This is a genomic window from Mesorhizobium sp. WSM4830, from assembly GCF_055811495.1.
In genome coordinates this window covers 56,190-112,175 of record NZ_JBVVQI010000014.1, presented here as the reverse complement: position 1 = coordinate 112,175, position 55,986 = coordinate 56,190, and the positions used below count along the sequence as shown (strand labels likewise).

Annotated in this window: 55 protein-coding genes and 1 tRNA gene (1 of these 56 cut by a window edge); 28 read left to right on the top strand and 28 right to left on the bottom strand. The window is 63.5% G+C overall.

What is annotated here, in order from left to right; translation table 11 throughout:
* Both ubiB and coaBC read left to right on the top strand, forming a co-directional pair.
* Positions 1-266: the 3' portion of a 2-polyprenylphenol 6-hydroxylase gene (ubiB, locus tag AC0L2Y_RS19060; protein ID WP_473558638.1), read on the top strand. Its footprint begins 1,309 nt before the window's first position; the window shows 266 of its 1,575 coding nt (coding positions 1,310-1,575); the start codon falls outside the window, past its left edge; its stop codon occupies positions 264-266.
* Positions 267-332: 66 nt separating this feature from the next.
* The gene (gene coaBC / locus AC0L2Y_RS19055) at positions 333-1,796 is read left to right on the top strand and encodes a bifunctional phosphopantothenoylcysteine decarboxylase/phosphopantothenate--cysteine ligase CoaBC (RefSeq protein ID WP_473558636.1); all 1,464 of its coding nucleotides are present in this window, start codon (positions 333-335) and stop codon (positions 1,794-1,796) included.
* Here the strand turns inward: coaBC and AC0L2Y_RS19050 are convergent.
* From AC0L2Y_RS19050 to AC0L2Y_RS19025, 6 genes are all read right to left on the bottom strand, one after another.
* Complete coding sequence (locus AC0L2Y_RS19050) at positions 1,793-3,250, bottom strand: MFS transporter (RefSeq protein ID WP_473558633.1); 1,458 nt, start codon at positions 3,248-3,250, stop codon at positions 1,793-1,795. The genes coaBC and AC0L2Y_RS19050 overlap by 4 nt on opposite strands.
* A 413-nt stretch (positions 3,251-3,663) precedes the next feature.
* Entirely contained in the window at positions 3,664-4,137 is a 474-nt protein-coding gene (locus AC0L2Y_RS19045) for a DUF992 domain-containing protein (RefSeq protein ID WP_352665584.1), read from the bottom strand.
* 137 nt (positions 4,138-4,274) lie between these two features.
* On the bottom strand, positions 4,275-5,120 hold the full coding sequence (locus tag AC0L2Y_RS19040; RefSeq protein WP_352465901.1) for a tetratricopeptide repeat protein: 846 nt from the start codon (positions 5,118-5,120) through the stop codon (positions 4,275-4,277).
* Between the two features lie 161 nt (positions 5,121-5,281).
* Entirely contained in the window at positions 5,282-5,554 is a 273-nt protein-coding gene (gene rpsU / locus AC0L2Y_RS19035) for a 30S ribosomal protein S21 (protein WP_023675331.1), read from the bottom strand.
* Between the two features lie 265 nt (positions 5,555-5,819).
* Complete coding sequence (locus tag AC0L2Y_RS19030) at positions 5,820-6,206, bottom strand: SET domain-containing protein (RefSeq protein ID WP_473558629.1); 387 nt, start codon at positions 6,204-6,206, stop codon at positions 5,820-5,822.
* Between the two features lie 110 nt (positions 6,207-6,316).
* A complete protein-coding gene (locus AC0L2Y_RS19025; RefSeq protein WP_473558722.1) occupies positions 6,317-7,075 on the bottom strand; it encodes an SDR family oxidoreductase in 759 nt (252 codons plus the stop codon).
* Positions 7,076-7,271: 196 nt separating this feature from the next.
* Between AC0L2Y_RS19025 and AC0L2Y_RS19020 the strand changes: the two genes are divergently transcribed.
* The 7 genes from AC0L2Y_RS19020 (at position 7,272) to AC0L2Y_RS18990 (ending at position 13,960) form a co-directional block, all read left to right on the top strand.
* The gene (locus tag AC0L2Y_RS19020) at positions 7,272-8,012 is read left to right on the top strand and encodes a hypothetical protein (RefSeq protein WP_473558626.1); all 741 of its coding nucleotides are present in this window, start codon (positions 7,272-7,274) and stop codon (positions 8,010-8,012) included.
* A 128-nt stretch (positions 8,013-8,140) separates the two neighbouring features.
* A complete protein-coding gene (locus tag AC0L2Y_RS19015) occupies positions 8,141-9,394 on the top strand; it encodes a sarcosine oxidase subunit beta (protein ID WP_352709259.1) in 1,254 nt (417 codons plus the stop codon).
* Entirely contained in the window at positions 9,394-9,816 is a 423-nt protein-coding gene (locus AC0L2Y_RS19010) for a hypothetical protein (protein WP_473558623.1), read from the top strand. The genes AC0L2Y_RS19015 and AC0L2Y_RS19010 overlap by 1 nt, the downstream gene beginning before the upstream one ends.
* Before the next feature lie 8 nt (positions 9,817-9,824).
* Positions 9,825-10,121: a sarcosine oxidase subunit delta gene (locus tag AC0L2Y_RS19005; RefSeq protein ID WP_292519105.1), complete on the top strand. Its 297-nt coding sequence runs from the start codon at positions 9,825-9,827 to the stop codon at positions 10,119-10,121.
* Entirely contained in the window at positions 10,118-13,111 is a 2,994-nt protein-coding gene (locus AC0L2Y_RS19000; RefSeq protein ID WP_473558621.1) for a sarcosine oxidase subunit alpha, read from the top strand. The genes AC0L2Y_RS19005 and AC0L2Y_RS19000 overlap by 4 nt, the downstream gene beginning before the upstream one ends.
* On the top strand, positions 13,104-13,682 hold the full coding sequence (locus AC0L2Y_RS18995; RefSeq protein WP_473558619.1) for a sarcosine oxidase subunit gamma: 579 nt from the start codon (positions 13,104-13,106) through the stop codon (positions 13,680-13,682). The genes AC0L2Y_RS19000 and AC0L2Y_RS18995 overlap by 8 nt, the downstream gene beginning before the upstream one ends.
* A gap of 53 nt (positions 13,683-13,735) precedes the next feature.
* On the top strand, positions 13,736-13,960 hold the full coding sequence (locus AC0L2Y_RS18990; RefSeq protein ID WP_352665575.1) for a hypothetical protein: 225 nt from the start codon (positions 13,736-13,738) through the stop codon (positions 13,958-13,960).
* 156 nt (positions 13,961-14,116) lie between these two features.
* On the opposite strand, the gene AC0L2Y_RS18985 is transcribed toward AC0L2Y_RS18990, so the two are convergent.
* The 4 genes from AC0L2Y_RS18985 to AC0L2Y_RS18970 form a co-directional block, all read right to left on the bottom strand.
* Positions 14,117-14,356, bottom strand: a complete 240-nt coding sequence (locus AC0L2Y_RS18985; RefSeq protein ID WP_473558616.1) for a DUF680 domain-containing protein — start codon at positions 14,354-14,356, stop codon at positions 14,117-14,119.
* A 181-nt stretch (positions 14,357-14,537) separates the two neighbouring features.
* A complete protein-coding gene (locus tag AC0L2Y_RS18980; protein ID WP_352665572.1) occupies positions 14,538-15,179 on the bottom strand; it encodes a TetR/AcrR family transcriptional regulator in 642 nt (213 codons plus the stop codon).
* A 211-nt stretch (positions 15,180-15,390) separates the two neighbouring features.
* Entirely contained in the window at positions 15,391-15,885 is a 495-nt protein-coding gene (locus tag AC0L2Y_RS18975) for a MaoC family dehydratase (RefSeq protein WP_031211357.1), read from the bottom strand.
* Between the two features lie 40 nt (positions 15,886-15,925).
* Positions 15,926-16,741, bottom strand: a complete 816-nt coding sequence (locus AC0L2Y_RS18970; RefSeq protein ID WP_473558615.1) for an SDR family oxidoreductase — start codon at positions 16,739-16,741, stop codon at positions 15,926-15,928.
* A gap of 304 nt (positions 16,742-17,045) precedes the next feature.
* Here AC0L2Y_RS18970 and AC0L2Y_RS18965 point away from each other — a divergent pair, with 304 nt between their 5' ends.
* Positions 17,046-17,222: a hypothetical protein gene (locus tag AC0L2Y_RS18965; RefSeq protein WP_473558613.1), complete on the top strand. Its 177-nt coding sequence runs from the start codon at positions 17,046-17,048 to the stop codon at positions 17,220-17,222.
* A 35-nt stretch (positions 17,223-17,257) separates the two neighbouring features.
* On the opposite strand, the gene AC0L2Y_RS18960 is transcribed toward AC0L2Y_RS18965, so the two are convergent.
* Positions 17,258-18,085 (bottom strand): MurR/RpiR family transcriptional regulator, encoded by an 828-nt coding sequence (locus tag AC0L2Y_RS18960; RefSeq protein WP_473558611.1) that lies wholly within the window; start codon positions 18,083-18,085, stop codon positions 17,258-17,260.
* Positions 18,086-18,231: 146 nt separating this feature from the next.
* Here AC0L2Y_RS18960 and AC0L2Y_RS18955 point away from each other — a divergent pair, with 146 nt between their 5' ends.
* From AC0L2Y_RS18955 to AC0L2Y_RS18895, 13 genes are all read left to right on the top strand, one after another.
* Positions 18,232-19,056 (top strand): N-formylglutamate amidohydrolase, encoded by an 825-nt coding sequence (locus AC0L2Y_RS18955; protein ID WP_473558608.1) that lies wholly within the window; start codon positions 18,232-18,234, stop codon positions 19,054-19,056.
* A gap of 22 nt (positions 19,057-19,078) precedes the next feature.
* A complete protein-coding gene (locus AC0L2Y_RS18950) occupies positions 19,079-20,635 on the top strand; it encodes an amino acid permease (RefSeq protein ID WP_473558606.1) in 1,557 nt (518 codons plus the stop codon).
* Positions 20,636-20,754: 119 nt separating this feature from the next.
* A complete protein-coding gene (locus tag AC0L2Y_RS18945) occupies positions 20,755-22,125 on the top strand; it encodes a glutamine synthetase family protein (RefSeq protein ID WP_376703242.1) in 1,371 nt (456 codons plus the stop codon).
* A gap of 182 nt (positions 22,126-22,307) precedes the next feature.
* Entirely contained in the window at positions 22,308-23,696 is a 1,389-nt protein-coding gene (locus tag AC0L2Y_RS18940; protein ID WP_473558604.1) for an aldehyde dehydrogenase family protein, read from the top strand.
* Between the two features lie 42 nt (positions 23,697-23,738).
* Positions 23,739-24,230: a DUF2569 domain-containing protein gene (locus AC0L2Y_RS18935; RefSeq protein WP_473558602.1), complete on the top strand. Its 492-nt coding sequence runs from the start codon at positions 23,739-23,741 to the stop codon at positions 24,228-24,230.
* A 38-nt stretch (positions 24,231-24,268) separates the two neighbouring features.
* Entirely contained in the window at positions 24,269-25,441 is a 1,173-nt protein-coding gene (locus AC0L2Y_RS18930) for an iron-containing alcohol dehydrogenase (protein WP_473558600.1), read from the top strand.
* Positions 25,442-25,673: 232 nt separating this feature from the next.
* On the top strand, positions 25,674-26,780 hold the full coding sequence (locus AC0L2Y_RS18925) for an ABC transporter substrate-binding protein (protein ID WP_352588184.1): 1,107 nt from the start codon (positions 25,674-25,676) through the stop codon (positions 26,778-26,780).
* A 64-nt stretch (positions 26,781-26,844) separates the two neighbouring features.
* The gene (locus tag AC0L2Y_RS18920; protein ID WP_352488709.1) at positions 26,845-27,759 is read left to right on the top strand and encodes an ABC transporter permease; all 915 of its coding nucleotides are present in this window, start codon (positions 26,845-26,847) and stop codon (positions 27,757-27,759) included.
* Positions 27,756-28,547 (top strand): ABC transporter permease, encoded by a 792-nt coding sequence (locus AC0L2Y_RS18915; RefSeq protein WP_473558597.1) that lies wholly within the window; start codon positions 27,756-27,758, stop codon positions 28,545-28,547. The genes AC0L2Y_RS18920 and AC0L2Y_RS18915 overlap by 4 nt, the downstream gene beginning before the upstream one ends.
* A 22-nt stretch (positions 28,548-28,569) precedes the next feature.
* Positions 28,570-29,634, top strand: a complete 1,065-nt coding sequence (locus AC0L2Y_RS18910) for an ABC transporter ATP-binding protein (protein ID WP_473558595.1) — start codon at positions 28,570-28,572, stop codon at positions 29,632-29,634.
* A 176-nt stretch (positions 29,635-29,810) separates the two neighbouring features.
* On the top strand, positions 29,811-31,361 hold the full coding sequence (locus tag AC0L2Y_RS18905; RefSeq protein ID WP_352665552.1) for a cation:proton antiporter: 1,551 nt from the start codon (positions 29,811-29,813) through the stop codon (positions 31,359-31,361).
* A gap of 189 nt (positions 31,362-31,550) precedes the next feature.
* The gene (locus tag AC0L2Y_RS18900) at positions 31,551-32,465 is read left to right on the top strand and encodes an endonuclease/exonuclease/phosphatase family protein (protein ID WP_473558592.1); all 915 of its coding nucleotides are present in this window, start codon (positions 31,551-31,553) and stop codon (positions 32,463-32,465) included.
* A gap of 7 nt (positions 32,466-32,472) precedes the next feature.
* Positions 32,473-33,318, top strand: coding sequence for an EamA family transporter (locus AC0L2Y_RS18895; RefSeq protein WP_352465875.1), 846 nt, complete (start codon positions 32,473-32,475; stop codon positions 33,316-33,318).
* Here AC0L2Y_RS18895 and AC0L2Y_RS18890 read toward each other — a convergent pair whose 3' ends face one another.
* The 13 genes from AC0L2Y_RS18890 to AC0L2Y_RS18830 form a co-directional block, all read right to left on the bottom strand.
* Positions 33,319-33,525: a Dabb family protein gene (locus AC0L2Y_RS18890; RefSeq protein ID WP_473558590.1), complete on the bottom strand. Its 207-nt coding sequence runs from the start codon at positions 33,523-33,525 to the stop codon at positions 33,319-33,321.
* Positions 33,526-33,639: 114 nt separating this feature from the next.
* Entirely contained in the window at positions 33,640-35,268 is a 1,629-nt protein-coding gene (locus tag AC0L2Y_RS18885; RefSeq protein ID WP_473558589.1) for a GMC family oxidoreductase, read from the bottom strand.
* A gap of 29 nt (positions 35,269-35,297) precedes the next feature.
* Entirely contained in the window at positions 35,298-36,059 is a 762-nt protein-coding gene (locus tag AC0L2Y_RS18880) for a 3-ketoacyl-ACP reductase (RefSeq protein ID WP_473558586.1), read from the bottom strand.
* Positions 36,056-37,570, bottom strand: a complete 1,515-nt coding sequence (locus tag AC0L2Y_RS18875) for a GMC oxidoreductase (protein WP_473558584.1) — start codon at positions 37,568-37,570, stop codon at positions 36,056-36,058. The genes AC0L2Y_RS18880 and AC0L2Y_RS18875 overlap by 4 nt, the downstream gene beginning before the upstream one ends.
* Positions 37,571-37,575: 5 nt before the next feature.
* Positions 37,576-38,691, bottom strand: coding sequence for an ABC transporter ATP-binding protein (locus tag AC0L2Y_RS18870; RefSeq protein ID WP_473558581.1), 1,116 nt, complete (start codon positions 38,689-38,691; stop codon positions 37,576-37,578).
* Positions 38,692-38,695: 4 nt separating this feature from the next.
* Positions 38,696-39,640, bottom strand: coding sequence for a carbohydrate ABC transporter permease (locus AC0L2Y_RS18865; RefSeq protein WP_473558579.1), 945 nt, complete (start codon positions 39,638-39,640; stop codon positions 38,696-38,698).
* Entirely contained in the window at positions 39,637-40,596 is a 960-nt protein-coding gene (locus AC0L2Y_RS18860) for a carbohydrate ABC transporter permease (RefSeq protein WP_473558576.1), read from the bottom strand. Before AC0L2Y_RS18860 ends, AC0L2Y_RS18865 begins: the two co-directional genes overlap by 4 nt.
* Before the next feature lie 143 nt (positions 40,597-40,739).
* Entirely contained in the window at positions 40,740-41,993 is a 1,254-nt protein-coding gene (locus tag AC0L2Y_RS18855) for an ABC transporter substrate-binding protein (protein WP_352488720.1), read from the bottom strand.
* Positions 41,994-42,052: 59 nt separating this feature from the next.
* Positions 42,053-43,564, bottom strand: a complete 1,512-nt coding sequence (locus AC0L2Y_RS18850; RefSeq protein WP_473558574.1) for an aldehyde dehydrogenase family protein — start codon at positions 43,562-43,564, stop codon at positions 42,053-42,055.
* 15 nt (positions 43,565-43,579) lie between these two features.
* Positions 43,580-44,356, bottom strand: a complete 777-nt coding sequence (locus AC0L2Y_RS18845) for an enoyl-CoA hydratase/isomerase family protein (protein WP_473558573.1) — start codon at positions 44,354-44,356, stop codon at positions 43,580-43,582.
* The gene (locus AC0L2Y_RS18840) at positions 44,349-45,950 is read right to left on the bottom strand and encodes an acyl CoA:acetate/3-ketoacid CoA transferase (protein ID WP_473558570.1); all 1,602 of its coding nucleotides are present in this window, start codon (positions 45,948-45,950) and stop codon (positions 44,349-44,351) included. The genes AC0L2Y_RS18845 and AC0L2Y_RS18840 overlap by 8 nt, the downstream gene beginning before the upstream one ends.
* Positions 45,947-46,963, bottom strand: coding sequence for a Gfo/Idh/MocA family protein (locus AC0L2Y_RS18835; protein ID WP_473558568.1), 1,017 nt, complete (start codon positions 46,961-46,963; stop codon positions 45,947-45,949). The genes AC0L2Y_RS18840 and AC0L2Y_RS18835 overlap by 4 nt, the downstream gene beginning before the upstream one ends.
* Entirely contained in the window at positions 46,960-48,015 is a 1,056-nt protein-coding gene (locus tag AC0L2Y_RS18830) for a LacI family DNA-binding transcriptional regulator (protein ID WP_352975101.1), read from the bottom strand. Before AC0L2Y_RS18830 ends, AC0L2Y_RS18835 begins: the two co-directional genes overlap by 4 nt.
* 244 nt (positions 48,016-48,259) lie before the next feature.
* Here AC0L2Y_RS18830 and AC0L2Y_RS18825 point away from each other — a divergent pair, with 244 nt between their 5' ends.
* Together AC0L2Y_RS18825 and fcl are read left to right on the top strand one after the other, a co-directional pair.
* The gene (locus tag AC0L2Y_RS18825) at positions 48,260-49,414 is read left to right on the top strand and encodes a dihydrodipicolinate synthase family protein (RefSeq protein WP_473558565.1); all 1,155 of its coding nucleotides are present in this window, start codon (positions 48,260-48,262) and stop codon (positions 49,412-49,414) included.
* A 158-nt stretch (positions 49,415-49,572) separates the two neighbouring features.
* Positions 49,573-50,535 carry a GDP-L-fucose synthase gene (gene fcl, locus AC0L2Y_RS18820; RefSeq protein WP_473558563.1) on the top strand — a complete coding sequence of 321 codons (963 nt, stop codon included), beginning with the start codon at positions 49,573-49,575 and terminating at the stop codon, positions 50,533-50,535.
* Positions 50,536-50,601: 66 nt separating this feature from the next.
* Here the strand turns inward: fcl and AC0L2Y_RS18815 are convergent.
* Both AC0L2Y_RS18815 and cpdR read right to left on the bottom strand, forming a co-directional pair.
* A tRNA-Val gene (locus tag AC0L2Y_RS18815) sits at positions 50,602-50,676 on the bottom strand.
* Positions 50,677-50,838: 162 nt separating this feature from the next.
* Positions 50,839-51,201, bottom strand: a complete 363-nt coding sequence (gene cpdR, locus AC0L2Y_RS18810; protein ID WP_006199474.1) for a cell cycle two-component system response regulator CpdR — start codon at positions 51,199-51,201, stop codon at positions 50,839-50,841.
* Between the two features lie 153 nt (positions 51,202-51,354).
* Between cpdR and AC0L2Y_RS18805 the strand changes: the two genes are divergently transcribed.
* Positions 51,355-52,296, top strand: a complete 942-nt coding sequence (locus AC0L2Y_RS18805; protein ID WP_352665531.1) for an N-formylglutamate amidohydrolase — start codon at positions 51,355-51,357, stop codon at positions 52,294-52,296.
* A gap of 327 nt (positions 52,297-52,623) precedes the next feature.
* Complete coding sequence (gene hisN, locus AC0L2Y_RS18800; RefSeq protein ID WP_473558561.1) at positions 52,624-53,397, top strand: histidinol-phosphatase; 774 nt, start codon at positions 52,624-52,626, stop codon at positions 53,395-53,397.
* Between the two features lie 39 nt (positions 53,398-53,436).
* Here the strand turns inward: hisN and AC0L2Y_RS18795 are convergent, their stop codons facing one another.
* Positions 53,437-53,898 carry a hypothetical protein gene (locus AC0L2Y_RS18795; RefSeq protein WP_473558558.1) on the bottom strand — a complete coding sequence of 154 codons (462 nt, stop codon included), beginning with the start codon at positions 53,896-53,898 and terminating at the stop codon, positions 53,437-53,439.
* Positions 53,899-54,037: 139 nt separating this feature from the next.
* The gene (locus tag AC0L2Y_RS18790; RefSeq protein ID WP_473558555.1) at positions 54,038-55,012 is read right to left on the bottom strand and encodes an alpha/beta fold hydrolase; all 975 of its coding nucleotides are present in this window, start codon (positions 55,010-55,012) and stop codon (positions 54,038-54,040) included.
* A 472-nt stretch (positions 55,013-55,484) separates the two neighbouring features.
* Here AC0L2Y_RS18790 and AC0L2Y_RS18785 point away from each other — a divergent pair, with 472 nt between their 5' ends.
* Positions 55,485-55,949, top strand: a complete 465-nt coding sequence (locus AC0L2Y_RS18785) for an Hsp20 family protein (RefSeq protein ID WP_023675381.1) — start codon at positions 55,485-55,487, stop codon at positions 55,947-55,949.
* Positions 55,950-55,986 lie beyond the last annotated feature (37 nt).

The window sequence follows — 55,986 nt, the reverse complement described above, 5'->3', positions numbered from 1 at the left end:
GCAATCTCGGCCCGCGCGCTTTGCTGGCCGATGCGCGCGACGGCGCCAACGCGCTGCTGGCGCTGGCCCGCCAGGCGCCGGACCTCGCCGCCCGCACCGAGCGGCTGTCGCGTGAGATCGACCTGATGGCCGAACACGGCCTGCGCTTCGACGAAAGGACCGCGCACGCGATCGGCAAGGCCGAGGCGCGCTACACCCGCTCCGGCCGGCTGGCGCTGTGGGTAATCGCATTGACGCTGGTGTACATCGCCTGGAAGCTGCTCTAACGCCTTGTTGTCGATTGATTGCATTGCTATCATTGCCTTCGGCAATTTCGGATAAAGTGCAATCACATGGCCAGCATCACGATCCGCAACCTTGATGACGAGGTCAAGGATATGCTGCGCCGATCGGCTGCGGAGAATGGCCGGTCAATGGAAGACCAGGCGCGGGTCATGATCCGCGCAGCGGTCGAAGGTCAACTCGGTTCGTCCGGCCGCATCGACCAGATCGAGAAAACGTTGCGCGAACTGACAAGCTTGCAGAATCCTGCAGCTCCGGTGGTCGCGGTCCCCAGCCAGGTCGTGCGAGGTGTCCTCTCCGGCAAGCGCATCCTGCTGATCATCGGCGGAGGCATCGCTGCCTACAAGGCGCTCGATCTGATCCGCCGGCTGCGCGAGCGCGGTGCTTCGGTGCGCGTGGTGATGACAGCCGCGGCGCAGGAATTCGTCACCACGCTGTCGGCCGGAGCACTGTCCGCCGACCACGTCTTCACCGAGCTGTTCGACCGGCAGGACGAGCACGACATCGGCCACATCAGGCTGTCGCGCGAGGCCGACCTTGTGGTCGTGGCGCCGGCCACCGCCGACCTGATGGCAAAGCTCGCCAACGGCCACGCCAACGACCTTGCCTCGACGGTGCTCATCGCCACCGACAAGCAGGTGTTGATGGCGCCGGCGATGAATCCGAAAATGTGGGCACACCCGGCGGTCCGCCGCAACCGTGCGATGCTGGGTAAGGACGGCGTCGCATTCGTCGGCCCGGCGAAAGGCGAGATGGCCGAAAGCAACGAGGCGGGCGAGGGCCGCATGGCCGAGCCGCTGGAGATTGTCACCGCGGTCGAGGCGCTGCTGGACAGCTGGCCAAAGCCGCTGGCGGGAAGAAAGATCATCGTTACTTCCGGACCAACGCATGAACCGATCGATCCGGTGCGCTACATCGCCAACCGCTCGTCGGGCAAGCAGGGTCACGCCATCGCGGCGGCGCTGGCCAGGCTCGGCGCCGACGTGCGTCTCGTCTCCGGTCCGGTCGGCATTGCCGATCCGGTCGGCGTCGCCACGCTGCACGTCGAAACCGCCGTCGAGATGAAGGACGCGGTCGAGCAGCTGCTGCCGGCCGACGCGGCGGTGTTCGTCGCGGCTGTTGCCGACTGGCGTACTCAAAGTTCGGCAGGGGAAAAGATCAAGAAGGCGGCGGGCGAGGGACCGCCGGCGCTGCAAATGGTGGAAAATCCCGATATTCTTGCCGATGTCGGGCATCACAAAAAGCGGCCGATGCTGGTGGTCGGTTTCGCTGCGGAGACGCAGGACCTGGTCAGGAACGCCCAGGCCAAGCTTGCGAAAAAGGGTGCCGATCTTATCGTTGCCAATGACGTCTCGCATGAAGGCGGTTCTCCGGGCGTGATGGGCGGCGACCGCAACAAGGTGCGGATCGTCTCGAAGGCCGGCGTCGAGGAATGGCCGGAGATGAGCAAGGACGAGGTGGCGACGCGGCTCGCCGCACTGATCGCCGGCCGGCTGAAGACGGTGGTGGTTTAGTCAATCTCCCCCACGGAGATTGGCAGCTTCGCCGGCTTCGTGTCGCTCGCCCCCGAAATCCGCAAGGCGGCAAGGCATCCCAGGATGCCGAGCGGCACGAATGCGAGGAACAGCCAGGTAGCGACGTTTGCCGCGGCCTCGCGGTTCAGGCCTTCGGAAAAGCCGCTGGCGTTGGCGACGATGCCCGTCAGTGCCGCACCCACGGCATAACCGATGCGCTGCATGGTCGGCACAGCGGCCGAGGCGATCGTGTGCTCGCCTTCCCGCGCCGATGCCACGACGACACGCGTGACGAACGGCCAGGCAATGCCGAAACCGCCGCCTTGCAGCAAAGCGCAAAGCAGGATCAACGGGATCGAGCCCGCCGGCACCGTATAGGCGAAACCGGCGACGCCCGTGGCGATCATCAGCGCGCCGCCGACGATAATCAGCCGTTCGCGCTCCGGCGGCGCATTGGCGACGAGGATCGACAGGATCGACCAGGCGATCGATTCGGCGGCGATGATGTAGCCGGTGGTGAGGATCGGAATACCGTGCAGGCTGGTCAGGAGCAGCGGTCCGTAGACCGCGAACGAACAGGTCGCCATCGAGAACGCCGCAACCATGGTCATGCCCGCGCCGACCGGCGAGCGCCATGAAAACAGCCGCGACGGGAACAGGCGCGAGCGCGGCTTCAGTGCGTCGATATAGATAAACAGCGCCAGGCCGATCAGGCCGAGGGTGAGCAGCAGCGACGAGCGCAGCAGGGCGATGTCGACGCCGGCGGTGGCGATCAGCACGACGCTGACGGCAAGGCAGCCAAGTGCTGCAAAGGGGAAGGGCGGCGCCGAGCCGCCCGTCGTCTGCGGCCTTATTGCTTCAGGCGTATCGAGCACGAGGAAGCTTGCCAGCGCCATGGCCGTGCCGCCGAGGGTGAAGACGCCGAAGGCCCAGCGCCAGGACAGCAATTCGGTCATGACCGCGCCGAGCACCGGCCCGCTGAAGGCGGCGACACCCCAGATCGCCGACATGACGCCGAAAAGCTGCGGCCAGATCGCGCGGGCAAACAGCCGCTCGACCGAGACGAAGGCCAGCGACACCAGCGCGCCACCGCCGAGCCCTTCGATCAGGCGGCCGCAGAGGAACAGCGGCATCGAAGGCGCGGTGGCGCAGACCAGCGCGCCGGCGGCATAGAGCATTGCTGCGACCATCATGTTGGTGCGCAGCGCGACATAGCTCACCAGCCGTCCGGCGGCCGCACCGGCAACGATGGCGCCGAGCTCGTAGATCGCCAGCGACCAGCCGACCAGCTGCACGCCGGCGAGTTCGCCGACCATGGCCGGCATGATCGTTGCCACCATCGTTTCGTTGGTGGCGTGCAGCAGGATGCCGAGGCTGATAAAGCAGAAGCGCGCGAGGTCGCCGCTCGCCCACAGCGCGCGCCAGTCGACCCTGTTTTTGCTTGTTTTGATCATCCAGTCCCCCAAGCTTTTTTAGACGCTGGTCTAAAGTATTCGAGCGTTCTTCACGTCCAAATGAGCGCATGCCGCAGTATGGGAGGACTTCTAGAACCTCAACCGTAGTTGAGATCAAGCGGTTTTGATCGCCGTTGGTGGGGCGGATGTCAAATTTGTGCGATGGGGGACAATCACGAGGCGTTGAGATTTCTGGTTGGACCGAAGACAAGCAAAATTGGATCGTCGCAATCTTCGGTTACAGTAACTGCATGGATCCTGGGATCCATGCCGTTACCTTGGAGCGCTGCAACTTTGAACATCAGGGCGGCCCATTCTCTGCGGAGTGGGCCTGCCGGAATCCATGAACTTTCGGCAGCTATTCGCAGGTCGACACCTACGCTGCCCCGCCGCTCGGGAGCCGCGCTACGCCGTTATTTGAACGAGTGGATCAGGTCCAGCGAAGTGACGGCGACCGCCAGGTTGACGCCGGTCTGTGCCTGGACGCTGAGCGGCTGCAGCGAAAAGGCGCTGTCGAGGCCGCCGACCAGGAGATTGGCGCCGCCACCGGTGACCACGCTGGCCTCGGCATTCACGCCATAGTAGCTGCCGGCAAGGTCGCCTTCATCGTGGTTGCGGGTCGCCGCCAGAACCGCCCATACCAGTTGGCCCTGATGCGTCCGGCCGACATCGACGCCGAGCTTGGAAATCACCCCGGTATAGACTTCGGAGGGGCCGCCACGATGCGGACGAAAGACACAGGAAACACCCTTGTTGGAGGTGACGAGATAGGCCGTGCCGCCATCGATGGTGCAGTCGAGCACGCCGAGCTGGAGCTTGCTGGCGCTGGCGGGAGCGACAACCGCGGTCGTCGCGAGAGCAGCGGCACAGGCGAGTTTCTTGATCATGGCAGGGTCCTTTCGAAATTGCCTTGTACAAACGGCTGAGCACGCCGAGCGTTCCGCCGAAAACTTGGCGCCAGCAAGGCGAAGCTAAACGCAGGGTTGTCGGAGTGCGGAAACGGAGGCCCGATAAACCGGCCCGATCAGCCGGCGCTGGTGCGGGCCAGGCCGTCCTTGGCCGGCTGGTAGGTCGGATTGAGGTGCACGGCCTCGCGGTAGGACTTCGCGGCCCTGACCTTGTCGCCGCGCCGTTCGTAGATCAGCGCCTGGTTGGACCACGCCTCGGCGTTCTTGCCGTCGAGCTTGATGGCCATGTTGAAGTCGGCGAAGGCATTGTCCTCGTCGTTCATGGCAAGGTAGGAGAGGCCGCGTCCGTTGTAGGGCTCGGAGGCGTCCGGCGCCAGCGAAATGGCGGTCGAGAAATCCTCGATGGCAAAGGCATGCTGGCCCTGGCTCTGGTAGATCAGGCCGCGATTGTGATAGGCGCGCGCGTCGGTCGTGTCGAGCTGAATGGCCTTCTGGAAATCGTTGAAGGCTTCCTGGACCCGGCCCGCCCTGCGGTAGAGATTGCCGCGGCCGATATAGGCGGCGTCATAATTGGAATTGATCTGGATCGAGCGGTTGTAGTCGGCCAGCGCGCTCGCCTGGTCACCGAGGAAGCGCTGGATGAGCGCGCGATTTGAATAGGCCTGGTAGAAATTCGGATTGAGCTGGATGGCGGTGTCGAAGTCCTTCAGCGCCGCCTGGTACTGGCCGCCGCGGCCATAGGCCGAGCCGCGCACATTGTAGGCTTCCGGATCCTGAGGGTTGCGCTGGATCACCGCCGACAGCGAGGAGATGTTCTCGCTCGAGGCTTGCGCCTTGTCGATGTTGTTGAACTCGCCGGTCGGAACGCTCTGGCAGCTGGCAAGCGCCATCCCGGAAAGCAGGGCTGCCGTCAGGGCGAGGCCGCGCCACGCGGTTCTGCGCTCTACGGTGATTGCGTCCATGTCTGCCCTGTCCTTACTGCGCCGTCTGGTCCGTTCCCCCTCCGAACCGGCATCTCTCCCAACCGGTCCTCTCGGACCGGGTCGAACTCACAACAAAAAGGTGGCGGCGATTCCGCATCGCGCCACCTTGGCTATCCTTGGAAAAGGACGAAAAATTGACGTCAGAACCGCGGCGGACGCGGAGCACCGGCACCGGCAGCACCGGCCGCGACCGGACGCGGCGTCATCGGCAGCAGGCCTTCGCGCTGGGCGCGCTTGCGGGCCAGCTTGCGGGCACGGCGGACGGCTTCCGCCTTTTCACGAGCGCGCTTCTCGGAGGGCTTCTCGTAATGTCCGCGCATCTTCATTTCGCGGAAGATGCCTTCGCGCTGCATCTTTTTCTTGAGCGCGCGAAGCGCCTGATCAACATTGTTGTCGCGAACGAGTACCTGCACGTGCAATCCTGTCTTTCGGTTTGAAATCAATAGGCAAGCGGCCATAGCCGCAAGCCTCCGCGGCGCGTTACACCACGAATTGGGGCGGCTGATAGCAGAATCAAGGGGCGCTGTCCACAGCCGATTGAGAGGCGGCGCCGATCCCGAGACGAAAAACCCGCCTCGGCGGCGGGTCTTCGGTGTAAATCAGTACCATACCCAAATTAGTAGCATAGCTGCCGGCACAAAGCAAGAACAAAATCCGCCTTGGGGTCAAATAGCGCAGCTACGCCGTGGCCAGATGCAACTGCTCGAAACCCTCGAAGAACTCGCCGTAGTCGCAGGTTATCTCCTCGCCGGTGGCGATGTCGCGGGTCGCGGTGGCCCCGCCATATTGCGAAAAGTCGGTGTTCGGCTTGTCGGCGTGGTTCATGAAGCGGCCATTGTCGACCTCATAAACCATGAAGCCCGGCCGGTCCGGACTGGGATAGGCATATCTGTCGAGCAATTCCTTGAGGTGCGGCGGCGCCGTCTCGTATCTTTCCATCGGGATCAGCCGGTCGAAGTCCGGATCGAGCCGCCAGATCTGCGCGCCTTTGCGGACCGGCTCGGCAGCGAACACGCCGACGCCTTCGATTGCGCTTGCGGCTATATAGGTTCTGATCAGCAGCATGTTTCCAATCCGTCTTCGAGGAGAAGACGGAATCGTCAAATCGCCGGAAAAAGCAAGACCGGTTTTTCCGACATTGGCTTGCGCGCCCAATGCGCCGGCCGCGAAACGCTTCACGTCCGGGTGATCGAGACGCCGCCGTCGGCGAACAGTGCCGTGCCGGTGGTGAAGCTCGATGCATCGGAGGCGAGATAAAGCGCCGAGCGGGCGATCTCCTCTGGCTCGGCGACGCGCTTCAAGGCATGCAGGTTTTCGACGAAGGCTCGCGATTCAGGTGTCTTGAACGTTGCCGAAGGCGTGTCGGTGCCGCCCGGCAGCAGCGCGTTGACTCGAATGCCCTTGGCGCCAAATTCGGCAGCCAGCACCTGCGTCAATCCGATCAGACCGGCCTTGCTCGCGGCATAGCTGGTCATGCCGGGCATGCCGACCGTGTAGCCGACGAAGGTCGAGGTGAAGATCAGCGAGCCGCCGCCGCGCTCGACCATCGCCGGCACCTGATATTTCGCGCCAAGGAATGCGCTGGTCAGGTTGGTGTCCAACGTCTCTCGCCAGCTCTCCAATGAGAGGTCCGAAATCGGACCCATCTCGCCGACCGAGCCGGCATTGTTGAAGGCGATATCCAGCCCGCCGAAGTTCTCGACCGCCAGCTCGACCAGGGCTTTCGCGTAGGCTTCGTCACGGACATCGCCGGCAAGCGCAATGGCCGTGCCCTCGGCGTCCGCGATTTCGGCAACCAGCGTATCGAGTTCCGCCTGGCGACGGGCGGCGACGACCACCTTGGCGCCTTCCTCGGCAAACAGCTTGGCCGTGGCGCGGCCGATGCCGGAACTGGCGCCGGTAGCGATGGCGACTTTGTCGGTAAGTGCGAACATCTTCTGCATCCTTTTTTCGCGCCAGCTTTGCCGGCAGTTGGGATGCTTGGTCGCAGATCGAGGCGGCGCGAGCCACCCGATACGTGCGAAGGCATCTGCGAAGATTTCTTGACGCGGGATGGACACCGGGCTACCAAGTCGCCATTCAACTTTGCGGGTGGACGCGCCACCCATTCCAATGACCCCCCAAGACATAATGAGCAAGTTGTTGGCCCCCGGCTTCGAGGGCGACAGCGAGTTGACGTTCGCTCTTCAATCGGAACTTGGCAAAGGCTTTCCGATCGAAAATCTCCGGCCGCTGCTGACATCCGACAACCTTCATACGCAGGCCGCGGCCGCGTACTTGGTGGCCGAAGCCAATTCCAAAATGAGTTACAAGATGAATTGCGTTGTTGCGGAGATCGCCGATCTGCTCGACAGCGAAATTGTGGGGATCAGGGTCGACGCAATCGAGGCGCTTCTGGGATGCACGACGCCAGCCGATGGCGCCATTCTCGGCCGCGTAATGCTGCGCCTGGACGACGAACATGCCGGTGTGCGGTGGAGAGTCGTCCAGTTCATCTGCCTTGCGGAGCGCTGGCAGCTAAGGCTTGCGGTGGAAAATGCCGCTACCCTGCGTCCGGACTCGGCTTTCAAGGCACTGGTCAATGCTTATGGTCAATATAACATGCCGAGTCCCAAGGACCTGCCACGGTTACTCGCGCATCCGGATGCGGTGTTGCGGCGCTTTGCTGCGGCAGTGGCTATCAGGCCGCGCCAGGTGATCGTCGAGTGCTTCGTGGCCATGGTGGAGCAGTCGGACGATGCGGAAATTCGTAAGATCGCAGCCGATTGCCGTGAGGGTTATTTGCGGCCGACCTATGCAATCGGGCCGTCCATCCTGAAGCGTGCTCCGGCTGAACCGTCAAAAGACAAAGCTCTGAACAGCGGCCGTTAAAGGCGCGGCGCAAAACGGCAAGCGCCGTCGCAAACAGTGCAAGGCTGGCAGCGCGGTTTCGCTAGTGATACAGCTCGCGCGCCGGGGTTGGCTGATCTGCCCGGCCGCCATTTGCGAGGCCTGCAACGTTGAAGAAATACTCGGTATTCGCCATCGCCCGCGAGGCCATGCGCGGTCATAGGGGCTGGGAGGAACAGTGGTCCTCGCCGGAGCCGAAAAAGGAGTATGACGTCGTCATCGTCGGCGCCGGCGGCCATGGGCTGGCCACAGCCTATTATCTCGCGACGGTGCACGGCATCACCAACGTTGCGGTTTTGGAAAAAGGCTGGCTCGGCGGCGGCAATACCGGCCGCAACACCACGATCATCCGCTCGAACTATCTCTATGACGAGAGCGCCGGCATCTACGACCATGCGCTGAAGCTGTGGGACGGGCTCAGCCAGGAGCTCAATTACAACGTCATGTACTCGCCGCGCGGCGTCATGATGCTCGCCCACAACATCCACGACATCCAGGTGCTGAAGCGGCACGTCCACGCTAACCGGCTGAACGGCATCGACAATGAATGGCTGACGCCGGAGCAGGCCAAGGAATTCTGCCCGCCGCTCAACATTTCGCGCGATGCGCGCTACCCGGTTATGGGTGCTGCCCTGCAGCGCCGCGGTGGCACGGCGCGCCACGATGCCGTCGCCTGGGGCTACGCGCGCGGCGCTTCGGCGCGCGGCGTCCACATCATCCAGAATTGCGAGGTCACCGGCGTCAAGCGGGCGCCGAACGGCGCGGTAACCGGCGTCGAGACGACGCGCGGCTTTATTGGCGCCAGGAAGGTCGGCGTGGTCGCCGCCGGCCACTCATCGGTGATCATGAACATGGCCGGCGTGCGTATGCCGCTGGAAAGCTATCCGCTGCAGGCGCTGGTGTCGGAGCCGGTCAAGCCGGTGGTGCCTTGCGTGGTGATGTCGAACACCGTGCATGCCTATATCTCGCAGTCCGACAAGGGCGAGCTGGTCATCGGCGCCGGCACCGACCAGTATGTCTCCTATTCGCAGACCGGCGGGCTGCACATTTTGCAGCATACGCTCGACGCGATCTGCGAGATGTTCCCGATCTTCACGCGCATGAAGATGCTGCGCTCGTGGGGCGGCATCGTCGACGTGACGCCCGACCGTTCGCCGATCCTGGCCAAGACGCCGGTGCCCGGCCTCTATGTCAATTGCGGCTGGGGTACGGGCGGCTTCAAAGCGACGCCGGGTTCGGGCCATGTCTTTGCCCATACGATCGCCAGGGACGATCCGCACCCGATCAACGCGCCCTTCACCATAGAGCGCTTCCGCACCGGCCGGCTGATCGACGAGGCGGCGGCGGCGGCGGTGGCGCACTGATGATGACCGAGATGGCCGTCGCCATGCCGCTGATGCTCGCCGGCGAGCAAGGCCTGTTCCATTTTCCGTCACCGGAAGAGGTGCGCACCCAGCCGATCAGTCGCGCCGGGAACGAGGCCGGCTGGCCGTTTTCCATCGACGACGGCATGCTGACCTGCGTCTGGAGCGGCGGGCGAAAGATCGTCTTCTTCTTCGAGGCCCGTCCTTCCGATCTGGATCCGGACGAGCCTTTCCAGCCGCGCGGCGTCATCGTCACCACCGACCCGGTCCAGCTGACCATCGGCAACATGGCAAATCGCGCGCTGTTTCGCCCTGCGGCAAGCATCGAGGAGCGCATCCGGCTCGTCGCGCCCTTCGTGACCTTGGGCCAGAGGCTTTGCGACCAACCGGCCGGCGCCCGCGTCGGCCACGGCGAATTGTAGGACCAACCATGCTTCTCATCCGCTGCCCCTATTGCGAGGAAGAGCGTCCCGAGCTCGAATTCCGCAACGCCGGCGAGGCGCATATTGCGCGTTCCCCAAACATCGCCGGCGAGAGCGACGACGACTTCGAAAAATTCTTCTTCATCCGCTCCAATCCCAAGGGGATCATCTATGAGCGCTGGCGGCACATGCATGGCTGCGCGCGGTTCTTCAACGCCGTGCGCGACACCGTCAGCGACAGGTTCCTGATGACCTACAAGGCCGGCGAACCGAAGCCCACCAAGCTGCCGGGAGCCGCCAAATGAGCGCGACGTTCCGCATTGCCGGCGCCGGGCGGCTCAAGCAGGCAAAGATAGCCGGCTTCAGCTTCGACGGCCGCCCCTATACCGGGATCGAGGGCGACACGCTGGCCTCGGCGCTGCTTGCCAATGGCGTCCATCTCGTCGGCCGCTCGTTCAAGTACCACCGGCCGCGCGGCTTCCTGTCGGCCGGCGCCGAAGAGCCGAATGCGCTGGTCGAGATCAAGCGCGACGCGGCACGCAAGACGCCGAACGTCCGCGCCACCGTACAGGAGCTATATGACGGGCTGACCGCACAGTCGCAGAACCGCTGGCCGTCGCTGGCCTTCGACATCGGTGCGGTCAGCAGCATTGCCTCGCCGATGCTTTCGGCCGGCTTCTACTACAAGACCTTCATGTGGCCGAAGGCCGCGTGGAAAAACCTCTACGAGCCCAAGATCCGGGCAGCCGCCGGTCTCGGCGTCGCCCCCGACCAGCCGGACCCCGACCATTATTCGGCGCGCTTCGCCCATTGCGAGGTGCTGGTGCTTGGCGGCGGTGCCGCGGGCATCGCCGCGGCATTGGCCGCGGCCGAGACTGGCGCGCGCGTCATCCTTGCCGACGAGCAGGCGGAATTCGGCGGCAGCCTGCGCTTTGAGAGCGGCGCGAAGATCGAAGGCCAGGACGGCTTTTCCTGGGCGCAATCGGCTCTCGCCAAGTTGAGCGCGATGGACAATGTCCGCGTGCTGCCGCGTACCACGGCCTTCGGCTATTACGCGCAGAATTTCGTCGGGCTGGTCGAGCGGGTCAGCGACCATCTGCAGAACCCCGGCCGCGACCTGCCGCGCGAGCGGCTGTGGCAGATCCGCGCCAAACGCGTGGTGCTGGCCACCGGCGCCATCGAGCGCCACATGGTGTTTGCCGATAACGACCGGCCGGGCATCATGCTGGCCTCGGCGGCGCGCACCTACCTCAACCATTACGGCGTCGCCGTCGGCAGGAATGTCGGCGTCTATACGGCAAACGATTCCGCCTATGCGGCGGCGATCGACCTGAAAAGGGCCGGCATCAACGTGGCGGCGATCGTCGACCTGCGCGACAACCCGACCGGGCCGGTGATCGACGAGGCGAGGGCGCTCGGCATGGAGGTCAATTTCGGCCGCGCCGTGATCCGCGCCGGCGGCAAGCTGCGGGTGTCGTCGATGACCGTGCAGCCGAAGCATGGCGGTGGCGAGCGCACCATCCCGGTTGACGCAATCCTGATGTCGGCCGGGTGGACGCCATCGGTGCATCTGTTCTCGCAATCGCGCGGCAAGGTCGCCTTCAACGACGAGACCAAGCGCTTCGTGCCCGGAATTTATGCGCAGGATTGCGTATCGGTCGGCGCTTGCAACGGCACGGACGGGCTGTCGGCGACGATCGACGAGGCCTATGCAGCGGGCGCCAAGGCGGCCAAGGACGCGGGCAGCAAGCCGGCCAAGGGCAACAAACCGAAGGTCGATGCCAGCGAGAGCTGGTCGCGCGGCATGCTGGGTGCGGCGCCCGGCGCCGGGACGGATACGACGGTAAAGGCATTCGTCGATTTCCAGAACGACGTCACCGCCAAGGACATCCGTCAGGCGGTGCATGAAGGCATGCGCTCGATCGAGCACGTCAAGCGCTTCACCACCAACGGCATGGCGACCGACCAGGGCAAGACCTCCAATATGCACGGGCTGGCAATTGCCGCCGAGACGTTGGGCAAGCCGATCCCGCAGGTCGGGCTGACGACGTTCCGCGCGCCGTATACGCCGGTGACGTTCGGTTCGATCGTCGGGCACGCGCGGGGTCCCCTGTTCGACCCGACCCGCAAGACGGCGATCCATCCCTGGGCAGAGCGTCAAGGCGCTGTCTTCGAGGATGTCGGGCAATGGAAGCGCGCCTGGTATTTCCCGAAGCCGGGCGAGGATATACATGCGGCCGTCGACCGCGAATGCGTCACGGTGCGCAAGACGGCCGGCCTGTTCGACGCCTCGACGCTGGGCAAGATCGAGGTGGTCGGGCCGGATGCGGCCAAATTCATGGAACTGCTCTACACCAATCCATGGGAAAAGCTGGAGCCCGGCCGCTGCCGCTACGGCATCATGCTGCGCGAGGACGGCTTCATCTATGACGACGGTGTCGTTGGCAGGCTTGCACCCGACCGCTTCCATGTGACGACGACGACCGGCGGCGCGCCGCGCGTCATGAACCATATGGAAGACTATCTCCAGACCGAGTTCCCGCATCTCAACGTCTGGCTGACCTCGATCACCGAGCAGTGGGCGGTGATTGCCGTGCAGGGGCCTAAGTCTCGCGACATCATCGCGCCGCTGGTCGAGGGCATCGACATGTCGGATGAGGCGCTGCCGCATATGTCGGTGCGCGAAGGCCGGATCTGCGGCGTCCCGACAAGGCTGTTTCGCATGTCGTTCAGCGGCGAGCGCGGCTTCGAGGTCAACGTGCCGGCCGATTACGGCGAGGCGGTTTGGGAAGCGCTATGGGCCGAGGGCCAGAAGCATGGCGCCTGCGCCTACGGCACTGAGTCCATGCATGTGCTGCGCGCCGAAAAAGGCTACATCATCGTCGGCCAGGATACCGACGGCACGGTAACGCCGAACGATGCCGGCCTCGACTGGGCGGTCGGCAAGAAGAAGACCGACTTCGTCGGCATTCGCGGCATGGCGCGGCCGGATCTGGTCGCCAAGGGCCGCAAGCAGCTTGTCGGCCTGAAGACCAGGGATCCGAAGGTGGTGCTGGAGGAGGGCGCGCAGATCGTCGCGGACCCGAAGCAGGCAATCCCGATGAAGATGATCGGCCATGTCACCTCGAGCTATTGGTCGCAAAATTGCGGCCGCTCGATCGCGCTGGGGCTGGTCGCCGGCGGCCGCGATCGTATGGGCGAGACGCTTTACGTGCCGATGCCGAACGGGGTGGTCGAGGTGGAGGTCACCGGCATGGTGTTCTTCGACGAGAAGGGAGAGCGCCTCAATGGCTAAGGCTGCTTTGAAAACTGCCGCCGCCGGGCCGTCGGTCGAACGCCGTCCGGCTCTCGCCGGCCGGGCGCTTTCCGCCACCGGCGTCACACTTGCCGTGCTGCCGCCGGCCGAGCGCATATCGCTGCGCGCGCCGGACGCCTCGATCGCGGCACTTTCGAAAGCGCTCGGCGTCGTCCTGCCGCAAAGGCCGAAAACCTCGGCGGCAAAGGCCGGGCGCACGGCCTTGTGGCTCGGGCCGGACGAATGGCTGGTCATCGACGAGAGCGGAAAAGATCCGCTCGCCGACTGCGCCGGGGTTTCCGCGCTGCATTCGGCGGTCGGCATCTCGCACCGCAACGTCGCCATATCGGTCACCGGTCCGGCTGCCGCGGCGACGGTCAATGCCGGCTGCCCGCAGGATTTGTCGCTCGACGCCTTTCCGGTCGGGGCGGCGTCGCGTACCATTCTCGGCAAGGTCGAAATCGTGCTGCTGCGCACCGCGGCCGACGCGTTCCGCGTCGAATGCTGGCGTTCCTTTTCCGATTATGTCTTTACGTTTCTGTCGGAGGCAGCGCGCGACGCGGCAGCATAGGCATGTTCGCCGCGCCCGACCGTTCTGCGACAGCGAGCCGAGGGAGAATGCAAATGCCGTCGAACTCCGCGCCGAAGTCGCCGGCCAAGACGCCGGCCGTGCGCTCTTTCGAAAACGAGCAGCGCACTGAGACGGATATTGAAGAGGAACTCGAGGAAGGCCTCGAGGATACATTCCCGGCCAGCGATCCGGTGTCGATCACCGGAACGGCCATTCCCGGCGCACCGGCAAGACCTGGCAAGCCCAAAAGCGTGGCAGGACAGAAGCGCAAGAGATAATTTCTATCGGCCCGGCGGAGCCGGTTCGGTTGGCGAGGGCAACCCTTCAGGTTTGCGCGGTTTTGCGTTCCAGCGTCGATGATTGGCGAAAGCCCGAACGAGGGCGATCTCCCCCGCAAGGGGGAGATTGGCAGTTTCGCCGATGGCTCGAAGTCCTCAGAAGCTGCTTGGCACGATCCACGGGTCGATGCCAATGCCGAGCCTCGGGCCTTTGCTGCCGGCCTTGTGGGTCGCGGCATCGGCGTTTTCAAGCGATCCGGTCGGCGCGCAATCGAGCTTCACATCGGCCTTGGTGCCGATGCAGGCCGCTTCTTGCTTGGCTGGCTGACTGCTGCCGGCAAATGCGGCGCCAGAGAGCGCCAGCAGGGCGGCGAGCGTGAGGATTGCCTTCTTCATGGTCTGTCTCCGGTTCCAGTTATTGGATTCGTACGTGTACAGCATTACGTACAGATACGCCCGCGACTTAGGGAGTTCAAGCAAAATCGTACATGTACGGAGACAGGGAATTGCCGGATGCTCGGCGCCGGGGCGCGGATTGTTCGGAGAAGATCCTACAGATCGGGAGAAGCGCCGCTCTTCAGCAATTGACCGGCGGCGTGAGCGGCGCGATCTCGTGCGCGGCGATGGCTTCGAGCATGATGTCGCCGATCCGTGTGATGAACGTCGTCTGGTCGCCGAACGGGTAGAACGGGAAGGTGATCAGCAGCGAGATGGCGCCGTGGCCAACTGCCCACAGCATGGTGGCGATGGCGCGTGGATCGCCTCTGAGCCTGCCGGCGGCAACGCAGGCTTCGACCCTCTCGATCAGCACTTTCATCGCCGGGTTGCCGCTCTCCATTTCGGCGAAGGTCTTGCCGGCTGGCGGCCGGACTTTTTCGGTCATGAAGACGGTGCGGTATTCGTTGGGATTTTCCAGCCCGAAGGCGGCGTATTCGACAAGCACCGCCTTGAGCGCCTCGATCGGGTCGTCGGCCGTATGATTTGCGATGCGCCTGGCCAAGGTTTCGAAGGCATCCTCGGCCAGCGCGAACAGGATGTCCTGCTTGTCGGCGAAATAGGAATAGACCGACATCGGCGCATAGCCGACGCGCTTGGCGAGCTTGCGGATGGTGAGGCCGTCATAGCCTTCTTCCTGGACAAGCTTGTGCGCGGCATCGACAAGTTCGGAACGCAGTTCGGCCTTTTGTTTTTCGCGGCGCTCCTGGACGCTTAGCTGCAACTTTCTACTGCCTTATGACTGATGGCTGGATGCAGCTTATATACGCTGTACGGCATCGGGCAAGGGTGGCACGAAGCAGAAGCTTGACTGTCACAAAACGATGTAACCCGGTAACATTGGGCTGCAGGTCAGTCGTCACATGAAGTACGTCGCGGCCGAAGCCAAATAGATTTGGCACAGATAGATTTGGACTTCTCCGTCTGACGAACAGTCAAACTGCTTCCGGCTGGCGTTCGATCAGCGTCAGCGTCAGCCAGCGTGCCGTCAGCGCCGGTTTTTTCGAGCCCTCGATCTCGATCGTCACGTCGTGCGCAGTCTGCACCCAGCCCGACGGCCTGACCTTGACGTCGGCAAGCACGAAGCGGGTGCGGATGCGCGAGCCGGTCTTCACCGGCGCCAGGAAGCGCAGCGAATCGAAGCCGTGATTGACGCCCATCTTGCTGTTTTCCAGCGGCGGCATGGTTTCGAAGGTCATCGCCGACAACAGCGAAAGCGACAGGAAGCCGTGTGCGATGGTGCCGCCGAACGGCGTCTCGCGGCTGGCGCGTTCCGGATCGCAATGGATGAACTGATGGTCGTCGGTGGCATCGGCGAACTGGTCGATCATGCGCTGGGTGACGACACGCCATGGCGACACGCCGACTTCCTTGCCGACATTGGCCAGAAGCACATCGAGACTGATCGGTTCCACGCTGATGTCCTCCATCTTCACCCCCCGGCATTTCACTCGCCGGATGGCGTGCGTCTCATTCCTTGAACAATGTCAGCCCGTGTTGCACCGACTGCCCGCCATCGATCGGCAGGATGGCGCCGGTGACATAGCTGCCGGCACGGCTGCACAAATAGAGCGTTGCGCCGGCAATGTCATCCGGTGTGCCGACGCGGCCGATCGGAACGTGGTTGCCGACATGTCTTGCCTGGTCCTCGGTGCCGGTCGCGAAGGCCGTCATCCGGCTCTGGAAAGGGCCGGGCGCAAAGGCGTTGACGGTGATGCGGCGGCCGGCAAGCTCGATCGCCAGGATGCGCGTCAGGTGGTGAACCGCGGCCTTCGAGGCCGAGTAGGAGTAGGCATCTTCGGCCAACGGCTGCGTGCCCATGACCGATCCGAGATTGATCACCCGTGCCGGGTCGGCATCGCTGGCGGCGGCTTCGAGCAGAGGCAGCAATTCGCGCGTCAGGTGGAAGACCGCGGTAACGTTGACGCCGAACACCTTGGCCCAGGCATGGTAGGGAAAGCTTTCCAGCGGCGCGCCCCAGGAGATGCCGGCATTGTTGACCAGGATATGCAGCCGCTCGGTCCGCGCCCTGACCTCGGCAACGAGCGCCGCGATGCCGGCCTCGCTGGAGACGTCGGCGGCGAAACCCTCGGCCCGGCCGGAGGCGCCAAGCCCGTTCAGTTCGCCGGCAACCCTGACGCAGTCCTCGCCCTTGCGCGAGGCGATCATCACGGTGGCGCCGGCCTTGACCAGCGCGGTCGCCGCCATGCGGCCGATGCCGGTCGCGGCGCCGGTGACCAGCGCCGTCTTGCCGGCGACTGAGAACAGCTCGTCCAGATAGCTCATCGAATTCCTCCGCGCAGTTCACCGCGCTTTTGACTGGTGGTTCAAGGAAGCGGCTTCACGTCGACAAGGCTAGCCGAACTACGATCATCCTTGCCATGGGTAAAGTAGCTGAGGCGATGGCACGCTCAGCGGCTGAATGGTTAAGCCCGAAATGCAAGATGTTCATTCGGCCGTGACATGGGTCGGATGAATGATGCGGCGATCCCCGTTAGCGAGCACCTTGGTAAGCTGTTCATTTCGCGCATGGAGTAAATCGTCATTACACCTCCGCCCAAGCCGCAGTCGGGTCTTGAGGAGTTGGGAGGTGGCCGAACGCTACGGCAGGACTGACGTTCGTGTTCGTGGACGGGAGCTATGCTTTCCCGGGGGAGCTGTGGGTAAGAAACAACGCATCGTCCTGCTGGCAGCGGTCTTTGCGTCTGTCTTTGGCGTCTTTTTGCTGATCCTGATTCTGCAGATGGTCAGTTTTTTGGTCGACTAGGCACGGCCAGGAGCGTGCCTTTCCGAAAACCTGCGCTACCGCAGGCTTTCCAGTTCGCGGATGCGTTTGGCGCCGTCGGCCTCGAGCTGCCTTGTGACGGCACCGATCAGCGTTTCGGCAACGACGAAAAGTGCGGCGGATGAGTCCCAGGCCGAAGGCACGGCGGTGCGCCCGGCAATGACGTGGCGGGCGAAGCGGGCGATCGGCGACAGCCACTGGTCGGTAAACAGCACGATCTGCACGCCGCGCTGGTTGGCGGTCTCGGCGAAACGGATCAGGCTGTCCTGGTAGCGCCTGATGTCGAAGATCACCAGCACGTCGCGCTTGCCCATGTCGATCAGCCGGTCGCGCCAGACGCTTTCCTGGCCGGCGAGATGGAAGACGTTGGGCTGGATGATAGCAAGGTGGGCGGCCATGTAGCGCGCCAGCGGGTCGGTGAAGCGGCCACCGATCAGGAATGTCTTGCCGCGCCGGTCAGCCAGCTTGGCGACGATGTCGGCAAGCTGCTTGTCCGAGAGATGCCGGAAGGTCTCGCGCATATTGTCGAGCGTCGCCTCCAGCATCGGCGAAACGGCGCTGCTGCCCTGCGAGGAGGGATTGAGCGTGCGCGAGGCCGGCGACTGCAATTGCGCCGCCAGCTCGTCTTGCAGCGCCGACTGGAATTCCGGATAATTCTGGAAGCCGAGCCGGGCGACAAAACGCAGGATCGTCGGCGACGATACGCCGGCCGTGGCCGAGAATTCGGCGACCGTCTTCAGCCCGATCAGCGGATAGCTGGCGATCAGCGTTTGCGCTGCGCGCCGCTCGCCGGCCGGCATGGTGCCGATGCGGTCGGAGATCAGTTCGGCAATGCTGGAAACCATGTTTTTTCCCCACCCTGGCCGGGCCGTTACCGCGTTATCGAAATCGCGTTTGACAAAGCCGGCCAAACTGTATGAAATCATCCGCAGGGACGCAATGAGGCAAAATACGTAACATACGATACAGCGCTCCCCGGGGACAGCAGACAATGGAGACAGCACGGCCCGCCAGCCTTGCATCGCCTGAAACCGTAAGGGTGACGAACCCCGGCGGATCAAGCCCTTTCGTGCTGACCTGCGACCACGCCTCCAATTTCCTGCCGCCGGAATTCGGAACGCTCGGCCTTGCCGCCGAGGAGCTTTCCCGCCACATCGCCTGGGATCCCGGCGCCTTGCCGGTGGCGCGCCGCATGGCCGAGGTGCTCGACGCGACGCTGGTCGAGACCTGCATCTCGCGGCTCGTCATCGACTGCAACCGGCCGCTCGACGCGCCGGACCTGATAGTGACGGTCAGCGCCAGCGAAAAAACCGTGATCCCGGCCAACCAGAGACTTTCGGCCGACGAGCGGGAGGCGCGCATCGCGCTGGCTTGGCGGCCGTTCCACGACCGGATCGCGACGATCATCGACGAGCGCCTGGCGGCCGGGCGGGAGACGCGGCTAGTGTCCATCCATTCCTTCACGCCGGTGTACAAGGGCAAGAGCCGGCCCTGGCACATCGGCATCATCCATGACGAGGACCGCCGGCTGGCGGCGCCGCTGATCGCGGCGCTGCAGCAGCTTGCCGGCGTCACCGTCGGCGTCAATGAACCCTATTCGCCGGCCGACCGCGTCTATTTCACACTGGAACGCCATGCCCGCTCGCGCGGGCTGCCCTGCGCAATGATCGAAATCCGCAACGACGAGATCTCCGGCGCAGCCGGGCAGCGGAAATGGGCGGATCTGCTCACGGGTATTTTTCTCAATCTGGAGCCCGAAGCGGCTAAGGGTCCTAGACCAAGCGCAGTCGGAAAGTCAGTTCAATCGGCCAGCTAAGAAACCAAAAGGGGACTTCAAAATGGTAGCACCGGGTTACAGCGAAGTTGACAAGGCAGAGGACGTAAAGGTCCTCCACAACATGGGCTACGCCCAGGAACTGGAGCGGCGCCTCAGTCGCTTTTCGAATTTCGCGGTTTCCTTCTCGATCATCTGTATCCTGTCCGGCGGCATCAACTCGCTGGCGCAGGCAACCTCCGGCTCCGGCGGCATAGGTATCGGCATTGGCTGGCTGGTCGGCTGTTTCGTTTCGCTGACCTTCGCTGTAGCGATGTCGCAGATCAGCTCGGCCTATCCGACCGCCGGCGGCCTCTATCATTGGGGCTCGATCCTCGGCAATCGCGGCACCGGCTGGGTGACGGCATGGCTCAACCTGCTCGGCCTGATCACCGTGCTCGGCGCCATCAATGTCGGCACCTGGACGTTTTTCCTCGGCGCCTTCGGACCGGCGCTCGGCATCGAGGGTACGCTGACCAACCAGATGATCTTCCTGGTCGTCATCACCGGCGCCCAGGCACTGATCAACCATCTCGGCATCAAGCTGACCGCCAAGCTGACCGACTTCTCGGGCTACCTCATCTTCTTCGGCTCGATCCTCATCGCGGTCGTCTGCCTGATCTCGGCCGAAACCTGGGATTTCAGCCGGCTGTTCACCTTCCACAATTATTCCGGCGATGCCGGCGCCGGTGTCTGGCCGTCAGTATCCAATGCGTGGGTGTTCGCGCTTGGCCTGCTGCTGCCGATCTATACGATCACCGGCTACGACGCGTCGGCGCATACTTCCGAGGAGACCATCAAGGCGGCGAGCTCCGTGCCGCGCGCCATGGTCATGTCGGTGATCTGGTCGGCCGTCTTCGGCTATCTGTTCCTCGCAGCCTTCGTGCTGATGATCCCGAATATGGACGATGCGGCCAAGCAGGGCTGGAACGTGTTCTTCTGGGCCTTCGACCAGCGCGTCAGCCCCGGCATTAAGGAGTTCGTCTACCTCGTCGTCTTCCTGGCACAGCTGCTTTGCGGCCTCGCCACCGTCACCTCCGCCTCGCGTATGATCTTCGCCTTCTCGCGTGACGGCGGCCTGCCGGGCTCCTCGGCACTGGCCAAGGTCAGCCCGACCTACCGCACGCCGGTGGCGGCGATCTGGACGGCGTCGATCCTGTCCGTCCTGTTCGTCTGGGGCTCGACGCTGGTTTCAGTCGCAGGCACCTCGGCCTACACCATCGTCGTGTCGTGCACCGTCATCTTCCTGTTCCTCTCCTTCACCGTACCGATCGTGCTCGGCATGCTGGCCTGGGGAACGCCGAAATGGGACAAGATGGGGCCGTGGAACATGGGGCGCGCCATCTTCATGCTGTTCGGCGTGCTTTCGATCCTGTCGATGCTCCTGATCTTCGTCATCGGCATCCAGCCGCCGAATGACTGGGCACTCTACATCACCGTCGGTTTTTTCATCCTAACGGCGATCGTCTGGTTTGCCTTCGAGCGCAACCGCTTCCAGGGCCCGCCGCTCGGCGATATCATCGCGGCGCGCCAGGCAGCGATCAAGGCTGCGGAACAGGCCGTCGGCGAAACCGGCCACTGAGGCCAGTCCTCCAACTATGGCCGGCGCCTTGCCGGCCATAGCTTTCCACATCTTCAAAGTGGCTTTCTACATCATCAAAGTGACAAGCCCGAAACGACAAGCGCTGGAGTGCCAAAGGAATGGCCGGAAATTTCTCGTTCGATCAGTTGAAGCAGGCGGTCTCCAGCGGCGAGGTCGACACGGTGCTGGCCTGCATCGTCGACATGCAGGGGCGGCTCGCGGGAAAGCGGTTCCTGGCCCGCTATTTCGTCGATTCCGCGCATGACGAGACGCATGGCTGCAACTATCTCTTGGCCGCCGACATCGATATGGAACCGGTGCCGGGCTACAAGGCGGCGAGCTGGTCGAAGGGCTATGGCGATTTCGTCATGAAGCCGGACCTCGCGACGCTGCGGCGCGTTCCGTGGCTGGAGAAGACGGCGCTGGTGATCTGCGACGTGCTCGACCACCATACACATGACGACCTGGCGCATTCGCCGCGCGCCATGCTGAAGAAGCAGGTCAAGCGGCTGCAGGAACGCGGCTATATCGGCTATTTCGCTTCCGAGCTCGAATTCTATCTGTTCAGCGAAACCTACGATTCGGCCCGCAAGAAGCACTGGCAGGGCCTCGACACGGCATCGCCCTACATCGGCGACTACCAGATCGGCATCACCACCAAGGAAGAAGGCGTCATGCGCCGGCTGCGCAACGAGATGGAGGCGGCCGGCATTCCGATCGAGAATTCGAAGGGCGAATGGGGTCCCGGCCAGGAAGAGATCAATGTCCGCTATGCCGAGGCGCTCGACATGGCCGACCGCCACGTCATCCTGAAGAACGGCGCCAAGGAAATCGCCGAGTCCGAAGGCAAGGCGATCTCGTTCATGGCCAAGTACAATTACGGACTCGCCGGCAATTCCAGCCACATCCATAATTCGCTGTGGAGCGCCGACGGCAAGACGCCGTTGTTCTACGACAAAAATGCCGAGTGGACGTTGTCGACGCTCGGCCAGCAATGGGCGGCCGGCCAGCTCAAATATGCCAAGGAATTCACCTGGTTCCTGGCGCCCTACATCAACTCCTACAAGCGCTTCCAGGCCGGCACCTTTGCGCCGACCAAGATCATGTGGAGCGAGGACAACCGTACCGCCGGTTTCCGTCTTTGCGGCGAGGGCACCAAGGGCATCCGCATGGAATGCCGCATCGGCGGCGCCGATCTGAACCCCTATCTGGCCTTCGCCGCTCTGATCGCGGCCGGGCTTGCCGGTATCGATGAAAAGCTTGAACTGCAGAAGCCCTTTGTCGGCGACGCCTACCAGGCTTCGCAACTGCCTGAAATTCCAAAGACATTGCGCGACGCCACCGCGACGCTGGCGGAATCGAAAATGCTGAGGCAGGCGCTCGGCGACGATGTGCTGGAACATTACGTCCACACGGCACACTGGGAACAGTTCGAGTACGACCGCCGGATTACGGACTGGGAACTGCACCGGGGGTTCGAGCGGTATTGAATGGCCTGGCAATGTCGGCGCCGCCCACCCCTCACCTTTACCCTCTCGTGAAGAACGGGGAGAGGGGGTCGCCAGCGCTGGAGCTTGTCCCTTCTCCGTCACTATAGGCGGAAAGGTGCCGGCAGGCGGATGAGGGGCGGCGTGACCAACGAGAATTATTGTAGAATGCGAGGACCCAAGGCATGACCGAAACGGTCAAGATAAAATCCCCCATCGACGGTTCGATCTATGCCGAACGGCCTCTGGCGACGGACCAGGCGATCGGTGCCGCGGTCGAACGTGCCAAGGCGGCGCAGGAGACGTGGGCTGAGACGCCGGTCGTCGAGCGCGGCAGGTACATGCTTGCCATGCTGGAAGCGCTGGTCGCCATGACCGACGAGATCGTGCCGGAGATCGCCTGGCAGATGGGCCGGCCGGTACGCTATGGCGGCGAGTTCGGCGGCGTCAGGGAACGCGTCTCCTACATGGTCGAGATCGCCGAGGCGGCCCTGAAGCCGGTCATGGCCTCCAACCCGAAGGACGGCTTTCGCCGTTATGTGAAGAAGGTGCCGCTCGGCGTGGTCATGGTGATCGCACCGTGGAACTATCCCTATCTCACCGCCGTCAACACCATCGTGCCGGCGCTGATGGCGGGCAGCGCCGTCATCCTCAAGCACGCGGCGCAGACATTGTTGGTCGGCGAACGGTTTCAGCAGGCGTTCGACAGAGCCGGCCTGCCCAAGGGCCTGTTCCAGAACCTCGTCCTGAACCACGCGCAGACCGAAAGGCTGCTCGGCTCCGGCAAGATCGACCATGTCAACTTCACCGGCTCGGTCGCGGGCGGCCGCGCCATCGAAAAGGCGGCGGCGGGCACCTTCATGACGCTCGGCCTCGAGCTTGGCGGCAAGGATCCGGCCTATGTACTGCCGGATGCCAAGATGGACCATGCCGTTGCCAATCTGGTCGACGGCGCCTTCTTCAATTCCGGCCAGTGCTGCTGCGGCATCGAGCGCGTCTATGTCCACGAGAAGGTCTACGACGAATTCGTCGAAGGCTTCATTGCCGAGACCAGGAACTACGTCGTCGGTAATCCACTCGACCAGGCGACCACCATGGGGCCGATGGCGCAGGCGCGCTTCGCCGACCTGATCCGCGAGCAGAAGGCCGAGGCGCTGCGTAAGGGCGCTAAGGCGCACATCAACATGAAGGTGGCCAACGACAAGGAAGGTTCGCCCTATCTGGCGCCGGAAGTGCTGACCCAGGTCGACCACCAGATGAGCGTCATGCGCGAGGAAAGCTTTGGCCCGATCGTCGGCATCATGAAGGTGCGCAACGACGAGGAAGCGATCGCGCTGATGAACGACAGCGCTTATGGGCTGACGGCCTCGATCTGGACGCGCGACACCGACCATGCGGCGGCGATCGGCGATCGGGTCGAGACCGGCACGGTGTTCATGAACCGCTGCGACTATCTCGACCCGGCGCTGGTCTGGACCGGCGTCAAGGACACCGGCAAGGGCGCGGCACTGTCTGCCATCGGCTACGACAATCTGACCAGGCCGAAATCATACCATCTGCGCGAGGTGATCTAAGGTGGCGATCGACAAGCATGCGATCGCTGTTGAGGGGGAGTAATGGCGGATACACAACAATCGGCGCTGCCAGATCGTGAGGGTCCCGAGGGTATCGGCGGATGGCTTGTCCTGCCGATGCTCGGGTTGATGCTCACGCCGATACTGGGGTTGGTACAATTGCACAATACCGACTATCTCGGCATGTTACAGAACTGGCAGGCCTTCAGTTTGTCCCAAGGTGTGCTGATTCTTGTCGAATTGGTTGTATCTGGCATACTAAACATTACGGCCCCGGCTCTATTATTGTTCTTCATGTTCAAGCGCTGGCAGATATTCCCCGGCTGGTACATGATTTGGGCACTCGCGATGCCGATATATTCCGTTGTCGATTCATGGGCCGGGTATCTGGCTTTTCCCGACAGCTTTCCAACGCTGAATGATGCGTTCGATAAAGCAACGATGCGCGGAATTTACCGTTCCGTCTGGGCCGCAGCCATCTGGATTCCGTACATGATGCGGTCAGACCGTGTGGCCAATACCTTTGTGAATTAACGACATCCGAGAGCATGAAAGCAGTCAAGAAGGTCGAAATGACAAAACTCGTTTCCAAATGGAATTACCCGACGACCGTCCGCTTCGGCGCCGGGCGCATCAAGGAGCTGCCGGAGGTGCTGGCGGCGACCGGCATCAAGCGGCCGCTGTTCGTCACCGACCCGGGACTGGCCAAGCTGCCGGTGGTGGCCTCGACGCTGAAGATCCTCGACGACGCCAAGGTGCCGTATGGCGTGTTTTCGGAGGTCAAGCCGAACCCGGTGGATTCCAACCTGACCGCCGGCATTGCCGTGTTCAAGAAGGGCAAGCATGACGGCGTCATCGCCTTTGGCGGCGGCTCGGCGCTCGACCTCGGCAAGCTGATCGCCTTCCAGGCCGGGCAGACACGTCCGGTCTGGGATTTCGAGGATGTCGGCGACTGGTGGACACGCGCCGATGCCGATGCGATCGCGCCGATCATCGCCGTGCCGACCACGGCCGGCACCGGTTCGGAAGTCGGCCGCGCCGGCGTCATCACCAATGAAGCGACCCACACCAAGAAGGTCATCTTCCATCCAAAGCTTTTGCCGGCGATCGTCATTGCCGATCCGGAACTGTCGGTCGGCATGCCCGGCTTCATCACCGCCGGCACCGGCATGGATGCGCTTGCCCATTGTCTCGAAGCCTATTGCGCGCCGGGCTATCACCCGATGGCAGACGGCATCGCGGTGGAAGGCATCAGGCTGGTCTTCGAAAACCTGCCGAAAGCCTATGCCAACGGCAAGGATCTGGTCGCCCGCGCCAACATGATGAGCGCCGCCGCCATGGGCGCCGCCGCCTTCCAGAAAGGGCTTGGCGCGATTCATTCGCTGTCGCATCCGATCGGTGCGCTCTACGACACCCACCACGGTATGACCAACGCGGTGTTCATGCCCTACGTGCTGGCCTTCAACCGCGAGGCGATCGAGCCGCGCATAGCCCGGCTCGCCGCCTATTGCGGCATCAAGGGCGGCTTCGACGGTTTTGCCAAGGCTGTTGTCAAGCTGCGCAAGGAGCTCAAGGTTCCGCACGCACTACCCGGCCTGATCAAGGGGCTCGACATGGACAAGAAGCGCAAGGGCCTGATCGCCGACATGGCGGTGGTCGACCCGACCGCCGGCGGCAACCCGGTCAGGCTAACCAAGAAGGCGGCGCTGACGTTGCTCGAAAACGCCATCGCCGGCGCCGTCTGAGGCATCGGAAATCGACTTGGGAAAAGAGGCGAAGAAAGGGGGAAGGATGAAAGGCAAGGCCGAAACTAGTTAGCCGGAAAAATAGCGGCGTAGCGATTGCTACAGCCGGTTAAAAAGAGTTTACTTTTTCGTACTGCAAGGCATCGCTTTCACAAAGCTTTCATCTGGCTGTCACACGAAAACGATACCGCATCGCAGGCGTCCAACGGCGTCAGTTCAACGGAGAGAACACATGTTCAAATTCACGGGAAAACTGCTTTCCCTTTCGGCCGTCGCCCTGATGGCGACCTCTGCCATCTCGTCGGCCCAGTCCATGGATGAACTGGTCGCCGCAGCCAAGGCTGAAGGCCAGCTCACCACCATCGCGCTGCCGCATGACTGGTGCGGCTACGGCGCGGTCATCGACGGGTTCAAGGCGAAATATCCGGAAATCACCATCAACGAACTCAACCCCGATGCCGGCTCCGGCGACGAGGTGGAGGCGATCAAGGCCAACAAGGACAACAAGGGCCCGCAGGCGCCCGACGTCATCGACGTCGGCCTGAGCTTCGGCCCGACGGCAAAGAAGGATGGCCTGATCCAGGCTTATAAAGTATCAACATGGGACTCGATCCCGGACAGCGCCAAGGATGCCGAAGGCTTTTGGACCGGCGACTATTACGGCGTGCTTTCGTTCCTGGTGAACAAGGACCTGGTCAAGGAAGCGCCGGCCGACTGGGCCGACTTGCTGAAGCCGGAGTTCGCCAATACCGTGGCGCTCGCCGGTGACCCGCGCGCTTCGAACCAGGCCATCCAGGCCGTCTATGCCGCCGGCCTTTCCGGCGGTGCGGCTGCCGGCGAAGCTGCCGGTACGGCTGGTCTCGACTTCTTCAAGAAGCTCAACGCCGCCGGCAATTTCGTGCCGGTCATCGGCAAGCCCGCGACGCTTGCCCAAGGCCAGACGCCGATCCTGGTGACCTGGGATTATAACGCGCTTGCCGGCCGCGATACGCTGAAGGGCAATCCGCCGGTCGACGTCGTCGTGCCGAAGACCGGCGTCGTCGCCGGCGTCTATGTCCAGGCGATCAGCGCCTACGCGCCGCACCCGAATGCTGCCAAGCTATGGCTGGAATATCTCTATTCCGACGAAGGCCAGATCGGCTGGCTGAAGGGCTATTGTCACCCGATCCGCTTCAACGACCTCGCCAAGAACGGCAAGCTCCCGGCTGACGTGATGGCCAAGCTGCCGCCGGCCGAATCCTATGCAGCCGCGGTGTTCCCGACGCTCGACGAGCAGGGCAAGGCCAAGGAAGCCATCACCAAGAACTGGGATGCCGTCGTCGGCGCCAACGTCAAGTAAGACTTGAGACCAGCCGGGCGGCTTCAATCGCCGCCCGGCATACCTCCAGGACGGTAGCCGGCGCATGACCGATATCTCGTTGTCCGATCACGCTGTTGCCGGGAAGACCGCGCCTCCTGCCGACGCCCGCAGCATGAGGCTGCCGACGCAATGGCTTGGCGTTGCGCCTTTCTTCATCTTCGCCGTCATGTTCCTGATCTTGCCGACGCTCTATCTGATGCTGGGCGCATTCCGGAACGATGCCGGTGAATTCACCTTCGAGAACATAGTGGCCTTGGCGCAGCCGTCGATCGTCGCCGCCTACTGGATCTCGATCAAGGTCAGCCTCGCCTCGTCGCTGATCGGTGCTTTCGCGGGGCTTGCCATTGCCATCGCCATCGTGCGCGGCGGGCTGCCGGAGTGGATACGCTCGGCGACACTGACCTTCTCCGGCGTGGCCTCCAATTTTGCCGGCGTGCCGCTGGCCTTCGCCTTTCTCGCGACGCTCGGCCGGCTCGGGCTCGCCACGGTGCTGCTCAACGTCTTGGTCGGCTTCAACATTTATGCCCATGGTTTCAACATCCTGTCGTTCTGGGGCCTGACGCTGACCTATGTCTATTTCCAGATCCCGCTGATGGTGGTGATCATCGTGCCGGCGATCGACGGGCTGAAGAAGGAATGGGGCGAAGCGGCGGCAACGCTTGGCGCGACCCAGGCGCAGTTCTGGCGCATGGTCGTCATTCCGGTGATCTGGCCAAGCTTCCTCGGCACCGTCATCCTCTTATTCGCCAACGCCTTCGGTGCCATCGCCACCGCTTACGCTCTGACCGGCTCCTCGCTTAACATCGTCCCTATCCTGCTCTACGCGCAGATCCGCGGTGACGTGCTGCACAATGCCCATCTCGGCTACGCCATCGCTTTCGGCATGATCGTGATCACCGGGCTGGCCAATGTCTTCTACATCTGGTTCCGGACGCGCTCGGAAAGGTGGCTTAAATGAAGAGCGGCAGATTCTGGGCCTGGATCGTCTTCGCGCTGGGCGCGGCCTATTTCTTCATTCCGCTTATCGCGACCGTGGAATTTTCCATGCGCATGCGGCGCGGCGCCTATTCGTTCGATGCCTATCAGGTCGTGCTCGGCGATCCCCACTTCCAGGCGACCTTCATCTATTCGGTGGTCGCCGCCATCTTCACCATCGTCCTCGGCGTGCTGGTGGTGGTGCCGGCGGCGTACTGGATTCGCCTGCGGCTGCCTCAGCTCAGGCCCGTCGTCGAGTTCATCACGCTGCTGCCGCTGGTCATTCCCGCCATCGTCATCGTCTTCGGCTACATCAGAATGTACGGGTCGAACTCACCGCTGCCGTTCCTGGCCAGCGAGACAGGAGCCAATGCCTTGCTGGTCATCGGTTATGCGACACTGGCGCTGCCCTATATGTATCGCGCCGTCGACACCGGGCTTCGCACTATCGACGTGCGGACACTGACCGAGGCGGCGCAGATTCTCGGCGCCGGCTGGGGCACGATCATCACCCGGGTCATCCTGCCCAACGTGCTGATCGCGGTGCTGTCCGGCGCCTTCCTGACCTTTGCGATCGTCATCGGTGAATTCACCATGGCCAGCCTGCTCAACCGGCCTGCCTTCGGACCCTATCTGCAGAACGTCGGCGCCAACCGCGCCTATGAGCCGGCGGCGCTTGCCATCATCGCCTTCGCCATCACCTGGGGCTGCATGTCGCTGATCCAGATCCTGTCGCGCTTCGCGCCGCGATCGGCGAACCGACCAAACTGATCGAAAGCCGAAGGAAAAAGCCATGACCGAGCCATTCCTCTCAATCCAGCATGTGCGAAAATCCTTCGGCGCCACCACCGTGGTGCAGGATTTCAACCTCGATGTCGAGCCGGGTGAATTCGTCTCCTTCCTTGGCCCGTCGGGCTGCGGCAAGACGACGGTGCTGCGCATGGTCGCCGGCTTCGAGGAACCATCCGCCGGCAAGATCGTCGTGGCCGGCAAGGACATTACAAGGCTGAAGCCCAACCAGCGCAATGTCGGCATGGTGTTCCAGGCCTATGCGCTGTTTCCGAACCTCACCGTGGCGCAGAATATCGGCTTCGGGCTGAAGGTCGCCGGTATGCCGAAGGCCGATGCCGACAGGCGCGTTGCCGAAATGCTCGACATTATCAAGCTGCCGCAGATGGGCGACCGCTATCCCTACCAGCTTTCCGGGGGCCAGCAGCAGCGCATCGCGCTGGCGCGGGCGATTGCGCCCAAGCCGAAACTGCTGCTGCTCGACGAGCCGCTGTCGGCGCTCGACGCCAAGGTGCGCGTGTCGCTGCGCGAGGAAATCCGCTCGATCCAGAAGAAGCTCGGCATCACCACCATCTTCGTCACCCACGACCAGGAAGAGGCGCTGTCGATCTCCGACCGCATTGCTGTCATGTATGGCGGCAAGGCCGAGCAAGTCGGCACGCCGTTCGAGATCTACAACCGGCCGGCAACCAAATTCGTCGCCAATTTCGTCGGCACGCTGAACGTGCTCGAAGGCACGGTCACCGACGCGGCATCGGGCAAGGTGCGCGTCAACTCGCAAGAGGTCTCGCTCAAGGGCAAGCTCAACGGCTCGAAGTCTGGCGACACGCTGTCGCTGGCGCTGCGGCCCGAGGCGATCTCGCTCGGCCGCCAGCCCGGCCGCGATTCAAGCCTTTCGGGCGAAATCGCCGAGGTGCATTTCCTCGGCTCGGTCATCCGGGTGCGCGTCGGCATCGGCGGCAGCACGGTCTCGCTCGACACGTTCAACAGCCCGGCCACGCCGCCGCCGGCCGTCGGCGAAAAGGCCGAGATCTCGTTCTCGTCGGGCGACATGCTGGTGCTGCATTAGGGAAGAGTGAAATAGTGAATGGTGAATAGTAAGAGGGCACTTTACGCGCCGAAATTACCCTGCAAGCAACCATTCACCATTCACCATTCACCATTCACCATTCACCATTCACCAGCAGCCAAAGCCGTGGCCGTTTTTGCAGTGCCAATCGCCCGGCTTCACCGCTACGATAAGGCATGGCGCTTTTTGAACTCACCCTTGTCCTGCTTCTCATCGCGGTCGCCCTGACCGCGCTGTCGCGGCGTCTGCAGATTCCCTATCCGTCATTGCTGGCGCTGGCCGGCGCCGGCATCGCTTTCCTGCCGTTTGCACCGACCATCGAGATTGACCCGGAGCTGGCGCTCGCTCTGTTCATCGCGCCGGTTCTGCTCGACGCGGCCTATGACACGTCGCTGCGCGATCTCAACCGCTACAAGGTTTCGCTCATCCTGCTGGCGCTTGGCGCCGTCATCTTCACCACGGTGACGGTCGCGCTGGTCGGCTGGACGATGGCAGGCCTGCCCATCGCCGCCGCCATAGCGCTTGGCGCGATCGTGGCGCCGCCCGATGCCGTGGCAGCCGCGGCCGTGCTCGGACAGTTCAAGGTGCCGCACCGCATCACCGCCATCCTGGAAGGCGAGAGCCTGCTCAACGACGCCACGGCGCTGCTGATCTACAGGATGTCGGTTTCCGCAGCCGCCGGCTCCATCCTGTTGAGCAGTGCCGTACCAATGATCCTGCTGTCGACGGTCGGCAGCCTTGCCGCAGGCTATGTGCTCGGCCGGTTGTCTCTCGCCATACTCGGCCGCATCGACGACCCGGCGAGCGGCACCGTGGTGCAATTCGCCTCAACCTTCGGCGTCTGGATCCTGGCCGACAGGATAGGGCTTTCCGCCATCATCACGATCGTCGTCTATGCCATGACGATCGCACGTACGTCGCCGCGCCGCATGCCGGCAAGGAATCGTGTCAGCTCCTACTCGGTCTGGGAGACGGCGGTGTTCGTGCTCAATGTTCTGGCCTTCGTTCTGATGGGCCTGCAAGCGCGATCGATCGTGGGCCGACTTGCCGAGCAAGGCCAAAGCGAGGCATTCGTCTTTGCCCTGGCTGTACTGGCCGTCGTCATCGTATCGCGGCTCGTCTGGGTGCTGGGCTGCGGCGCGATCCTCAGAGGGCTGGCACGTCTGGGCGACGAAGACAGGCGGAAGGACGCACCGACATTCCGCGGCGGCGTGCTCATCGGCTGGTGCGGCATGCGCGGCCTGGTGACGCTTGCGGCAGCCTTCGCCCTGCCGGCCGACTTTCCGGGCCGTGATCCGATCGTGCTCGCCGCTTTCACGGTCGTGCTCGGCACATTGGTGCTGCAAGGCGTCAGCCTGAAACCGTTGCTGCTTCTGCTCAATCTCGACCTCGACCGGACGGTCGACCGGGAGGTGGCGCAGGCGCGCGTCGCCATCATGCAGGCGGCGCTGGACGTGCTCAGCGGCAAGACATCGAGCGCGGCAGGGGCGGTGCGAGAGCAATATGCCGCCCAGCGCGCCATCGCCGAAAACCCGGAGGATGCCCAGGCGGCGACCGAGTATGACAGATTGCGTCTATATGCCATCAAGAGCCAGCGCGATGCGCTGGAGCGCCTGCGCATCGACGGAACGATCGGCGACGAAGCCTACCACCGCCTCGAGGAAGAGATCGACTGGTCGGAACTGGCAGCATCCCCGCCCGGTCGGTTCCAGCCGCTAACCACTTAAAGCGCGTCGCGATTGAACAGCCTCTTGCGACGCGCTTTAAGTTTTTGTCTTTATGCTTGTCGCCCAAAACCGCTGCGCACTTTTGGGCGACAAGCATTAGCATCTGGCCCAAGCTGCCTCTGTTCGGCTGCACATTGCAACCAATCCAGCGAACGGCTACTGCCAGCAAGAAATTGAGCCGGATAAGCAGTGAAGCTGGTCAGCTATAACATCCAGTACGGCTTCGGCAGCGACGGCCGCTACGATCTGGCGCGCTGCGCCAAGATCGTGGCCGGCGCCGACATCATCGCCTTGCAGGAAGTGGAACGGCACTGGCGGCGCAGCAACGAGGACGACCAGCCGGAACTTCTTTCGCGATTGCTGCCCGACTATTATTGGGTCTATGGCCCGGCCTTCGACATGGATGCCAGCCAACGGCGTGACGGCCGCATCGTCAACCGGCGGCGGCAATTCGGCACCATGGTTCTGTCGAAGCTGCCGATCGTCTGGTCGCGGCTGCACACGCTGTCGCTCAGGCGCACGCTTCGTCCGCTCAATACCCGCAACGCCGCACTCGAATGCATGGTCCGCACCCCCGCCGGTCCGGTGCGGGTGCTGTCGTTGCATCTGGCGCATATCGCGGCCGAGGAGCGGATGGAGCAGATCGACTATTTGCTCGCCGAGCATCGCCGTGCGCCCTCCGAGGGCGGCCCGTGGAGCGGCGCCGATGACGAGCCGGCGCGCAACTGGAGCAATGGCGAACAGGAGCCAGAAAACCCCGTAGCGGCGATCTGGTTGGGCGACTTCAACATGGAGCCGGATAGCGCCGAGTACCGGCGCATTGTCGGCAGCGCGCCCTATCATCGCGGTGCCGCCTATCTCGACGGTTTTGTCGATGCCGTCGCCGTCTCAATGGAACCGACAGCGGATTTCCACACCCATGTGAAGACCATCGACGGTAGGATCGCAAAGCGCCGGCTCGACCATTGCTTCGTCGGCGGCATGTTTGCGGGGCGCGTGCGCTCGCTCAGTGCCGAAATCGGCCAAATCGCCTCCGACCATTTTCCGCTCTGGGTGGATATCGACCTGGAGACGCCGATCGCCATCGGAACGGGCGGCGGATGAACCGCCGATGAGCCTGTTTGTCTTTTTCGCGGTGCTCGCCGCCGCTTCCATGCATGCGATCTGGAACGCGCTGGTCAAGGTCCATCTCGACCGTTTCCTGTCGATCACGCTGATGACGCTCGGCATGGGTGCCGCGGCGCTGGTGACGTTGCCCTTTGTCGAGGTGCCGAAGCCGGAAGTGTGGCCGTACATCCTCGCCTCGGTTGTTTTCCACATGGGCTACAGGACGTTCCTGATCGGCGCCTACAAGGCCGGCGATTTCGCCCAGACCTATCCTCTGGCGCGCGGCACCGCGCCGTTGCTGGCCGCTTTGGGGGGCATTGTCGTCGTTGCCGAGATGCCGGCGCCGCTCGCCATCGTCGGCATCCTCTTGTTGTCGGCGGGCACGCTGGTGCTGTCGTTTCGCGGCGGCGCGCATCTGGAGAAATTGAACCTGCGCGCCGTCGGCTTCGCGCTGGGCACATCGATCTTCATCGCCAGCTATACGCTGTCCGACGGCAGCGGCGCGCGGCTGGCCGCCACCGCATCGAGCTATGCGGCCTGGCTGTTCGTCTGCGATGCGCTGTGGGCGCTGGTGCTGTGCGTAGTCTTTCGCGGCCCACAGGCGCTGCCGGTGCTGGCGCGCGACTGGAAGGCAGGAATCTATACCGGCGTGCTCAGCGGCGGCGCCTACTGGATCGTGATGTGGGCGATGACCAAGGCGCCGATCGCCTCGGTGGCGTCGCTGCGCGAAACATCGATCCTGTTCGCCATGATGATCTCGGTGTTCGCGCTCGGCGAGAAGATGACGGCATGGCGAGGTGCCGCGGTGCTTAGCATAGTCGCCGGCGTCGTTGCGCTGAGGATGGGATAGTCACGCGATCTCCAGGTCGAACACCATCAGCCTGTCGGTGCCGCCTTCGAGCGCCGCGACCAGTCTTGCGCCGGCGCGCTGATGCGCTTCATGCTCGAGATAGGCATCGCGTGCCGCGGCGTCGCGAAAGTCGATGGTGAAGCCGTGCGTGAAGCCGCGGGCGAAGGGTTCCGGGCTGGCATTGGCACTGAATTCGACCTTGCCCATTCCGTCGATCACCGCCCGCAAGCTTCGAGATCAGCATGGATTGCCGCGCGCTCGGCGCTGGCGACATTGTTGCGGAATCTGACGAAGACACAGTGCCTGATCATTCCTTGTCCCTCATGCCGCTCGGTTGGTGGAAAACACCGCCGGCGGCAGCGGCTCGCGGCCAAGGATCAGATCGGCGCCCTTTTCGCCGACCATGATCGTCGGCGCGTTGGTGTTGGAGGAGGGGATGCGCGGCATCACCGAGGCGTCGCAGACGCGCAGGCCCTCGATGCCACGCAGCCTGAGATCGGGCGCCACCACACTCATCGCATCGCGGCCCATGCGGCAGGTGCCGACCGGGTGGTGGTCGGTCTTGGAACTGCGGCAGGCGTAGTCGAATAGTTCGTCGCCGCTCTGCAGGTCGGGTCCCGGCTGTACCTCGCGCAGTACATAGGGCCGCAGCGCCTTCTGCCGCATGATCTCGCGCGCCAGCCTCAGCCCCTTGATCGACATGTCGCGGTCATACGGATCGGCCCAATAGTTCGGATCGATCAGCGGGCGGTCGGCCGGGTCGGCACTGTTCAGCCGCACCGTGCCGCGAGAGCGCGGGCGCAGGAAGGCCGAGTTCAATGTCACGCCCGGATTGTTCAGCTTCTCGACGCCGGCCTCGATGCCGGAGCCGAGGCCGAGATGCAGCTGGATATCGGGAGATGCGGCAGTTGGATCGGCGTACCAGAAGCCGCCGGTCTCGAACAGGCTGGAGGCGACGGGGCCTTTCTTCAGGAGCAGATATTGCAGGCCGGCCCAAGCCGTCCAATGCAGCTTGGCGTAGTTGTCGTAGGTGTGGTCGCCGGTGCATTCGGCGATGACGAACAGATCGAGATGATCCTGCAGGTTGGAGCCGACGCCAGGCAAATCATGCACCGGTGTCACTCCGATCGCCTTCAGATGGTCGGCCGGGCCGATGCCCGACTGCATCAGAAGCTTCGGCGAGCCGATGGCGCCGGACGAGACGATCACCTCGCGTTCGGCGCGCAGGATCGTTGGCTGGCCGCCCGGCCTGTCGACGATCTCGACGCCTGCGGCGCGGCCCTTGTCGACGACGATGCGCGTCACCAGAACGCCGGTCCTGACGGTGAGATTCTTGCGCTCGCGGATCGGCCGGAGATAGGCGACCGAGGCGGAGGAGCGCTTGGCGTCCTTCTGTGTCAATTGGTAATAGCCGACGCCCTCCTGGCTGGTGCCGTTGAAGTCGGGATTGAAGGGAATGCCCATCTCTTGTCCGGCACGGAAATAGGCCTCGCAGATCGGCAGCGGCGCGATCGGGTTCGACACGCCGAGCGGGCCCTGGTCGCCGTGAAAATCGTTGGCGTAGCGCTGGTTGTTCTCGGCGCGTTTGAAATAGGGCAGCACGTCGCGATAGCCCCAGCCGGCAAGGCCTTCCTCCTTCTCCCAGGCGTCGTAGTCGCGGGCATTGCCGCGCGTGTAGATCTGGGCGTTGATCGACGAGCCGCCGCCGATCACCTTGGCCTGCGTGTATCGGAAGACGCGGTTGTTCATGTGCTTTTGCGGCACTGTCGACCAGCCCCAGGCGGCGATGCCCTTGGTCATCTTGGCAAAACCCGCCGGCATATGGATCAGCGGATGCCAGTCCTTGCCGCCGGCTTCGAGCAGCAGCACCTGATGCGATGGATCTTCGCTCAGCCGGTTGGCGAGTACGCAGCCGGCCGGGCCGGCGCCGACGATTATGTAGTCGGTCATGGGATGTAGTCGATCATGGCGTCACCTGTTCATAACCTCGGCACCGACAGCGCGCCGTCGACATTGATGACGGAGCCGGTCGAAAAGCCGAGCTTGCCACCGGCGAGCGCCGCCACGGCGGCACCGATATCTTCGCTCTCGCCCCAGCGCATTGCCGGCACCAGCCCGCCGTCGATCATCCCGTCATATTTGGCGGTGACACCGGCGGTCATGTCGGTGCGGATGATGCCCGGGCGCACCTCGAACACGGCTATGTTTTCGCTGGCAAGCCGCAGCGCCAGGTTCTTCACCCACATCGAAAGCCCAGCCTTGGAGATGCAGTAATCGGCACGTTCCGGCGAAGCCATGGCGGCGCTGACCGAGGTGATGGTGATGATCGATCTCGCACCATCGCTCGGCAGGCCGAGCATCGCTTTGGCAACGGCCTGGCTGAGGAATACGGTGCCGCGCAGATTGATGCCGAGCACCCGGTCGAAATTTTCCGGCTTGAGCTCGAGCAGGTCGCCGCGCAGGACGGCGCCGATGCCGGCATTGTTGACCAGGCAGTCGATGCGGCCGAAGGCATTCAATGCAGCATCGATAAGTGCCGCATGGCCACCGAGATCGGCGATGTCGCAGCGATGGTATGCGAATGCCGCGCCGCGCGCTGTAATGTCGGCGGCGAGCCCGTCGGCGGCTTCGTCGGCAAGGTCGGCGACGAGGATGTCGAAGCCGGAATCTGCGAGCGCTTTGGCGCAGGCAAGGCCGATGCCGCGCGTGCCGCCGGTGACGATCGCTGCCGGGCGGCTCATGTTGCAAGCTCCGTCTTGCGGATATGATCGGCGACGCGCAGCGCCTGTGCCGCGATCGATAGCGCCGGATTGACGGCGGCCGAATTCGGCAGGAAGCCGGCGTCGACGACGAACAAATTGCTGTGGTCGAAGGAGCGGCAGAACGGATCCAGCGGCGAGGTCGCTGGATCGTTGCCCATCTTCACCGTGCCGCACTGATGCGAGGGCGTGCGCTTGTCGAACGGTCGCGACAGCACGATCGGATAGCCGCAGGCGCGGAAATTCTCGCGCATCACCTTGGTCAGCCCGTCGAGCGACTGCATGTTGGAGCGCCGCCACTGCATGACGATGTCCTTGCCGTCGACCATGATGCGGCTCTCGGGATCGGGCAGGTCCTCGCACATCAGATACCAGTCGACGGCGTGGCCGGCCATGAAATCGAGCGCGAATTTGGGCGCGCGCCTGACATTGGCCTTGAGGATGTTGCCGTCGATCTTGCCGAGGAGCTGGACATTGCCGAGCGGCTTGCCGCCCTTGCCGTCGGATAGATAATAATCGTTCAGCATCAGCGTCTTCTGGTAGACGGATTTGTTCCGGCGGCGTGGATCGATCGCCAGCATGGCGCTCGAATTGTGGTTCATGAAGTTGCGGCCGACCTGGTCGGAGCGGTTGGCCAGGCCTTTGCCACCGCCTTTGCCCTCAGGGGTGGGCGAGCGCAGCAGGATGGCGGCGGAATTGACCGCGCCGGCCGATAGGATGACCAGCTTCGGCGCGACTTTCTTCAGCGTACCGTTCTGTCGATAATGGACGGCGGCGATTGTCCTCGCGTCCGGCGATGCCTCGAGATGTTCGACATGGGCGCCGGTCTCGAGCTTGATGTTCTGGTCGGCAAGGGCCGACGCCAGCGGCCCCGTTTGGGCGTCGACCTTGCCGGCACCGGTGTTGGGAAACGCGTCCCACGGCGTGCTGCCGTCTTTCAGCCAGGCTTCGATGTCGACGCCGAGCGGCAGCGATGCCGGGTGCAGACCCAGGCTCCTGAGCTCGGCGCGGGCGCGCGCGATCGGCGGCTCGTCGGGTACCGGCCCGAAAGGGTAGGGTATCGAGTGGAACGGCTCGGTCGGGTCTTCGCCGAGCGCACCGCGCACGCGGAAAAGCTGCTCGGCCGTGGAATACCAGGGTTCGAATTCGTCATAGGAAAACGGCCAGGCCGGCGAGATGCCGCCATAGTGCTCCATCTCCGAAAAGTCTTGCCTGCGGTAGCGGATCAGCACGGCGCCGTAGAATTTCGAATTGCCGCCGACATAGTAGTAATTTCCCGGGTTGAAAGGCGCTCCCCCGGCCTCGAGCCACATCTCCTTCGGCCGGTAGTGACCATCGACGAAGATAGCTCGCGTGTCGCGTGCGTGCGGGGTTGCCGGCAGTGGTTCGCCGCGCTCCAGCATCAGGATCGAGGCGCCACTGCCGGCAAGGCCGGAGGCGATCGTGGCGCCGCCTATGCCGGAGCCGATGATGACGATGTCGGGATTTGTCATGGCCGTCAGACGATGCGTTTCTCGGTCGCCGGATCGAAGAACACCGCCTTGGTCAGGTTGAAGGCGAGCGGCGTGACCGTGCCGGGCTGGATGTTGGCATCGGCGCGCAGCCGCGCCACCACCGCCTTGCCGCCGAGATTGGTGACCGCGAACGTATCCGAGCCGGCCGGCTCGATGACCTCGATGTGACAGTCGGCGCGGGCGATGTTCGAGGCGTTGCGTTCGGCGCCCTCGGGATCGGTCAGTGCTTCCGGGCGAACGCCGAAGATGATCGGTTTGCCCTGGAATGCCGACAGGCCGGCCGGCGCATTGCCCAGCGGCAGCGAGATCGGCTGGCGCGCCTCGCGCTCCATGACGACGGAGAAGCCGCTGCCGTTGCTGCCGATCGTCGCCGGGATCAGGTTCATCGCCGGCGAGCCCATGAAGTCGGCAACAAACAGGTTGACCGGATTGTTATAGATTTCGGCCGGCGTACCGAACTGCTGCACCTCGCCGTCGCGCATCACCGCGATCTTGGTGGCCAGCGTCATCGCCTCGATCTGGTCGTGGGTGACATAGACGATCGTGGTGCCGGTGGTGGCGTGCAGGCGCTTTATCTCGATGCGCATGTCGACACGCAGCTTGGCGTCGAGGTTGGACAAAGGCTCATCGAACAGGAACAGCTTTGGATCGCGCACCAGCGCCCGGCCCATGGCGACGCGCTGGCGCTGGCCGCCGGAAAGCTGGCTTGGCTTGCGCTTCAGCAAATGGCCGATCTGCAGGACTTTCGCCACCTTGTCGATGGCCTTCTGGCGCTCGCCGGCCGGCACGCCGCGCATCTCCATGCCAAAGGCGATATTGCCGGCCACCGTCATGTTCGGATAGAGCGCGTAGCTCTGGAAGACCATGGCGATGTCGCGCTTGGAGGGGTGGAGATCGTTGATCGTGCGTCCGTCGACGCGGATTTCGCCTTCGGTGATGGTTTCCAGGCCGGCAATGGTGTTGAGCAGCGTGGACTTGCCGCAACCGGAAGGCCCGACCAGCACGAGGAAGCCGCCCTTTTCCAGGTCGAGGTCGATGCCTTTCAGAATCTCGACCGCTCCGAAACGCTTCTTCAGCCCGTCAATTTCCAGAAAAGCCATGCGATTATCCTTTGACGGCGCCGGCCATCAGGCCGCGCACGAAATAGCGGCCGGCGAGCACATAGACGAGGAGCGTCGGCAGCGCAGCGATCATCGCCGCCGCCATGTTGACGTTGTATTCGACGACGCCGGTCGAGGTGTTGACGACGTTGTTCAGCGCCACCGTCATCGGCATCACGTCGCCTGAGCCGGCATAGGCTGAGGCGAAGAGGAAGTCGTTCCAGATGTTGGTGAACTGGTAGATCACCGTCACCACGATGATCGGCAGCGAATTGGGCAGCATGATGCGCCGGAAGATCTGGAAGAAGCTGGCGCCGTCGATCTGCGCGGCCTTCACCAATTCGTTCGGAAACGCTTCGTAATAATTGCGGAAGAACAGGGTGGTGAAGCCGATGCCGTAGACGACGTGAACGAACACCAGGTTCACCGTCGGATTGCCGAAGCCGAAGGTGAGGCCGGTCGCGTTCTGCAGCTTGACGCCGAACCGGCCTAGGCTGCCGAGGATCGTTGCCATCGGCAAGAGGACCGACTGGAACGGGATGAAGCAGGCAAACAGCATCAGCCCGAACACCAGCGTCGCCCCGCGGAAGCGCCACTTCGTCAGCACATAGCCGTTTAGTGCGCCGAGCAGGGTCGAGATGACGACGGCCGGAACCACCATTTTGATCGAGTTCCAGAAATAGCCCTTCATGCCGACGCAGGTGAGACCCGAGCAGACTTCGCTCCACGCCCTTATCCAGGGCGCGAAGGTCGGCTCCTGCGGCAGCGCCAGCATGTTGCCGTTCTGTATCTCGTCCATGGTCTTGAACGAGGTCACCAGCATGACGAACAGCGGCATCAGGTAGAACAGCGCGAACAGCGCCAGCAGCCCGTAAATGACGATACGGTTGACCGTCCTGGCGCTGATACCCCCAGTGCTCTGGCGGGCAGGAGTGGCTATGGCGCTCATCGCGGCTTCTCCCGAAGCTCGGAATAGAGATAGGGAACGATGATGGCGGTGATGGTCATCAGCATGATCACGGCGCTGGCCGAGCCGACGGCCATCTCGTTGCGCTTGAAGGTGTACTCATACATGAAATTGGACGGCAGCCAGGCCGAGCCGCCCGGCCCGCCGCTGGTCAGCGCGACGACCAGATCGTAGGATTTGATGGCGAGGTGCGCGAGCACGATCAAAGCCGAAAGGAAGATCGGCCGCAGCATGGGGATGACGATGCGACGGTAGAGCTGGAACGTGGTGGCGCCGTCGATCTGCGCCGCCTTCAGTATCTCGCCGTCGATGCCACGCAGGCCGGCCAGGAACATCGCCATGATGAAGCCCGACGCCTGCCAGACGCCGGCGATGACCACCGTGTAGATGACAAAATCCTTGTTCTTGATCCAGTCGAAATGGAAGCTCGTCCAGCCCCATTGGTGCAGCGTCTGCTCAAGGCCGAGGCCGGGGTCGAGAAACCATTTCCAGGCAACGCCGGTGACGATGAAGGACAGTGCCATCGGGTAGAGATAGATCGGCCGCAGCACACCTTCGCCGCGGATCTTCTGGTCGAGCAGGATCGCCAGCAACAGGCCGAGCGCCAGGCAGATGGAAATGTAGAGGAAGCCGAAAATCCCCATATTGGTGATCGATGTGTACCAGGAGGACGGCGGATCGCTTTCGAAAGTCCAGCGCCATAGCCGCTGATAGGCGCGTGGCCCGGTGATGGCATAGGACGGAAAGGTCTTGGAATTGGTGAAGGACAGATAGATCGTCCACAGGATGAAGCCGTAGACGAAGACGACGGTGGCGGCGAAGCTCGGCGCCAGAACGAGCTTCGGCAGCGCGTCCTGAAGGCGCGAGCGCACCGAGGCACCCGGACGAGCATCGTGCTCCGGCGTCAGCGTGATACTGGTTTCAGCAACTGTGCTCATCTGTCCATTCCGTCTCGCGGGTCCGGAATTCTGTCGTCGCGGCCTCTGCGGCACGAAGCGTGCCGTTCGGCGCAACCGCAAAACCTCGCCGCAGGAGATCTCCCCGGCTTGCGCCGGGGAGATCATTCACATTGGCGGGTGCCTTACTTGGCGTCTTCGATCGCGCTGACCAGTTGGGTCACGGCCTCGTCCGAGGTCTTGATCTGGCCGTGGACGAACTTCGAGACGACATCCTTGTAGGCGTTGGCAACCGCCGGAGGCGCGCCATAGCCCTGCGCCAGCGAACCGAATAGCGTGCCGCCTTCATTGGCGGCCTTCAGGTCGGCTATGCCCTTCTTGCCGCAAGCGTCGAAATCGGTATCCGGCACGTCGGTGCGGGCCGGAACAGAGCCCTTGACGACGTTGAAGGCCGACTGGAAGCTCTTCGACAGCGTGGCGGTGGCCAGAGCGATCTGGGCGGCTTTGCGGTCCTCCGGCACGTTGAACATGCCGAACATGTCGGAGTTGTAGACGACACTGCCCTCGGTGCCGGGGAAGCGGTAGCACAGGAAGTCGGTGCCCGGGACCTTCTTGGCGGCGTTGAATTCGCCCTTGGCCCAGTCGCCCATGACCTGCACCAGGGCATCGCCCTTGATGACCATGGCGGTGGCGAGGTTCCAGTCCCGGCCCGAGAAGTTCGGGTCGACATAGGTGACGAGCTTGGCGAGGTTGTCGAACGACTTCTTCATCGTATCGGACTTCAGCGACTCCTCGTCGAGGTCGTTGAAGGCCTTCTTGTAGAACTCGGGCCCGCCGGTCGACAGCACGACCGAGTCGAACATGGTGGCTTCCTGCCAGTTCTGGCCGCCCAGCGCCAGCGGGATGACGCCCGCCGCCTTGGCCTTGTCGAGCAGCGCGATGAAGTCGTCGAAGGTCTTGGGCTCGGTGCCGCCGATCTTGTCCATCACCGCCTTGTTGATCCACAGCCAGTTGACCGAGTGGACGTTGACCGGGGCCGCGACCCACTTGCCGTCATAGACTGCAAATTTCTGCAAGGCCGTCGGAACGGACTTGTCCCAGCCTTCCTTCTTCGCCGTCTCGGTCAGGTCGCCCATAACGCCGGCCGCGGCGTAGTCGAGCACGGTATAGCCAAGCATTTGCGAGGCGGTCGGGTAGTTGCCGGCTGCCACCATCGCCTTCAGCGCGGTCATGGCGGCGTCGCCGCCGCCGCCGGCCACCGGCACGTCCTTCCAGGCAAAGCCTTCCTTGGCCAGATCCTGCTTGAGCACGTTCAGCGCGGCAGCTTCGCCGCCCGACGTCCACCAATGCAGCATCTGGACTTCCTTGACGTCCTCGGCATGGGCCGCGAACGCAACGCCCGATGCGAGAGCCGTCCCGATAAGCAGTTTGCGCAACATGTACTTCCTCCCTTGTTGAACTTGCACGACCGGCGGATGCCCACCGGGTTCTTCCCAACTCAGCCGACCCACCATCCGGTGCGCTGGCCGCGATGAAACTGGATTGTCTTTTCTTCTGTATAATCCTCGACGGCGCGCTTGCCGAGTTCGCGTCCAAGACCGGACTGCTTGTAGCCGCCGAAAGGCAGCTCGGGATAACCCTCCATGAACGTATTCACCCAAACGGTTCCCGAACGCACATTCCGCGCCACCGACATGCAGGTATCGATGCTGGCGCTCCACACGCCCGCCGACAGACCATAGGGCGTGTTGTTGGCGATGTGCAACGCCCTTTCAATCGATCCAAAAGTCAGCACCGAGAGCACCGGACCGAACACTTCCTCGCGCGCAATGGCCATGTCTTCGGTGACGTCGCCAACGATGGTCGGATCAAGATACTGGCCGCCGCTCGAAGCAAGCTGCTTGCCGCCGCAATATATCCGGCTGCCGTCGTTTTCCGCGGCCGTCACGTAGCCGGTGACCTTGGCCACATGGTCGGCGGAGATCATCGCGCCGACCTTGGTGCGGTCGTCGAGCGGGTCGCCGACAACCACCTTGGCGGTGAGTGCCTTCACGGCTCCGAGGAACTCGTCGGCGATCGCCTCATGAACGATTAGCCGGCTGCCGGCATTGCAGCACTCGCCGGCATTGAAGAAGCCGCCGAATACCGCCGCGTCGGCGGCCGCCTCGAGGTCGGCATCGGGAAAGACGATCTGGCCGTTCTTGCCGCCGAGCTCCATCGAGACTTTCTTCAGCGAGTTGGCGGCAGACGCCATGGTCATCTTGCCGACGCGGGTGGAGCCGGTGAACGACACCATCTCGACCAGCGGATGGCTGACCATCGGTGCGCCGACATCGGCGCCCAGCCCGGCAAGGATGTTAACGACGCCGTCCGGCAGGCCGGCCTGCATCAGGATCTCGCCGAGAACAAAGGTCGAGGCCGAGGTCATCTCGCTCGGCTTGACCACCGCCGTGCAGCCGGCGGCGAGCGCGAAGGGCAGTTTCTGGCTGACGATCAGGAAGGGGAAATTCCACGGCGTGATGATCGAGACGACGCCGATCGGTTCGCGCAACACGACGCCGAGCATGGCATCGCCGAGATTGGCGTAGCTTTCGCCGTGAAGCGTCCGCGCAAGTGCCGCGGCATAGCGCCAGATATCGACGGCGCTGCCGATCTCGCCGCGCGCCTGGGCAATCGGCTTGCCGGATTCCAGTGCGTCGAGCCGGGCAATCTCGTCCAGCCGCGCCTCGATCAGGTCAGCCGCCTTGAGCAGGATCGTGGCGCGTTCGGCTGCCTTCATGCGCGGCCACGGGCCGGTCTCGAAGGCCTTGTGCGCGGCCTGTACTGCCGCCTCTACATCCGCCGCGCCGGCCTGTGCATAGCGCGAGACGGTGAAGCCGTGGCCGGGGCTGCTGCGCTCCAGCGTGCGGCCGTCCTGGGCGTCGACGAACTTGCCGTCGATCAGCAGCCGGTAGCTTTTCGGCGCTGCGGCTGCCTCGGCGGGCATGGCGATGTTGAGAGGCGCGTTCATGTGAGTTTCAGGTTCCTAAGATCTTGAGAACGCCGGCTTCCGCTTGGCCTTGAAAGCCTCGACGCCGGCCCTGAGATCGCTTGTCAGCGCGATGAAGCCGCTGGCCAGCGCTTCGGTCGCGGCAGCACTCTCTTCGCCCTCGGCGATGGCAATCATCAGCTTGGCGGCTTCGGTCGCCAGCGGCCCGCGCTCGGCGATTTTTTCTCCCCAGGCCTTGGCCTCGACGCGTGCCTGACCGGTCTCCACCACCCGATCAACGATGCCCAGAGCAAGAGCCTCGGTCGCCAGAAACACTTCGCCGCCGAGCGCCATCCGCCGCACCGCCTGCGCGCCGAAGCGGCGCACGGCGCGCTGTGTGCCGGACCAGCCGGGAACGACACCGATCGAGGTCTCGGGGAAACCCAGCTTCATCTGTGTTTCTGCGACGCGGAGGTCGCATGCAGCCGCCAGTTCCAGCCCACCGCCCAGCGCATGGCCGGCAAGAACGGCGATCGTCGGCTGCTGCAGCCGCGCCAGCCGGTCGAAGACGCGATGGCCGTAGCGCACCCATTGTACCTGGAAATCGGCGGCGCTCATTTCTGCCCACGCCTCGACGTCGCCGCCGGCGCAAAAGCCCTTGCCTTCGCCACAGACCAGCACGACGCGGACGCTGTCCGCCGCCTCGGCTTCGTCGAGTGCTGCTTCCAGCGCCCGCAGCATCGGGATGTCGAGCGCGTTGAATTTCTCCGGCCGGCGCAGCGTGATTGTGCCGATGGCGCCGTCGGTTTCAAAGGTGACGAGGCGCTCAGCCACGAGCGCCTCCAAGCGAGGCGCCACCGTTGAGCGACAGGCCGATCGGCCGGTCCCGGTAGAGCGCATCCGGCGTCACTTTGAGATCGTTGGCTACGGCGAGCGGGATCTCGGCCTGCGCCAGAACATCGCGCTCGAGGTCGATGCCCGGCGCCAGCTCGGTCACCATCAGCCCTGCCGGCGTCAGCTTCATCACGCAGCGCTCGGTGACGTAGGTGATGTCCTGTCCCTGCGCGACGGCACGCTTGCCCGAGAAGGAGATATGCTCGACCTCGCCGACGACTTTCTTGACCTTGCCCTCCTGGTCGATGCGGATGCCGCCACCGGCCAGCGACAGCTTGGCGCCGGCATTGAAGAAACCGGAAAAGACGATCTTCTTCGCCCGCGCGGTGATGTCGACGAAGCCGCCGGCGCCGGCGGTGACATGCGGCCGCGCCGACAGCCTGGACACGTTGACCGAGCCGTGGCGGTCGATCTGCAGGAAGGATAGCAGCGAGGCGTCGAAGCCGCCGGCCTGGAAATAGATGAACTGGTGCGGCGAGGGCATGAAGGCGTCGGCGTTCGACGAGCAGCCGAACTTGAAGTCGAGCAGCGGCACGCCGCCGACCGCGCCCTGTTCGATGACCCAGGTGACCTTGCCGTGCTGGCCTTCCTCGAGCAGGATGCGCGGCACATTGGCCGAGATGCCGAAGCCGATATTGACGGCCATGCCGTCGGCAAGCTCCATGGCGACGCGGCGCGCAATCACCTTCTGGACGTTCATCTCGGCGTTGCGGAAGCTCGACAGCGGCCGGAAGATCTCGCCGGAGATGGCCGGATCGTAGGGCGTCAGCGTCGTCTGCAACTGGTCGGGCGCCACCACGATATGGTCGACCAGCACGCCGGGCACACGCACATCGTGCGGCTTCAGCGTGCCGTTCTCGACGACGCGCTTGACCTGTGCGATGACGATGCCGCCATTGTTGCGCGCGGCCAGCGCCTGTTCGAGGCCGCCGAGATAGGCGCCCTCATGCTCATAGGTGAGGTTGCCGCGCTCGTCGGCGGTGGTGGCGCGGATGATCGCGACCTGGGGCACGATCGAGCGGAAATAGAGCCACTCCTCGCCGTCGAATTGCTGCACCGAAACGATCGGCTCGCTGGCGGCGGCATTCATCGCGCAGCCCTGGTGGCGCGGGTCGGCAAAGGTATCGAGCCCGACCTTGGTCAGCACGCCGGGACGCTTGGCGGCGGCCTCGCGATGCATGTCGAACAGGATGCCGGACGGCACGTTGTAGGCGGCGACCGAATTGTCGCCGATCATCTTCCAGATATGCGGCGGTTCCGACGATGACGGCCCGGACGGATAGGAGCCGCACAAGGTGCGCTTCAACAGGCCGGGCTTGGCTAGATGATCGATGCCCTTGATGCCGTACATGTCACCGGCGGCGATCGGGTGCAGCGTCGTGATGTCCCTGGGATGGCCCTCGGCGTCGAAGCGCTGGCCGATGGCGGCCAGCACCGCGTCCGGACAGCCGAGGCCGCTCGACGACGAGACGGAAACGACCACGCCATCCCTGATCAGGCTGGCAGCCTCAGCCGCTGAAACGAGCTTGCTCACGCTTCGCTCCCGAGCTTCGGGTCGATGGCAACGGCGTTGCCGGACCTGGCCGATTGCAATGCCGCCTCGGCTGCGGTCAGTGACCAGACGCCGTCCTCGCCGGTGGCAGAAGGCTGGCCCTCGCCACGGATCGCCGCGTGGAATTGGCGCAGCGAACGGGCATAGAGGTCTTCGCGGTCGAAGCTCAATTCCTCCTCGCCCTTTGCCGTGCGCAGCAAAACCGTGCCGATCGGCTTCTGCGTCATGACGTCCCTGGCGATCAGCGAGCCTTCGCTGCCATGCACCTCGAAGCCGGTGCCGGCGAATTTTGTCGTGAAGCCCTCATGCGACTGGGCGATGACGCCCGATCTGAAGCGCCAGAGGCACATGGCGCCGTCTTCCAGTCCGCCGGCGGCCATGCCGGCCGATTGCGTGAAGGCCGAGATCTCGAGCGGATCGTCGCCGAGCACGAACCGCAGCGTGTCGGCGTCGTGGACGGTGATATCGAGCACCACGCCGCCGCCGGCGTCCGGCCTGGTGATGCGCCAGCCCTGCAGGTTTTCCGGAAGATAGACGGAGTGGAAGACGCGCGCGGCGATCGGCCTGCCGATGCGGCCGCCAGCGATCGCTTCGCGCATCGCGCGGTGCGAGCCCGCATTGCGCAGATGGTGATTGGTGCCGAGCACGACGCCGGCGGCCCTGGCGGCGGCGACCATCTTGCGCGCGTCGGTGCTGGTCAAAGCCAGTGGTTTTTCGCAAAGCACATGCTTTCCCGCCTGGATGGCGGCGAGTGCCTGTTCGAGATGCAATTCGTTGGTGGTCGAGATGTAGACGGCGTCGATATCGGAGCCGAGCAATTCATCAAGCGTCACGACCGCCGCCGGAATGCGGTTTTCCCGAGCATAGGCAGTGGCCCGCTCCGGGCTGGAGCTCATCACCACGGCGATCTCGCCGTCCTTCTGCGCGCGGATGGCGCCGATCATGAACTGTCTTGCGATCGTGCTGGCGCCGATCAGCCCCCAACTGACGGTCATGCCGCGTCCCCCATTCCTGCGCAGCCATGCTCCTTGCGATCGGGGCCGCAGCTTTCCCTGACCACCAGGTTGACGGCACCGATATGATCCTCGGCGCGCGTGGTGCGCGATTGGATCATCTTCAGCACGACGTGGGCGGCGCGCTCGCCGAGGCCGGCGGTGTTCACCGCGACGCTGGTCAGCGCCGGCATATAGTGCTCGGCCTCGGCGACGTCGTCGAAGCCGACGACGGCAAAGTCCGCGCCGGGTTCCAGGCCGCGCTTGCGCAGCGCCAGCAAGACGCCGAAGGCGACCGCATCGTTGAAGCAAAGGGCCGCGGTCGGCGGCGCGGCCATGGCGAGCGCGGTTTCCAGGCAGGCAATGCCGCCCTTGCGGCTGGTTTCGCCCTCAAAGACCAGCCTGTCGGCTGGCGCGATGCCGAGCGCTTCACAGGCCTCGCGAAAGCCGCCCAGGCGCTCGTGATAGACGACAAGGTCGGATGAGCCGCCGAAGAAGGCCACCCGGCGATGGCCCTTGCCGATCAGATGGGCGGTGGCGAGATAGGCGCCGCGATGATTGTCGGGCGTGATCACCGGGATGCGGCTTTCGGGAAGCCGGCGCATGACGAAGACGACCGGAACGCCTGCGGTCTCAAGGCGACGGAATGCGCCAGGCGTGGTGCCGCGCGCCGGCGACACGACGAGCCCGGCGACACCCTGCTCCATCAGCGATTTCAAAACCTCTTCCTGGCGCACCGGGTTTTCAGCGGTATTGGCGATGAAAGGCACGACGCCGGCCGACTGGAAGACGCGCTCCATGCCGACCGCCAGTTCGGCGAAAAACGGATTGGTGAGATCGTTGATGACCATGCCGATGACGTTGGAATGGGCCTTGCGCAGATTGGCGGCGCCGCGATTGTATACATAGCCGACATCCTCGATCGCCTTGCGCACCTTCAGCGCGGTTTCGGGCCGTATCAGCCCGCTACCTTGCAGCACCAGCGATACCGTCGATTTGGACACGCCCGCCTCACGGGCGATGTCGAGTATCGTTGCCTTGGCCCGGCTGGCCATCCAGATCTGTCCTCCCGATGGTTTCTTATGCGATTTATTGGAACGATCTAATCTCTGCGGCGCATTTGAGTCAATCGGGTTTTTGCGAACCCGGGAGAAATGCGGCTCAGCGGGCGCAATCCTTCGGCAAGTGAGGCTGTCACCTGCTGCGATGCAGCAAATTGAGCTGCACGAAGGCAGGGTGGCAAAGTATCTTGATTTATTGGAACGTTCCATTTATTAGGCGTTGGGAAGGGAGAGAGCCATGGACATCACCTTGCCCGGGGAAGGCGGCGGCCGTGTCCGCTACCGGCTTGTCGGCCAGCCGGTGCAGCCTGTGGCCGGCGCGCGGTTCTCGCGCATCGCCTACGCCGCAGCCCATGTCGTCGCCGATCCCTTCGCCATGACCGATCCGTGGTCGAGGCCCGCGGTCGACTGGGACAAGACGATGGCGTTTCGCCATCATCTTTGGCGGCTCGGCTTTCGCGTCGCCGAAGCGATGGACACCTCTCAGCGCGGCATGGGTTTCGACTGGGCAAATGCCAGGGAATTGATCCGCCGCTCCATTATCGAGGCGCGCAGCGTGGAGGGGGCCGATCTCGCGTCAGGCGCCGGCACCGACCATCTGGCGCCGGGTGCCGCGAGTACGCTCGACGATGTCATCGCGGCCTATGAAGAGCAGCTCGGCTTCATCGAAGGGCTTGGCGGCAAGGCGATCATGATGGCCAGCCGCGCACTGGCGACGATCGCCAAAGGCCCCGACGATTATATCGGCGTCTACGACCGCATCCTGTCCCAGGCCTCCGGCAAGGTCATGCTGCACTGGCTGGGCGACATGTTCGACCCGGCGCTGAAAGGCTACTGGGGCAGCAGCGATTTCGAAACCGCGCTCGAGACGGTGATCGCGATCATCGAACGCCATGCCGGCAAGGTCGAGGGCATAAAGATCTCGCTGCTCGATGCCGGCAAGGAGATTGCCCTCAGGGACCGGCTGCCCGAGGGCGTGGTGATGTTCACCGGCGACGACTTCAATTACCCCGAGCTGATCGCCGGCGACGGCGACAGACATTCGCACGCGCTACTCGGCATTTTCGATGCGATCGCGCCGGTCGCCAATGCGGCGCTGGCAAAGCTGGCCGACGGCGACCGCGCAGGCTATGACGCGCTGATGGCGCCGACAGTGCCGCTGTCGCGCAAGATCTTCGAGGCGCCGACCGAATACTACAAGGCCGGCATCGTCTTCATGGCATGGCTGAACGGCCATCAGGAGCATTTCTCGATGATCGGCGGCATGCAATCGGCGCGCGGCATCCGTCACTATGCCGATGTCTTTCGCCTTGCCGACCAGGCAGGATTGCTGGCCGAGCCGGAGCTTGCCATTGCCAGAATGACAAGCCTCTGCGCGGTAGCGGGCGTCTGATCGCAAACGCTGCGTCCGATCCAAAGCCAGGTTCGGTAGCTTTGCGATTTGCCTTGTCTGGGCAAATCTGTATGCGGTATGCCTCCAGCAACAGAGAAGCCGATCCGGCGCTCCGCCGGCCAGCCGGCAAAGCTGCCGTTCTGCATTGGGGTAAGCTGATGACCTTCGACCTTCAGGGCAAGCGCGTTTTCGTCGCCGGGCATCGCGGCATGGTCGGCTCGGCGATCCTGCGCAGATTGGCCGACGAGGATTGCGAGGTCCTGACCGCCTCGCGCGCCGAGCTCGATCTTCTCGACCAGGCCGGCGTGCGGCGGTGGATGGCCGACCGCAAGCCGGCTGCAGTGGTGATGGCGGCGGCCAAGGTCGGCGGTATCCTGGCCAACAACAGGCTTCCCGTCGATTTTCTGCAGGACAATCTCGTGATGCAGAACAATGTCATCGACAGCGCCTTCCGCAACGAGGTGCAGAAGCTGCTGTTTCTCGGCTCATCCTGCATCTATCCCAAATTCGCGGCGCAGCCGATCTCCGAGGACGCCTTGCTGACCGGGCCGCTCGAACCCACCAACGAATGGTATGCGATCGCCAAGATCGCCGGACTGAAACTGTGCCAGGCCTATCGGCGCCAATACGGCGTCGACTACATCTCGGCGATGCCGACCAATCTCTACGGCCCGGGCGACAATTTCGACCTCAATTCAAGCCATGTCGTGCCGGCCCTGATGCGCAAGGCGCACGAGGCCAGGCGCGCCGGCCGCAAGAACCTGGAGGTGTGGGGATCGGGCACGCCGATGCGCGAATTCCTGCATGTCGAGGACGCCGCCGACGCGCTGGTCTGGCTGCTGAAGAATTATTCGGGCGACAGCCACATCAATGTCGGCTCTGGGGAAGACATCACTATTGCCGATCTTGCCCGCACCATCGTGTCGGTCGCCGGCGCCGATGCGACGATCACATTCGATGCGACGAAGCCGGACGGCACGCCGCGCAAGCTGATGGACGTATCGCGCCTGTTCGCCACCGGCTGGCGCCCGCGCTACTCGCTGCGCAGCGGATTGGAACAGACCTATGCCTGGTTTCTAGAGCACGTCGAAACCGGGGATCTGCGCCTCGGCGCGGCCTGAGGCCGGTATAGGCCGGGAACGTCAGTCGACGAAAAAATACCGACGGCCAATTGAGGATTATCTGGATGGTGGGCGTGACAGGGATTGAACCTGTGACCCCTGCAATGTCAATGCAGTGCTCTCCCGCTGAGCTACACGCCCATCCGAAGCCGCGCATACACCATTTTTGGTTCGGCACGTCAATAGCGGGAAAAGGGAAAGAATGGCTGGCTTGTCTCTTTGTTTTGACGCAATTCCGGACGGAAAACCGCCTCACACTTTTCCTGGAATGGCTCTAGTCGATCAAGACGCGACAAAAGAGCGTCAGGCGGCCTGCAGCATCTTTTCGACCTCGTTGACGAGGTCGCGCAGGTGGAACGGCTTCGATAGTACCTTGGCGTCTTTCGGCGCCTTGGAATCAGGGTTCAGCGCGACGGCTGCGAAGCCGGTGATGAACATCACCTTGAGGTCGGGATCGATCTCGGTGGCGCGGCGGGCGAGCTCGATGCCATCCATTTCGGGCATGACGATGTCGGTCAAAAGCAGCGAAAAAGGTTCCTCGCGCAGCCGCTCATAGGCACTGGCGCCATTGTCGAAATCGCTGACCTGATAGCCGGCGCGCTCCAGCGCCTTGACGAGGAACCGGCGCATGTCGTCGTCGTCTTCCGCCAGCAGAATGCGTGCCATCTTGTCCCGTCCGAATCACCCAACCGACAATGCCGTGCGGCAAGCCCGTTAACCATGCTGTATATGAGGAGGTGACGGTAAACATCAAGTGAACGTTGGGCGCACAATCCTGATTTGGCTGGCACTTCGGCGGCTGGACATGCGGGCGGCGAGGTGGCACTTTCCTATCATGATGCATTGGTATTTCCGGGTTCGTTCAAATTGAAAACGGCAGCCGAGGATTTTTCGGTCGTTCCACCCTTCGAAATCCGATCGGGCGCCGAACAGCGCGTTCCCTTCCTCTTCAACTCGCCGCATAGCGGCCGCTACTATCCGGACCGGTTCATGGCGATGGCCAAGCTGGACCGCAACGCCATCCGCCGCTCCGAGGACTGCTATGTCGAGGAATTGTTCGGCGGTGCCGTCGCGCTCGGCGCGCCGATGCTGGCGGCAAACTTCCCGCGCGCCTATCTCGACGTCAACCGGGAGCCGTGGGAACTCGACCCGCGCATGTTCGCCGAACCGGTACCGTCATTCTGCAACATCCGCTCGGCGCGTGTGGCCGGCGGGCTCGGCACCGTGCCCAAGCTGGTCGGCGAGGGGCTCGACATCTATTCCGGCCGCTTGCCGCTGGCCGAAGCCGTGGCGCGCATCGAAGCGGTCTACAAGCCCTATCACGAGACGCTGAAACGGCTTTTGACCAGAACCCACGCGCGCTTCGGCTACGCCGTGCTGATTGACTGCCACTCGATGCCGGCAAGCATAAGGGTCGGCGACAGCGGATTGCGGCCGGATTTCATCGTCGGTGACCGCTTCGGCATCTCCGCGGCGGCGGCGTTGACCGAGACGGCGATCGGCCTGCTCACCGGCATGGGCTACAGCGTCGCCCACAACAAGCCCTATGCCGGAGGCTTCATTACCGAGCACTATGGCCGCCCCGTGCGCCATCTGCATGCGCTGCAGATCGAGGTCAATCGCGGGCTCTACATGAATGAGCGGACGTTCCAGAGATCGGCTGGTTTCGACGCCCTGGCCGGCGATCTGGCACGGTTTTCGGCCGAACTGATGGCGATGCCCGATCACAATTTCATGGATCTGCCGCTGGCCGCCGAATAGCGCCGGAAACGCGGTACTCGCCGCTCATGCGGCAGCGTAAAAAAAGACCGCATCGTTTGCACGACACGGTCGAAGTCTAGGGAGGAAACGCCCAAGGAGGGCATGGACAGGAACCCCTGTCCGAGAACAAACGTATTGTGCGCTGCACAAATGTCAAGGCGCGTTCCGGCTTTTTTAATTCACTGTGAAGTGGAAATTGCATTTCCACGGCGGCTGCGTTGCATTCGAGCAACAGTTGGCACCGTGCAAAAGGCTCCAAACGCCCTTGTTTCGGCATAAATCCGGAGGCAAACGGGTATCTCAAACATGCTGGAGCGGGAGAATCAGTTGGACATCAGCATCGAATTCATGCGGCGCATTGCGCGTGCCGCCGCAGCCGAGACCTTGCCGCGCTTCCGCAATCAGGGCGCGGTCACCAACAAGGAACGCGGCAGCTTCGACCCGGTCACCGAGGCCGACCGTGAAGCCGAGCGCGCCATCCGGGCGGTGATATCAGCGCAATACCCCGATCACGGCATTCTCGGCGAGGAGCACGGCAGCGAAAACATCTCCAGCCGGCATGTCTGGGTGATCGATCCGATCGACGGCACGCGCGCTTTCATTTCCGGCCTGCCGGTATGGGGCACGCTGGTCGGGCTGACGGTCGACGGCGATGCCGTCGCCGGCATGATGTCGCAGCCCTTCACGGGCGAGCTGTTCTACGCCAATGCCTCCGGCCCGCATTATGAAGGTCCGGGTGGCCCGCGAAAACTCACGACGCGCAAGACGACGAATCTTGCCGAGGCGACACTGTTCACCACTACGCCGGCGCTGTTCAAGGGAGACGCTCGCCTGCGCTACGATCTGTTCGAGAAGCAGGTCCAACTCGCCCGTTACGGCACCGACTGCTATGCCTTCGCCATGGTGGCGGCGGGCAGCGTCGATATCGTCGCCGATCCCGGATTGAAGCCCTACGACATCGTGGCGCTGATCCCGATCATCGAGAAGGCAGGCGGCGTCGTCACCACTTTCGAGGGCGGACCGGCGGAAAAGGGCGGCGACATCCTGGCGGCGGCGACACCGGAGCTGCACGCGGCGGCGATGGCGGCGCTGCGCGGCTAGGCATCCGGCGAACGAGATGCGAGCGAGCCGCGGCATAGATCAGCGGCTTAGTGGAGGGCCAAGCGCCCTGAGACGTAGGCCCCACAGAATGAGCGCGAAAGAGATGAGGCCCGACGGCGCCGATGAATACCCCACGACTTTGATCGCATCCTCCTGAAAAGCGCTCCCATGGGAGGCTCCTGCCGCGAGCGGCATTGTCTCATTGCCGGCCCCCCAGATGCTGGCCATCACATAGGCGGCCAGGATGGCCAAGGCCGAATAGATCAGGAGCCAGAACGCAACCCGTGCCATTGCCACGCCGAGATTGAGCCTGGACCATGTGAGACCTAGCGCCAGCAAGAGAACGCCCTGCAGGGCGCTGAGCGTGTGCGCGGACAGTCCGAGCCGCGGTGCGGCGAGGTAGGGAATTGCAAACCCTTCGAATGACGAAAACAGCAGCAGCGCGACGCCAACCTGCAGTAGCCGATGCCCCTGACGTGACAGCGTGTTCGATGCGTTCATGGTCGTTTTTCTCCCGGCGAATGACCTCCAACCTCTTTGGCAGCAACCTAGCGCTCGATGCCTGAACGGGAATAAGGCGGGCGAGCTCTGCCGGGCAAACGACCCGCGCGGGCTTTGTTGCCGGGCGCCGGCGAAGCGGTCAAACAGCGTCGCCGGTTCCTGGAATGAAGGCATCGAATGCCGCAAGCAGTTGCTCGCGATAGAGGTCGGCTTCCTGGAGGATCTCATGGCGGGCGCCGTCGATCATCACTAGCGAGCCGACACGCAGACGTCTCGCATAGGCTTCGACTGCCCTGGTCGAGACGACCTGGTCGGCGCCGGCGGCGATCATCAGCAAGGGGACCTGGATCTTGGCCATGAAATCCGGGTCGCTGACGATTAAGGACGCCTCGGTGGCGGCCTTCAGCCAGCGGATCGTCGGTCCGCCGAGCGCCAGCTTCGGCGAGGTTTCGTAGATCAGCGTATTGCGCCGATAGCGCGCCGGGTCGCTGGTCAGCTTGTTCATGGCGAAGGGCACCGATTCCTTGGGCCGCGGCCCCCATGCGGCATAGAGCCGGCCAAGGCCGAGAAGGCAGAACAGCGAACAGATGCGGCGGACGCTTTTTACCGAAACCGGCAGGTCGGGCACGGTGAAGAACGGTGCGATCAGCACCATGCGGCGCACGCGGTTCGCCATTGCGGGCGCGGCGAGCAGCGCAATCACCGCGCCGGCCGAGTGGGCCAGTATGTAGTAGGGGCCTCGACAATCGGGCAGCACGACCTCCTCGAAGAACTGCTCCAGATCGCCGGTATAGTCGAAGAAGCTCCTGACGTAGCCGCGCTGTCGGTCGCCGATCAGCCGGTCAGAAGCGCCCTGGCCGCGCCAGTCGAGGGTTGCCACGCCAAAACCCCGGTCGGCAAGGTTGCGAATGGTCTCGAAGTACTTCTCGATGCACTCGTTGCGGCCGGTCAGGACGACGACGGTGCCCTTCAGCGGGCGGGAAACCGCGGCAAACAACCCATAGCGGATCTTCTTGCCGTCGCGCGTGGTGAAGAAGCCTCCGGCTGCGTTTTCCGGCAGCGGATTGCCCGGAGTTTCGTTGAAGAGGGGGGGCTGGTGGATAAGATCGGTCATACGGTGTTTGGTTGGGGTCGGTGCCGACAGGCGCAAGTCAGGCATAAACGCCCATGCGCCAAAAGCAAAGCAATTCGGGACGCGGGGAGGTCGACCGAGGCAGTAAACAAGCAAGGCCGGAAGCAGCCTTGGGCGTGCTTCCGGCCTCTGTCGACCCGGGAGGAAGGGACGTTACACCCGGTTCGGCCTCGTCGTGTCGCCTTTTCCGGCGACCTGTTCGTGATCTCGAGAACAGTTTTAATGCCGCCTGGCTGAACGCTCGCCGAAGCCACGGTTCATCTGCCGTTCATCGGCATCGGGACGTGGGCCGGGACCGGTCCCGTTCGGACGCGAGAAAATCTTGAAATGCCGTCGTCCGCTTCCCAAATTTGTCATGCGGCCGCCAATGTCGGGGCCGCTGGCCCATCCGGAACGCCGTTACGGGTTTCGCAGCGGCCATACGCAACCTTGTTGCTCAACAGGAGAACACACCATGCGTCACGTTGATTTTTCCCCGCTCTACCGTTCGACCGTCGGTTTCGACCGGCTGTTCACCATGCTCGATTCGCTTGCGCAGCCGGAAGGCCAGACGTACCCGCCTTACAACATCGAGCGCACGGGTGAGGATGCCTATCGCATCTCGATGGCTGTGGCCGGCTTCTCGGAAGATGAGATTTCGATCGAGGCTCACCGCAATGTGCTGACCGTCAAGGGTGAGCGCAAGGAGGAAGGCAATGGCGAAGGCTCCGAACTGCTCTATCGCGGTATCGCCAGCCGAGCCTTCGAGCGCCGCTTCCAGCTTGCCGATCACGTCGAGGTTGTCGGCGCCGCGCTGAAGAACGGCCTGCTCTTCGTCGACCTCAAGCGCAACATCCCCGAAGAGTTGAAGCCGCGCAAGATCGCGATCACCTCGGCTCCGGCCAAGGCCAAGCAGATCGAGGCCAAGACTGCCGCCTAAGCCAGGCAGCTAAATTCTCCCGGGACGCCAACTCCCC

Excerpts from the sequence above, each read along its gene's own strand:
- AC0L2Y_RS19040 (WP_352465901.1), bottom strand. The coding sequence starts at position 5,120 with ATGGACGCAATCACCGTAGAGCGCAGAACCGCGTGGCGCGGCCTCGCC.
- AC0L2Y_RS18885 (WP_473558589.1), bottom strand. The coding sequence starts at position 35,268 with ATGACCGACTACATAATCGTCGGCGCCGGCCCGGCCGGCTGCGTACTC.
- AC0L2Y_RS19030 (WP_473558629.1), bottom strand. The coding sequence starts at position 6,206 with ATGCTGCTGATCAGAACCTATATAGCCGCAAGCGCAATCGAAGGCGTC.
- AC0L2Y_RS18905 (WP_352665552.1), top strand. The coding sequence starts at position 29,811 with ATGGCGCTTTTTGAACTCACCCTTGTCCTGCTTCTCATCGCGGTCGCC.
- AC0L2Y_RS19045 (WP_352665584.1), bottom strand. The coding sequence starts at position 4,137 with ATGATCAAGAAACTCGCCTGTGCCGCTGCTCTCGCGACGACCGCGGTT.
- AC0L2Y_RS18870 (WP_473558581.1), bottom strand. The coding sequence starts at position 38,691 with ATGGCTTTTCTGGAAATTGACGGGCTGAAGAAGCGTTTCGGAGCGGTC.
- AC0L2Y_RS19025 (WP_473558722.1), bottom strand. The coding sequence starts at position 7,075 with ATGTTCGCACTTACCGACAAAGTCGCCATCGCTACCGGCGCCAGTTCC.
- AC0L2Y_RS18855 (WP_352488720.1), bottom strand. The coding sequence starts at position 41,993 with ATGTTGCGCAAACTGCTTATCGGGACGGCTCTCGCATCGGGCGTTGCG.
- AC0L2Y_RS19050 (WP_473558633.1), bottom strand. The coding sequence starts at position 3,250 with ATGATCAAAACAAGCAAAAACAGGGTCGACTGGCGCGCGCTGTGGGCG.
- AC0L2Y_RS18950 (WP_473558606.1), top strand. The coding sequence starts at position 19,079 with ATGGTAGCACCGGGTTACAGCGAAGTTGACAAGGCAGAGGACGTAAAG.
- AC0L2Y_RS18830 (WP_352975101.1), bottom strand. The coding sequence starts at position 48,015 with ATGGCCAGCCGGGCCAAGGCAACGATACTCGACATCGCCCGTGAGGCG.
- AC0L2Y_RS18945 (WP_376703242.1), top strand. The coding sequence starts at position 20,755 with ATGGCCGGAAATTTCTCGTTCGATCAGTTGAAGCAGGCGGTCTCCAGC.
- AC0L2Y_RS19010 (WP_473558623.1), top strand. The coding sequence starts at position 9,394 with ATGATGACCGAGATGGCCGTCGCCATGCCGCTGATGCTCGCCGGCGAG.
- AC0L2Y_RS18985 (WP_473558616.1), bottom strand. The coding sequence starts at position 14,356 with ATGAAGAAGGCAATCCTCACGCTCGCCGCCCTGCTGGCGCTCTCTGGC.
- AC0L2Y_RS18850 (WP_473558574.1), bottom strand. The coding sequence starts at position 43,564 with ATGAACGCGCCTCTCAACATCGCCATGCCCGCCGAGGCAGCCGCAGCG.
- AC0L2Y_RS18925 (WP_352588184.1), top strand. The coding sequence starts at position 25,674 with ATGTTCAAATTCACGGGAAAACTGCTTTCCCTTTCGGCCGTCGCCCTG.
- AC0L2Y_RS18880 (WP_473558586.1), bottom strand. The coding sequence starts at position 36,059 with ATGAGCCGCCCGGCAGCGATCGTCACCGGCGGCACGCGCGGCATCGGC.
- AC0L2Y_RS18915 (WP_473558597.1), top strand. The coding sequence starts at position 27,756 with ATGAAGAGCGGCAGATTCTGGGCCTGGATCGTCTTCGCGCTGGGCGCG.
- AC0L2Y_RS19005 (WP_292519105.1), top strand. The coding sequence starts at position 9,825 with ATGCTTCTCATCCGCTGCCCCTATTGCGAGGAAGAGCGTCCCGAGCTC.
- AC0L2Y_RS18910 (WP_473558595.1), top strand. The coding sequence starts at position 28,570 with ATGACCGAGCCATTCCTCTCAATCCAGCATGTGCGAAAATCCTTCGGC.
- AC0L2Y_RS18790 (WP_473558555.1), bottom strand. The coding sequence starts at position 55,012 with ATGACCGATCTTATCCACCAGCCCCCCCTCTTCAACGAAACTCCGGGC.
- AC0L2Y_RS18835 (WP_473558568.1), bottom strand. The coding sequence starts at position 46,963 with ATGACCGTCAGTTGGGGGCTGATCGGCGCCAGCACGATCGCAAGACAG.
- AC0L2Y_RS18825 (WP_473558565.1), top strand. The coding sequence starts at position 48,260 with ATGGACATCACCTTGCCCGGGGAAGGCGGCGGCCGTGTCCGCTACCGG.
- AC0L2Y_RS18895 (WP_352465875.1), top strand. The coding sequence starts at position 32,473 with ATGAGCCTGTTTGTCTTTTTCGCGGTGCTCGCCGCCGCTTCCATGCAT.
- AC0L2Y_RS18875 (WP_473558584.1), bottom strand. The coding sequence starts at position 37,570 with ATGACAAATCCCGACATCGTCATCATCGGCTCCGGCATAGGCGGCGCC.
- AC0L2Y_RS18970 (WP_473558615.1), bottom strand. The coding sequence starts at position 16,741 with ATGAGCTATCTGGACGAGCTGTTCTCAGTCGCCGGCAAGACGGCGCTG.
- AC0L2Y_RS18930 (WP_473558600.1), top strand. The coding sequence starts at position 24,269 with ATGACAAAACTCGTTTCCAAATGGAATTACCCGACGACCGTCCGCTTC.
- AC0L2Y_RS18920 (WP_352488709.1), top strand. The coding sequence starts at position 26,845 with ATGACCGATATCTCGTTGTCCGATCACGCTGTTGCCGGGAAGACCGCG.
- AC0L2Y_RS19000 (WP_473558621.1), top strand. The coding sequence starts at position 10,118 with ATGAGCGCGACGTTCCGCATTGCCGGCGCCGGGCGGCTCAAGCAGGCA.
- AC0L2Y_RS19020 (WP_473558626.1), top strand. The coding sequence starts at position 7,272 with ATGAGCAAGTTGTTGGCCCCCGGCTTCGAGGGCGACAGCGAGTTGACG.
- AC0L2Y_RS18975 (WP_031211357.1), bottom strand. The coding sequence starts at position 15,885 with ATGGAGGACATCAGCGTGGAACCGATCAGTCTCGATGTGCTTCTGGCC.
- AC0L2Y_RS18955 (WP_473558608.1), top strand. The coding sequence starts at position 18,232 with ATGGAGACAGCACGGCCCGCCAGCCTTGCATCGCCTGAAACCGTAAGG.
- AC0L2Y_RS18890 (WP_473558590.1), bottom strand. The coding sequence starts at position 33,525 with ATGGGCAAGGTCGAATTCAGTGCCAATGCCAGCCCGGAACCCTTCGCC.
- AC0L2Y_RS18940 (WP_473558604.1), top strand. The coding sequence starts at position 22,308 with ATGACCGAAACGGTCAAGATAAAATCCCCCATCGACGGTTCGATCTAT.
- AC0L2Y_RS18860 (WP_473558576.1), bottom strand. The coding sequence starts at position 40,596 with ATGAGCACAGTTGCTGAAACCAGTATCACGCTGACGCCGGAGCACGAT.
- AC0L2Y_RS18960 (WP_473558611.1), bottom strand. The coding sequence starts at position 18,085 with ATGGTTTCCAGCATTGCCGAACTGATCTCCGACCGCATCGGCACCATG.
- coaBC (WP_473558636.1), top strand. The coding sequence starts at position 333 with ATGGCCAGCATCACGATCCGCAACCTTGATGACGAGGTCAAGGATATG.
- AC0L2Y_RS18785 (WP_023675381.1), top strand. The coding sequence starts at position 55,485 with ATGCGTCACGTTGATTTTTCCCCGCTCTACCGTTCGACCGTCGGTTTC.
- AC0L2Y_RS18995 (WP_473558619.1), top strand. The coding sequence starts at position 13,104 with ATGGCTAAGGCTGCTTTGAAAACTGCCGCCGCCGGGCCGTCGGTCGAA.
- fcl (WP_473558563.1), top strand. The coding sequence starts at position 49,573 with ATGACCTTCGACCTTCAGGGCAAGCGCGTTTTCGTCGCCGGGCATCGC.
- cpdR (WP_006199474.1), bottom strand. The coding sequence starts at position 51,201 with ATGGCACGCATTCTGCTGGCGGAAGACGACGACGACATGCGCCGGTTC.
- AC0L2Y_RS18865 (WP_473558579.1), bottom strand. The coding sequence starts at position 39,640 with ATGAGCGCCATAGCCACTCCTGCCCGCCAGAGCACTGGGGGTATCAGC.
- AC0L2Y_RS18990 (WP_352665575.1), top strand. The coding sequence starts at position 13,736 with ATGCCGTCGAACTCCGCGCCGAAGTCGCCGGCCAAGACGCCGGCCGTG.
- AC0L2Y_RS18935 (WP_473558602.1), top strand. The coding sequence starts at position 23,739 with ATGGCGGATACACAACAATCGGCGCTGCCAGATCGTGAGGGTCCCGAG.
- AC0L2Y_RS18795 (WP_473558558.1), bottom strand. The coding sequence starts at position 53,898 with ATGAACGCATCGAACACGCTGTCACGTCAGGGGCATCGGCTACTGCAG.